Raw genomic sequence first — 55,578 nt, 5'->3', positions numbered from 1 at the left:
CACAGGCTTGCCGGAACGGACGGCCTGATTGACGCTGTGCTTGCCTTCCCCTATGTGAAGGCCTTGCAACCACACTTGGTTACAGGAATGGCACGGGCGGTATCGCCCGGTGTCTTTTGCTGCGTAAAACTCCCCGCGGAGATCGACGCAGCAATGTCTCGATGGAGTGCCGCCATGGCCACGACCGCCCCTTGGACAACCGAAGTCCCGACCGCCCTGCTCGTCCTTGCCGATGGCACGGTGATCGAAGGGCGAGGCCTTGGCGCCACCGGTTCGGCCGTCGCGGAAGTGTGCTTCAACACGGCCCTCACCGGCTATGAGGAGATCCTCACCGATCCCTCCTATGCCGGCCAGATCGTCACTTTCACCTTCCCGCATATCGGCAATATCGGCGCCAATGACGAGGACATCGAAGACCTGAACCCGGCGGCCCGCTCCGGCGCAGTCGGCGCCATCTTCAAGGCGGACGTCACCGACCCGTCCAGCTACCGGGCGAAGGAGCATCTCGACGCCTGGCTGAAGCGGCGCGGCATCGTCGCCCTTTGCGGCATCGATACGCGTGCCCTGACCGGCCTGATCCGCGAAAAGGGCATGCCGAACGCAGTGATCGCCCATGCGCCGGACGGCAAGTTCGATGTGGACGATCTTAAACGGCAGGCAGCGGCCTGGTCCGGCCTTGTCGGTCTCGACCTGGCGAAGGACGTCACGTCCGGCCAGTCCTCGGTGTGGAAGGAAACGCCGTGGGTGTGGGATGAAGGCTATGGCGAACAGCAGGAACCGACGATGCACGTCGTCGCCATCGACTACGGCGTCAAGCGCAACATATTGCGCCTGCTCGCCGGTCTCGGCGCCAAGGTGACCGTGGTGCCGGCGAACACCGGCGCCGACGAGATCCTGGCAATGAAACCCGATGGCATCTTCCTGTCGAACGGCCCGGGCGATCCGGCCGCGACCGGCGAATATGCCGTGCCTGTCATCCAGGATATATTGAAGACAGATATTCCGGTCTTCGGCATCTGCCTCGGCCACCAGATGCTGGCGTTGGCCGTCGGCGGCAAGACCCAGAAGATGCACCAGGGCCACCACGGCGCCAACCATCCGGTCAAGGATCACACCACCGGCAAGGTCGAAATCGTTTCCATGAACCATGGCTTCTCGGTCGACAGCGAATCCTTGCCCGACACGGTCGAGGAAACGCACGTTTCCCTGTTCGACGGTTCGAATTGCGGCATCGCGCTGACCGGACGCCCGGTGTTCTCGGTCCAGCATCACCCGGAAGCCTCACCCGGCCCGCAGGATTCGCACTACCTCTTCCGCCGCTTCGTCAATCTGATCCGTGCAAAACGCGGCGAACCGGCGCTGGCCGAGCGGGCTTAAGGGTCTTTACCTCCTCCTAGTGGGGAGGTCGTGGAGCAATTGAAGCGTAGCGGAGATTGCGAAAACGGGAGCATGAGGACCACATCTGGCTCTCCGCCCCCCACCCCGACGCTCCGCGTCAACTCCTTCCCACAAAGGGGAGGATAAAGCCCTCAATGCCCGCCGGCGCTGGCCGCTTCAGCCTCATGCATCCGCTCGACCTCCTTGGGCGTCGGCTTGCCCACCGTCATGATGAACACCAGCAGCGACAGCGCCAGGAAGACGCCGCCCACCACATAGGGCGCGCCGGCGAAGACGGCCGGCGCATTCGGGCCGGTGAACCATGAGAAGATGGCCGTATAGAGCAGCGGCGTGATGATCGACGTGATCGAGAAGATCGAGGTCATCGCGCCCTGCAACTCGCCTTGCGCCGAGGGCGGCACCTTGGCGGCGGCGAGGCTGCGCAGCGGCGGATCGGCCAGCGCCTCAAGGCAACCGGCGACGATCACCGCGTAGATCATCCAGCCCTTCCATGCAAAGGCATAGCCGAAAGCGCTCATGGCGGTGAAGGCAAGGCCGATGGCAGCCGTCCTCCATTCGCCGATCTTCGGGACGATCCGTGGCAGGATCACCGCCATCACGAAAGCGCCGCACAGGCCGAACGCGCCGAGCGAAAAGCCGATCTGCTGCTCGCTCCAGCCGTAGCGGTAGCTGGAGACGAACGACCAAACCGCCGGATACATCATGTGGCCGAGCGTCATCAGGAAGAAGACAACCAGGATCGGGCGGATGCCCTGGTAGTTGCGCATCTGTTTCAGCGCCCCGAGCGGATTGGCGCGCTTCCACTCGAATTTCCGCCTGTTGTGCGGTTCCAGCGTTTCCGGCAGCAGAAAATAGCCGACCGCGAAATTGAGGAAGGCAAGCCCGGCGGCGAAATAGAACGGCACCCGCGGCCCCAACGTGCCGAGCAAGCCGCCCAGCACCGGGCCGATGACGAATCCGACGCCGAAGGCAATGCCGAGCAGACCGAAATTCTTCGCCCGGTTCTCATCGTTGCTGACATCGGCGATGAACGCCGAAGTCGTCGAATAACTGGCGCCGCTGATGCCGGCCAGCACGCGCCCGATGAACAGCATGGGGTACGACCACGCGATGGCGCAGATCAGATTGTCGATGGCAAAGGTGAACACTGAGGCGAGCAGCACCGGCCGGCGTCCGAAACGGTCGCTGAGGTTGCCGATTACCGGCGCGAATACGAACTGCATCGCCGCATAGACGAAGAACAGCCAGCCGCCTTCGATCGCCGCGCCGCTGATGCTTTCGCCGGTCAGTTCGCGCAGATAGGCCGGCAGAACCGGCATGATAATGCCGAAGCCGATGACATCGAGAAGCAGCGTCGTGAAGACAAGCACGAGGCCGCGCTTGGTGGTCCTGGCGTCGATCATGGCCATGTTCCGTTCGCTTGCCCGGGCCGTTGGTCAGAGGCGGCACGGACGGGCGACGGTTATAGGCGAGCCCCGCTGCGGCAACAACGCCTGAACGCTGGACCACGGATCATCCTGACATCAGTCGCCACCGGCCGCATGGCGACCGGTGGCGCAAGTATGTGATGCCGCTCGATGCGGTAAGTTCACCGGCGTCGCATCAGGACGAGATGCGCACCGTGAAGATCCGGTCCTTGATCTTGCTGAACGCTTCGTCGAGTTGCGCACGCGAGGGCACGTCGATGAAGTTCTCCGGCGAGCTCGCGCACTCCTTCAGCATGGTGCCGGTGGCGACGTTCGGCTCCTCAAGCCTGATCGTGTAGATCTCAATGCCCTGCGCCTTGGCATTGGTGCAGGCTTCCAGCGTCTTGGTGTTCATCGCCGCGTTGGTGGCGCCGGAGCCGCCGACACTGATACCCACCCTGCCATCGACGAGATAACCAAGCGCCGAATAGCTGGAGCCGAGCGCGTTCGAGGCATTTCCCATCACGTTGCTGCCGTCGGTCAGGACGACCATGATCTTTTGCAGACCAGGCGCCACGGGCTTGCCCTGAGCGAACGGCTCGCCGGGCGATAGCACGCGCATGCCCCAGGCCACGCCTTCCATGATGTTGGTGTTGCCATTCGCCGTCAGCGCTTCGACCTTGGTCTTGATCGTGCTGTAATCATTGGACAGCGCCATGATCGGCTCGGTGAGGCAGGCGAAACCAGGGCCGGTCTTGCCGTAACCGCCTACGGTACGGACATCGATCGGCACAGTCGGGTGGGTGTTTCCGCCAAGCAGGCTTATGACTGGCGACAGTAGTGCGTAGAGCAACCCACCGTTCGTTGGATTTCCGGAGCCGTCGGGTTTCACGCCATATTTTGTCCAGCGCGCCTTCTTTTCCTTCACCGTCTTGTCTATCACCTTTGCATCAGAGGTGATGTAGCTGTTGAAGTAACCGCCAGTGTCGGGCTCATCGATCGCGAAAGCCGGCACGAACAACGTCCCGGGCTTGGAGGGATCGGCCGCGGCGTCGGTGCTGTCGCGTGTCTCCACACAGCCCGACCACTTCTGGCCGAGATTTTCATAAAGCTGGAACCGGCTGGCGCCAGCCGACAGTTCGGATTGCGGGATATTGCTGGCGCCCTTCAAATCCAGCCAATTGGCGCCGGTTCCGGCGATCTGCTTACCCTTCTTGTCGAATGACGGCCCGAACCCGGGTCCGACATTGACGAAGGATGAGAACGGCACGATCGCGAATTTCAGCTTTTCCTTGTTGCTGACCTGGTCGGACATGTCGGTAACGAGGGCGTCGACCGCATCCTTCATGGCGGCGAGCTTGCCGCCCGCCATCGAGCCCGTGGTATCGAGCACCAGGCCGACCTCATAGGAGGCGTAGGCGATGTCCGCAGTCGACGACGCGGTCACCGGCCACTGCTTGTAGCCGAAGAGCGGACCGAAGGCGATTGGTGCATCGACCGTGCCTTCCACCTTGAAGGACGTGCCGACATGGGTGACCTGCAGGTTCTTGACGTTCCAGTCAGTGTTCTCACGGGCGAAAAGCCCGGCCAGTTCCTTGGCGCGATCGTCGGTGATGTGTTCGCCTTCCCTGGCGATGGCCAGCACGGCGGTATCGAGACTGTTCTGAAGATTTGAGCGCGTTCGCGAAATGGTCGAATAATCCAGCGCCATGCCGACGCCCAGAAGCAACGGCAGGGAGAGAACCCCGGCGAGGATAGCGAAATTGCCTGCGCGATCGCCTGAAAAGCGCTTGACGGTCTTATACATTGTCAGCCTGCCACCCCAAAATTCCCGGGTAAGCTAGCAACAATTCGTTTCGGCATTGGCCTATGAGCAATGCCTAATTTTACGCTTGATATTTACTCTTTGGTTGCAACGCGCCGGCGCATCAGGATCAGATTGGATTGTTGAACGTATCGCAGTCCGACAACTTGCCGCTCTTGAAGCCCCGGGCAAACCACGTCTGCCGCTGCTGCGAGGTGCCATGGTTGAAACTCTCGGGAACGACATAGCCCTGCGTTTTCTTCTGCAGCGTGTCGTCGCCGATCTGCTGGGCGGCGTTGAGCGCTTCTTCCAGGTCGCCCTGCTCAAGGATGCCTTTCTGCGCCGTGAAATGGCCCCAGACACCGGCAAAGCAATCGGCCTGCAACTCGACCTGCATCGACATGTGGTTGGAATCCGCCTCGCTCATCCGCTGCCGCATCTGGTTGAACTTGGGCAGGATGCCGGTGAGGTTCTGGACGTGGTGGCCCACCTCATGCGCGACGACGTAAGCTTCGGCAAAATCGCCTGATGCTCCGAACTGGCGCGAAAGCTGCTGGAAGAAATCGGTGTCCAGGTAGACCTTCTGGTCATTCGGACAATAGAACGGACCCGATGCCGCCGAAGCGAATCCGCAAGCGGAGCGTATCTGCCCGCTGAACAGGACCAGCTTCGGCTGCTCGTAGGTGAGGCCGTTGGCCTGGAACACGCCCGTCCAGACGTCCTCCGTCTCCGCCAGGACGGTGGAAACGAATTGCTTCATCTCGTCGTCCGTCTGCGGAGCCGTACGGGCGCTGTTGTCGGTGATCTGCCCGCCGCCGCCGGGAGCAATCTCGCCGCCACCGCCACCTGCGAGGATCTGCATCGGATCGATGCCGCACGCCTTCAGCGCGAAGAAAAGCACCACCAGGATGACGATGGTCGAGAGACCGCCGCCGCCCGCCCGGCCACCGATCGGGATGCGGAACTGTCCGGGCTGTCGCCCGAAGCCGCCGCCGAAACCGCCCCCGCTGCCGCGCTGGTCCTCGACATTGTCACTCTGACGGCGGCCTTTCCAAAGCATGGTGCGTTCCTCGTGTTCCGTCGCTTCAAGCGTCTGCCTTTAACCAACAGTTAGCGCAAGGGTTGCTGCAAGTCACAAGATTTTTCGACTTCAAACCAATGTCTTCAGTTCCGTCTGCCGGTGGGCCAACCGGCGGGCGGCCAGGACCGAGGCGACCGCGACGACAAGAAGCACCGCGACGACGCCGAATGTCAGCCGCATCCCGGCGGCGACCGCCGCGGGCGCCGCGGTCGCTATCCCAGCGGCGCCGACGGCATGGGCAAAAAGCGCGCCCATCACGGATGCTCCCGCAATCAGGCCGAGGTTTCGCGACAGGGAAAGCATGCCCGAAATGACGCCCCGCTCGCCTGCTGCGACATCCGACATGATAGCCGCATTGTTGGCGGCCTGGAAAAGGATGTAGCCGGAAGACAATACGAATGTCGCACCGACATAACCCGCGACACCGAAAACATGGGGCAGGATGCACATCAGGACAGATCCGCTGGCCATCGCCGCCAGGCCGACGAGAACAATGAGGCTTGCGCCGACGGCATCCACGATTCGACCGGCAAAGACCCCGCCCGCCATGCTGATCGCCGGCCCAACCGACATGATGAGGCCGATTGCGACAGCGCCCAGTCCAAGCCCCACTGCCAGATAGAAAGGCCCGACGATCATCGTCGTCATCATGGCTACCATCGAGGCGGCGGTCGCCGCCAAGCCGGCGCTGAATTCCAGATCGGCGAAAACCGACAGGCGGATCAGCGGTGAAGAGACCCGGCCCTCGACAGCCAGGAACAGGCCCATACCGACGAACGCCGCGATCAACAGCACCACGTTAACCCCGCCGAAATGCCCCTTGCCCACCGTCATCGCCAGGGTGAAAGCGGCAAGCGTTGCGGCAAGAAGCAACGTGCCCTCAATATCGAAACGCTGGCCGGCTTGTCTGGCGCTCATTCTGTCGGCTGGCAGGAAGCGGGCGGTCATCCAAAGCGCGAGAATGCCAACCGGCACGTTGACCAGAAATATCGCCCGCCATCCTGCCCAGGCAAGCAACAGTCCGCCGAGCGACGGACCGAGCCCGGTGCCGATGGCCGACATGGTGCCGAGCAGGCCCATCGCGCTGCCCGTTCTGTCCTTCGGCACATTCTCGCTGATCATCGCCATCGTCAGAGCCATCATCACCGCAGCGCCCAGACCCTGCGCACCGCGCGCCGCCACCAGCAGCCACAATGTCGGCGCCATTGCGCAGGCGGCGGAAGCCCCCGTGAACAAGGCAAGGCCAGCAAGAAGCAGCTTCCGGCGCCCGACGATGTCGCCCAGCCGCCCAACACTGACGATAGCTGCCGTGATGGCGAGTAGATAAGCGATGACGATCCACTGCACGTGCTGGAACGGCGCTGCAAAAGCCTGCGTCAGCGCGGGCAACGCAATCGTCGCGATGCTCGCGCTCAGCGAAGACAGTCCCATGGCGAGGGATAGACTGACCAGTGCGCCTCGACGCGAAGCCGGTTTTCCCACGCTGGGCGCATGTGACGTCAAGGTCGAGATATCTGGAGAACTTGGCATATCGGGCTCCGAACTGATTGCCGGAGACCTACGCCTTCCAGCAAGATTGCGGAACACGCAGAATTTGCACTCTATTCGTGCGTGCGACGCCATGTCTTGTGAACAAGTTCATGCTACGTTGAAGGCATGACGCGCCCCGATCTGAATCTCCTGGTCACACTTGATGTCCTGCTGGTGGAAGGCAGCGTTGCTCGCGCCGCCAGGAAACTGCGCCTCAGCCCGTCAGCGATGAGCCGGGCCCTGTCGCGCCTTCGCGAAACGACCGGCGACCCGCTGCTCGTGCGGGCTGGACGCGGTCTTGTGCCGACGCCAAGGGCGATCGAGCTTGTCGGTCGCGTTGGCGCACTGGTCAAGGAAGCAGAAGCCGTCCTCCGCCCGGCGGAGGCGCTGGACCTTGCCAAGCTGACGAGGACGTTCACGCTGCGCTCGCGGGACGGTTTTGTCGAGAATTTCGGGCCTGGCCTGATAGCGCGGGTCGAAGCGGAAGCGCCCGGCGTGCGGCTGGTCTTCCTGCCAAAATTGGGCAGGGAGAGCTCTCCGCTGCGCGATGGCTCGGTCGATATGGAAACCGGGGTCGTCATTGACGCGATGGGACCGGAAATCCGCACCCAGGCGCTGTTCCGCGACCGCATTGTCGGCGTGGTGCGGGCCGGGCATTCGCTCGCCGGCGCGCCGGCGACGCCGGAAACCTATGCCGCGGGGCGGCATGTCATCATCCAAAGCAAGGAGAGCCTGCCGCGGGATCTGGCGCGCATCGACGATCTGCTCGAGTCGCTCGGACTGAAGCGTACTGTCGTCACCGTCGTCGGCGGCTTTTCAGAGGCGCTGGCGCTGGCCCGCGCATCGGACCTAATCGCCACGGTTCCCGAGCGCTATACGGGAAATCTGCGTGACGGCATGGCAAGCTTTGCGCTGCCCTTTGTAAAGGACAGCATCACCATATCGCTGCTCTGGCATCCACGCATGGACGCCGATCCGGCACACCGCTGGATGCGCGGCATCGTTCGCGACATTTGCTCGGAAAAGCCGGCTTCGACGACAGACGCGAAAAAGAGCGGCTGAGATCAGTCTTTCTGCTTGGCTCCGGCGCTCTTGCCATCGGAGCTTCTGGCACGCTCATCGAAGCGTGCGGCGCCCTTCTTCAGCGGCTTGCCCATATCGGCTTCCGTTTCGCGCTCGTTTTTCGCGGCGGACTGCCGCAATCCTTGTGCCGCCTTCTTGCCTTTGGCAGTAGGTGCTTGTTCGACGCCCATGGCTATTCCTCCCTTGTCGCCGCGGTCTGTCGCGGACATCGGTGCAACGCCGGCCCACCGCCAGCGGTTCCGCCAACCGATGGAAGATGCGCAACAAGCTTGGAAAACGTCAGGTCCGGTGGGCCATCGCGCGCCGGAATGCCTCCAGCGTCTCGCCGCTGACATGATGCTCGATACCCTCGGCGTCGATGCGGGCCGTCTCGGCGCTGACGCCGAGCGAACGCAAAAACGCTTCCACCGTTTGGTGACGGACACGGCTTTCCTCGGCCATCTTGCGGCCTGCTTCCGTGAGGAAAACGCCCCGGTACGGCTTTCGCGACACCAATCCGTCGGCGCAGAGCCGGGTCAGCATCTTGGCCACTGTCGGCTGCGCCACGCCGAGCCTTGCAGCAATATCGACCTGCCGCGCCTCGTTGCCGTCCTCGATCAGGTCGGCGATCAGTTCGACATAGTCCTCGACCAATGCACTGCGGCGGGCTTCCCGCGTCTGGCGGAAACCTTCCGAGTGCACCTCGGCGTCCGGCAGAGGCTCGTCTCGCAGCACTGGTTTTCTGGATGCCAAACCGATCTCCCTCAAGCCGCTGACAGAACCAATTCCTTTTATAGCACGTGCTTTGATTCTTCGTGGCGATTTATACACGCGGCGGCGGCACGGCCTATGCCGATGCAACGTGGAACTGCAACAAAAATCACGCCGGCCGCATCAACGATAAAAAGCAAAGACAATGAAATATAGCATATTGCATAATGTTCAGCCTCAGCATACATTGGCTGCGGACGGATTGCATTCAGCAGGATAAACCTATGTCGGATACGAAGACCCTCGCCGCGCCGCAGGAAGAATGGCGTTTTTTCCGCCGGACTGGCGATGCCCTGCCGAGCCTGCCGGAGGTCAACGCCTCCGTGCCCGTGCCGAGCACCGGTATGTGGTTCCGACGGCTCTTCGCCTTCATGGGCCCGGGCTACATGGTTTCGGTCGGCTATATGGATCCCGGCAATTGGGCGACCGACCTCGCCGGCGGCGCGCAGTTCGGTTACACGCTGCTTTTCGTCATCATGCTCTCCAACCTGATGGCGATCCTGCTGCAGGCATTGGCCGCGCGGTTGGGCATCGCCACCAGCCGGGACCTCGCCCAGGCCTGTCGCGCTTACTATCCGCGGCCGGTCGCCTACGCATTGTGGGTCGCCTGCGAGCTTGCCATCATCGCCTGCGACCTCGCCGAGGTCATCGGCACGGCGATCGCGCTGAACCTCCTGTTCGGCATCCCGTTGATTGGCGCTGCGCTGATCACCGCGCTCGACGCCTTCCTGGTGCTGCTGCTGATGAACAAGGGCTTCCGCTATCTCGAGGCTTTCGTCATCGCGCTTCTGATCATCATCTTCGGCTGCTTCGCCATCCAGATATTCGCCGCCGCCCCGCCGGCCGGCTCGATCCTGCACTCGATGTTCGTGCCCTCTTCGGAAATCGTCACCAATCCGGCGATGCTCTACATCGCCATCGGCATCATCGGCGCCACCGTGATGCCGCACAATCTCTACCTGCACTCATCGATCGTGCAGACCCGCGCCTATGAGCGCACTGACGCCGGCAAGCGCGAGGCCATCAAATGGGCGACAGTGGATTCGACAATCGCGCTGATGCTGGCCCTTTTCGTCAACTCGGCCATCCTCATCGTTTCGGCGGTCGCCTTCCACGGCACCGGCAATCAGGACGTGGCCGAGATCGGCCAGGCCTACGAGTTGCTGTCGCCGCTGCTTGGCCTCGGCATCGCCTCAACCCTGTTTGCGGTGGCGCTGCTCGCTTCGGGCCTGAACTCCACCGTGACGGCGACACTCGCCGGCCAGATCGTCATGGAAGGCTTTCTCCATCTGCGCATCCCGCAATGGGCCCGCCGCCTGCTGACGCGCGGCATCGCCATCGTCCCGGTTGTCGTCGTCACCTGGATTTATGGCGAAAGGGGCACGGCCGAACTCCTGGTGCTGTCGCAGGTCGTCCTGTCAATGCAACTGCCCTTCGCCGTCATCCCGCTGGTCCACTTCGTCTCGGACAAGAAGAAGATGGGGAACTTCGCCGTCTCACGCGGCATCGTCGTCCTGGCGTGGATTGTAGCGGCGCTGATCCTCAGCCTGAACTTCAAGCTGCTCTACGACACCTTCGTCGGACTTTAGTGGTTGGGCCAACCTTCAAACACTGGCCTTGTTCACTCCGCGGGCACTGCGGCCAGCCGGGCCTCGCGACGGCCGCTGACCAGGATCACCGCCAGACAGGCGAATGAGAACACCGCGCCGACCAGACCGAGATCGGTCGGCGTGCCGTAATTGAGGACGGCGCCGCCGAGCAGAGCGCCTAGCGCCACGCCGAGATAGAGCGCGGACGCATTCAGCGACAGCACGATCGGCGCGGCGTCCGGCGCCAGCTTGACGATGCGGCTGGCCTGCGCCGGCGGAAATGCCCAGCCGACAATGCCCCACGGCACCATGATGGCGATCAGCGCCGGGCCGGCGAGACGATCCGGCAGCAGGCCCGGGATCGCCGCCAGCAAAAGCAGGACCACGGTGGACAGTCCCATTGACCAGGCGACCGTGCGCGAGGCGCCGAACCGATCCGCAGCCTGACCACCGGCAATGTTGCCGATCACCGCGCCGACGCCGAACCCGAGCAGGATCGCCGGCAGCGCCATCGCGCCGAGCCCGGTATCCGCCGCCAATGGCGCAATATAGGAGAAGACGGTGAACGCGCCCATCAGCGCCAGGACAGTCGTCAGCAGGATCGCCGGTACTCCTGGCCGGAAAGCGGCGGCAAACCGCTCCTGCAGCGAGAGCCGGGTGCCCGGAATGCCGCGCGGCAGTCGCCACGCCAGGATCGCTCCGGCCAGCGCACCGAGCCCGGCTATGGCATAGAACGTACCGCGCCAACCCACCATCGCCGCGATAAGCGCGCCGAATGGCGCGCCGACCGCGACGGCGACCGTGGTGCCGCCGACGACGACGGCGATCGCCCGCGCCCGATGATGTTGATCGACCAGTGCGACCGCCGTCGATTGCGCGGTGGAAGCAAACAGGCCGGAAGCCAGCGCCATTACGATGCGTGCGGCGAGCAGTACTTCGAAGGAGGAACTGAGCGCCGCTATCAGATTGCCGAGCACGAAAAACGCCAGCGTCCACAAGATGACGCGGCGCCGGTCCCAGTCGCCGGTCAACGTCGCCAGGATCGGCGTACCCAACGCATAAGCGAACGCGAAAGCCGTGATGAGCGATCCGGCCAGTGGGATGGAGATGCCCGCGTCATGGGCAATGTCGGGAAGCAGGCTGGAAATGACGAAGCCTTCGGTCGCAATCGTGAACGATCCGACCGCCAGCCAGATAAGGCGCTTGTCCATGGAAATGTCCTTAGTTCAAAATTCATTGAACAATTGGACCTTGCTTGGCCTTTTGTCAATTCTATGCCACAACCTTCCTGACAGCCTGATGTCACGAGGGCGATGGCATCGCGGCAAACAGGCGATTGCGTTCACGTTGAACAGGCAGGCAAAGGTTCTTAATTTCAGCCCATGTATCTCCCGCACCCCCAGACCGACCAGATCAGCCTTCCCAATGTGCTCTCCGTGCTGGGGGATCCGACGCGGCTGGCCATCGTCGCCGAACTGGCGCGCAAGGACGACGGACCGGTCACCTGCAGCCACTTCCTTGATATCTGCTCCAAGACCAATCTGAGCTACCATTTGGCCAAGCTGCGGGAGTCCGGCGTGACCCATACCGAAGCCTCCGGCACCAGCCGCTTCACCACCCTGCGCCGCGCCGATCTCGACAGGCGCTTTCCAGGTCTGCTGGATTCCGTTCTTGCCGGCACCGGCGACCTCGCTTCGCCTGCTGTGGAAAAAGCCGGGAACGCTCAAAGCGCCTGAAATCGTCGCAAACCCCGCCCTGCGCGGGGAGACCAGAAGGTCGCATTTTTGGGGGTTACATAGTGGCTCAACCTCCCCTATAAGCCCGGTCTAGCCTTGATCTAGACCCTTGTGCACCGGTCGGCCCCGCGGCGCGTTAGCGCGCGAACGGAGAACCTCCGCCCGGCTTTTTGCGCAAGCCACTGCCCGGACGGACCGCCACCCATGCCAAGACGCACCGACATCAAGTCGATCCTGATCATCGGGGCCGGCCCCATTGTCATCGGCCAAGCCTGCGAGTTCGACTATTCCGGCACCCAGGCCTGCAAGGCGCTGCGGGAGGAAGGCTTTCGCGTCATCCTGGTCAATTCGAATCCGGCCACGATCATGACCGATCCCGAACTGGCCGACGCCACCTACATCGAGCCGATCACGCCGGAAGTGGTGGCCAAGATCATCGCCAAGGAGCGGCCCGACGCGCTGCTTCCGACAATGGGCGGCCAGACCGCACTCAACACAGCGCTGTCGCTTCGTCGTATGGGCGTTCTGGAGCGCTACGGCGTCGAGATGATCGGCGCCGACGCCCAGGCGATCGACAAGGCCGAGGACCGCTCGCTCTTTCGCGAAGCCATGGCGAAGATCGGGCTGGAAACACCCCGTTCGATGCTGGCCAATGCGTCGGCCGTCAAAGACGAGGATCGAAAGAAGCACGAGGCCCAGCGCGCCGCGCTGAAAGCCGAGGCGCCGGCCGATCTGGATACGGCACTCGACGCGCTGGAAACACAATGGAACCTGGGCGAAGGCGACCGCAAGCAGCGCTACATCAGCCACGGCATGGCCATTGCCGCGCAGGCGCTCGATCACGTCGGCCTGCCGGCGATCATCCGTCCCTCCTTCACCATGGGCGGCACCGGCGGCGGCATCGCCTACAACCGCGCCGAATTCTACGACATCGTCCAGTCCGGTCTCGATGCCTCCCCCACGACAGAGGTTCTGATCGAAGAATCCGTCCTCGGCTGGAAGGAGTATGAGATGGAGGTTGTCCGCGACAGGGCGGACAATTGCATCATCATATGCTCGATCGAAAACATCGACCCGATGGGCGTCCACACCGGCGACTCCATCACCGTCGCGCCGGCGCTGACGCTGACCGACAAGGAATACCAGATCATGCGCAACGCCTCGATCGCGGTGCTGCGCGAGATCGGCGTCGAGACCGGCGGCTCCAACGTGCAGTTCGCGGTCAATCCCGCCGACGGCCGGCTCGTCGTCATCGAGATGAACCCGCGCGTCTCGCGTTCCTCCGCGCTCGCCTCCAAGGCGACGGGTTTCCCTATCGCCAAGATCGCCGCGAAGCTTTCCGTCGGCTACACGCTGGACGAGTTGGAAAATGACATCACCGGCGGCGCCACCCCGGCCTCGTTCGAACCGTCCATCGACTATGTCGTCACCAAGATCCCGCGCTTCGCCTTCGAGAAATTCCCCGGCGCCGAAACCACCCTGACTACCGCCATGAAATCGGTCGGCGAAGTCATGGCCATCGGCAGGACTTTTCAGGAATCCCTGCAGAAGGCGCTGCGCGGTTTGGAGACGGGCCTTAGCGGTCTGGACGAGATCGAGATACCCGGCGTCGGTCAGGGCGACGCGGATGATCACCGCAATGCCATCCGCGGCGCGCTTGCAACGCCGACGCCCGATCGGCTGCGCATGGTGGCGCAGGCGATCCGCATGGGCGTTTCGCTCGAAGACGTCCATGCGATGTGCCGGATCGACCCCTGGTTCCTGGAACAGATCGCCGGGATCGTCGCCATGGAAGCGCGCGTGCGCGAGCACGGCCTGCCCGAGGACCCTGCCAATCTGCGCATGCTGAAGGCCATGGGCTTCTCGGACGCACGCCTCGCGTCACTCGTAAAGAAAGACACGCAAGAGATTCAGAAGATTCGTGAAAAGGCCGGCGTTCATCCGGTTTACAAGCGCATCGACACCTGTGCCGCCGAGTTCGCCTCGCCCACGGCCTATATGTATTCGACCTACGAGGTTCCCTTCGCCGGCAAGCTGGCCGACGAGGCGATGGTATCGACGCGCAAGAAGGTCGTCATCCTCGGCGGCGGCCCGAACCGCATCGGCCAGGGCATCGAGTTCGACTATTGCTGCTGCCATGCGGCCTTTGCACTGCGCGACGCAGGCTTCGAGGCGATTATGGTCAACTGCAACCCCGAAACGGTCTCGACCGACTATGACACGTCGGACCGTCTCTACTTCGAACCGCTGACGCCCGAAGACGTGCTGGAAATCCTGCGCGTCGAGCAGACGGCCGGCACGCTGGTCGGCGTCATCGTGCAGTTCGGCGGGCAGACGCCGCTCAAACTGGCCGAGGCCCTCGAAAAGGCAGGCATCCCGATCCTCGGCACATCGCCCGACATGATCGACCTGGCCGAGGATCGCGACCGTTTCCAGAAGCTCTTGCAGAAACTGTCGCTCACCCAGCCGAAGAACGGCATCGCCTATTCGGTTGAACAGGCGCGCCTTGTCGCGGGCGAACTCGGTTTTCCGCTCGTTGTGCGCCCGTCCTATGTGCTGGGCGGCCGCGCCATGCAGATCATCCACGACGAGAGCCAGCTCCAGTCCTATCTTCTCGACACCGTGCCGGGTCTGGTACCCGAAGACATCAAGCAGAAATACCCGAACGACAAGACCGGTCAGATCAACACCCTGCTCGGCAAGAATCCGCTCCTTTTCGACACCTACCTGTCGGGCGCGGTCGAAGTCGATGTCGATTGCCTCAGCGACGGCAAGACCACCTTCATCTCCGGCATCATGGAGCACATCGAGGAAGCCGGCATCCATTCCGGCGACAGCGCCTGCTCGTTGCCGGTCCACTCGCTTTCGAGCGAGATGGTCGATGAACTGGAACGGCAGACGTCGGCTCTTGCCCGCGCGTTGCATGTCGGCGGCCTGATGAACGTCCAGTACGCAATCAAGGACGGCATCATCTATGTGCTCGAAGTGAATCCGCGCGCCTCCCGCACCGTGCCCTTCGTCGCCAAGACGATTGGCCGCCCCATCGCCAAGATCGCGGCCCGCATCATGGCGGGCGAAAAGCTGGAAGACGCTTTCGCCCACTATGGCGCCATGCCGGACCCTCGCAATCCCGGCCATGTAGCGGTCAAGGAAGCGGCGTTCCCCTTTGCCCGGTTCCCCGGCGTGGACATCCTGCTCGGGCCGGAAATGAAATCGACCGGCGAGGCCATGGGGCTGGACCGCGATTTCGCCATGGCCTTCGCCAAGAGCCAGCTCGGCGTCAACATCGACCTGCCCCGGTCCGGCACCCTGTTCGTCTCGGTGCGCGACGAGGACAAGGACGGCATCCTGCCCACCGTCAAGCGGCTTGCAGATCTTGGTTTCAAGGTCCTCGGCAGCTCCGGGACAGCTCGTTTTCTGCAGGAAAAAGGCGTCGACGCGGAAAAAATCAACAAGGTGCAGGAAGGACGGCCGCACATTGAGGACGCCATCCGCAACCGGCAGGTCCACATCGTCTTCAACACCACCGACCGCAACAAGCTGGGATCGGATTCGAAATCGCTGCGCCGCGCCGCGCTGATGCAGAAAGTGCCCTACTACACCACGCTGTGGGGCGCCGAAGCGGTGGCGGAGGCGATTGCCGCGCTGAAAGCCGGCAGCCTAGAGGTCCGGCCCCTGCAGGACTATTTCTAGAACCGGGTCCTGGTAGTGGCAGGCGAATCCGGTTCCCTGTCCGCCCCTTACAGCTTCTCGAAGACGAAGACGAAGTTGCCGGCATTGCCCGGCAGCGTCCGGCCCATGGGCCAGCACTTGTCTTCGTAGAGCAGCTTCATTCCGGCGTTTTCCATGTTCTTCACGAAGTGAGGCCGGCACACCTTGAATTCCACCTCGCCACGCTCGGCAAGCGTGACATTTTCCTTGATCAGCTTCTTGATCCGGTTGGGAATGTTCGGACGGCTCTGCACGGCCGCGTCATGGACCGCGTCATAAAACGCCGTGACCGACTTCATGTAGCCCGGCGTTAGCGCCTTCTCGAACGGCGCCACGATGTTTTCGGCGAAGATCGCCTTGGCGCCGGGCTTCAGGGCGCCGCAGATCAGGTCGGCGAAATGCTGCTGGCGCGGATGGTCGATATGGTGGAACGCCGAGGACAAGGTTAGCAGATCGTAGTCTTTTTCCGTCGCCAGCCATTTCAGCACGTCGGCCAGAACAAAGCTGACCTTGCTGTATGTCTGGAACCGCGACCGGCAGAACGCGATGTTCCGTTCCTCGATATCGACGCCAACCGCCGATGCGATGTTGGGGTGCGACGCCATTCCAAGCAGGGACATGCCGGTGCCACAGCACAAATCCGCGATCCTGGCCTTGCGCAGGCTATCCAGCTCGGCCTGCGCATGCATCCAGAAGCCCTGGAACATGCCCATCTCGTCGGGCCGGGACCATTCCTCCATCTCGTAATTGTCGGGTTCCAGATAGGTGAAAACATCCATGATGAGCCCGCCGTTGATCTTGAGGAAAGGAAAATGAGATTCTTCAGTACGTCGCCGTCCAGCCTACCGGAATGAAATCGAACAGAAGGATGTCGCGATAGGCGAAGCCGTTGTGCGGGGCGACATGCACGGGCGACATTTTGTGCCAGACCTTCTCGTCGTCGATCGTGTAGGTCTCGCCGATCTCGCGCATGACAAAGCTGTCCTGCTGCACCTTGTCGTTGTTGGCGATGGCCACCTCCCCGCCGGAAACGCCGCAGAAGGCCAACAGGGTGACGGCAATGTATTTCTCGCCGTCCTTGTGGAAGCCGGAGGGGCTCGTGTCGCAGGGCTTGTCCGGCAGGGCCGAGTACCGCATCACGTGCAAATTCACGTCATACTGCTGGCCCGGCACCGACAGCGGAAGCCTGGCCAGATGGTGCGCGATTGCCTTGTGCAGGCCGGGGCTGGACGAAAGTGCCGCCGGCAGGGGCGGATATTCCCGGCCCATGCCGCCCAGCGTGGTGTTGTATTTCTTGTCCTGGAAGTAAGGCGTGCCGTCTTCGGCCGACGAAATCTCGATGCCGTCTTCCGTCACCACCGCCCGGTAGCGGTTGATGGTACGCCGGCGGTTGCCCGGCTTGTAGTAGACGTCGATGGGAAGTTCCCAGGCGCCGTTGGCGAGTTGAGCAAAAGCCTGCGCCACGTCCTGGTCCAATGGAAGACCCTGCCGCGTGTAGCCTTGGGCTTGCAGATGATCCAAAGCGATCTTGCGGGCCGGATTGTCAAGTTCTGTTGCTGAAACCTTGGTCATGTTCGAAAGCCCTTTCGCGTCTAAGAAAACACACTCGAGGTAGACCGTCTTGATTTTGAGACAAATCTTGCAAAGCTGAAGATATGCGTCAACAATTTTTTTTCAGCGACATTTCCTATTGCAGAGACTACTTTTCCAACTTAATCTTTCGCAGAATGCGATGTCCCTGATATGACGTGACGTCATGTCTCGTTGCCGACCGCGAGGAGGCGGATCGGCGGCTAAGCCGGCAAACCGCATGGATGTGGAGGATTGCCATGGATGACGCGACCCTGGTTGCGTTCACGCTGGTTACCATGATCAGCATCGCATCCCCCGGACCGGACATGTTGCTTGCCCTCTCCAACGGATCACGCTTCGGCGTGCGCCGCGCCTGCATCGGTATGGCCGGGGTTATCCTGGCGGACCTGATATTGATCGCCGTCGTCGCCGCCGGTTTCGGCGCCCTGTTTGTCGCCTCGGAACTTCTGTTCTCGATCTTCAAATGGGCCGGCGTTTGCTATCTGGCTTTCCTTGGCATCCGATTGCTGGCGTCGGGCGGGCTGAGCGATGAATTGTCGTCCGTGGAGAAACGGGCATCCGAACGCTCGGAATCGATCTTCCTCAAGGGCGTTCTGATCGCGGTCAGCAACCCGAAGAACTATCTCTTCTTCGCCGCGCTGCTGCCACAGTTCATCGATCCGGGCCGTCCGCAAAGCCGTCAATATCTGGAAATGTCCCTGATCGTGGCGATCGTGGATATCGTGGCGATGCTGGCCTATGCCGGTTTCGGCTCGCAGATCGTCCGGTTCCTGAAAAAGCCAGGCGCCGTCTGGCTGGACCGCTTGTGCGGGATCACGTTCCTGGTTCTTGCAGGATCGCTGGCGCTGTACCGCCACGGCGAACGGGTCGCGCTGGGCTAGCCGGTAGGGTCGGGAGGTTTTCAGGAAGCAGTTAGAATCCGGGATGGCGCGAGCGTTTCGCCGCGATCAGGCTTCCGGTTCCGCAGACGGAATTGCCGGCGCCGGTCCGCGTTGCCGGCGCTTGCGGTCGACGCCGAGGCCCGTCGCCTCCAGCATGCCCTTGCGCTTGGCTTCGTAGTAATAACCGGTCTGGTAGAGCCGGTCCGCCCGCTTGGGATTGCCGTCGGACACCAGCCAGGCGCCGCGCAGATACTTGACTGCGTATTTCAGATTGGTTTCAGCGTCGAACAGGCCGCTCGCCGGCCCGCCATAGCCCATGCCGCGCGCCGTGGCGTGCTTGATCTGCATCAGCCCCCAATGGCCGCGATTGTAGGCGCGGGGATTGAACGTGCTTTCCCGATTGACCACATGGCGCACCAGATCGACCGGCACTTCATAAACAGCGGCATATTTGTCGATCAGCTTGTCGATCTCGCCGCGCACGCCGGTCGCCGGCTTGCTCGGAGCCTCCGGCACGACCATGGCAACCGCCAGACCGGCCGGTGCTGTGATCGGTGCGCCGGCAGGCTGCACAGCCTGTGGCGTCGGCCCGGCAAAAGCCGCCGTCTGCGCCGCGACCGCGGGCGCGCCGCCCTGCGCGGACGCGGTTGCAACCATCTGGCCTTGAACGACGACGCCGGCAACGTTGTCGCCACCCGCATAGGCGGGGTTGGACGGCTGAGGCAGAACCGAAACCGTCTCCGGCAGCACGGGATAGCCTGCATCCGTTCCGGCAGCGGCGCCTGCTGTTTGCGCCATGCTCGGCGCCTGCGCGACCTGTGAAGTCGTTGAGCATCCGGAAACGCTCCCGCAGGCGAGCAGGAAAATGGCCAAGAGCGGCTGTGGGCGCAATCGCGCAGCGACTGCCAGAAGGATCGGAGAGGAAGCCAAGCGCCGTCTGGTTCCGTTGATCGGACGTTAAGTTTTCCTTACAGCAGCTTCCCTCGCCCCGCAATCCGTGCCTTCTGCAAGTTTCGGGTGGTGCGAACAGACGGAAAATGCAATTCTGTTCCTGATTTGTACACGATTTCAAGGAGCAGGCCATGACAGCCATAGCATCCTCCGGTCATATGGTTTTCGAAACCGCCATGGGTTTCATGGGCATTGCGTGGAGCGCCTCGGGGCTGACACGTCTGTGCCTGCCGCAATCCAGCCGAAGCGCGGTCGAGCATCGGCTATCGCGTCTCGGCTTCACGGATTCCGGCCAGGGCCACCTGCCGGACTGGATCGCCGCCGCGGTCAACGGGATCAAGGCCTACGCCGTCGGAGAAATCGTGGATTTCTCCGACGTACCGGTGGATTTGTCGGACGTGGATGAGTTTCGGCTCGCCATTTACGGCGAAGCCAGGAAACTGCGGTTCGGCGAAACCACGACCTATGGCGAATTGGCGAAGCGCGCCGGCCATGCCGGTCTTCCGCGCGAAACGGGCGCCGCGCTGGGTGCCAATCCCGTCCCGCTGGTCATACCCTGCCACCGCATAACGGCGGCCGGCGGCAAGATTGGCGGCTTTTCCGCTCCGGGCGGCGCGGTCACCAAGGAAAAGATGCTGGCGCTGGAAGGCGTGCGGCTAGGCCCGCCTCCCGTGGCGCAGAAATCATTCGGTTTCTGACTTCCAGCGTGACCGGCTGATCCCTAAAGGAGCCTAGTCGTCAAGGAGCCAAGGGAAACGACGGTCCCGCTCCTGCTCTTTGCAGTTATAAACCGGGCAGGACTTGATATCGGCACTGGGCACAAAGACCTGGTTTCGTATCTGCCCGTTGGGACAAAAGCGGCTGTCGCGCACGTACCGGTCGTACAGCGGCACGCCCGAACGGGGCGACGTGTAGCGCAGGATCACCGCGCCTTGACGATCGACGGTTGACTGCACCCGGTCGCAACTCATCTGGGTGGGATTATAGCGTGAGATTGCATGTGCCTGCACCGCTACCAGCGAAAGGCAAACAGTGAACAAGACGGTCTTCATCGGCATTCTCCAGCAGCGGGCTGCATCTGTGCCCGATCGGCAATCGACTACAACGCACGCCGTGCCGCAAGAGTTTCATGGCTGCGGCCTGCGTCGCATTGGACGTGGTTTGCGGTCTTGGAAGCGCCCGTTCGATCACGCTATCTTGTTTTTACCGCTAAAGCCGCTTATATGGACGGCGTTGATATTTCGGGCCGATTGACCCGCGCCTCGCGATTTTCGCGTTTGCTGACGTCTTTCTCCAAAATCTCGATACAATCGACCGGGAATTCATTCGGTCAAAGCAAAGCAAGCGAACTGTAAGGAAAAATCGCATGGCAACTGGAACGGTAAAATGGTTCAACGCCACCAAGGGTTATGGTTTCATCCAGCCCGATAACGGCGGCGCCGACGTTTTCGTTCATATCTCCGCCGTTGAGCGGGCTGGTCTTTCGACGCTCGTCGAAGGTCAGAAGATCAACTTCGAGATCGAGCAGGACCGCCGCACCGGCAAGTCGTCCGCTGGGTCTCTGAGCAAGGCAGCCTGATCTGCAAGGCGCGCGCCGGGCGAAGGCTCGGGGCGCACGGCAGGTCACGGATGTACTGATGGCCGCGCGAGAAGCGCGCCGGAGTGGAAGGTCCGAAAAGCCGAAGCGGCAGATTGCCGCCGGCATCGGTCAAAAAACTCCCGGTCAGGCTACCTGACAATGGAAGGCGGGCTATGCCCGCCTTTTTGTTTGCCTGGTGCATGCCGCCCAAAGCGGTCGGTTTGGTGCGACGAAAAGCAGTGCCGCCTTACGATGGCGCGATGAAGGGCTGCGACACCGACTGGAACACCGGCATGGCCTCAAGCTGCGCCGCGTGCGCCGAAAGCGCCGGATAGGCTGCCATGTCGATGAGCCCCGGATGCGAATCGTTGAGGTGCCGCAAGGCGACCGCAACGGCGATGTCGGCATGGCCGATCCGCTCCCCGAACCAGTAGTCCGTGCCGCGCGCCGCGCGATCCTCTTCCAGAACCGCCAGAACGCTGTCGATCTGCGCCTTGCACCGTGCCACCCACTGGTCGGAAACGTGGCTGTGCAGCCTCATCTCGTAGAACAGGCTGACGGCCTTGTCCGCCATGCCCATCGCCAGCGCCGCGATTTTCACCGCCCGATGGCGCTGCGGTTCCGCCGCCGGGTACATCGCCCGCTCCGGTCCGACCAGCCGGTCGACATGCTCGATGATCAGATGGCTCTCGATCAGCACGTCACCATCGTCCAGCACCAGAGTCGGCACTCTCGTCAGCGGGTTGTACGGCCGGATCTTGTCCGCATCGCCGAAGGTGGACCACGGCCGGTGCTCGAACGGCAGGTCGTAAAGCGTCAGCGCGATGCCAACCCGGCGGACGAACGATGAATCATATTGTCCGATCAGGATCACAGGCGATCTCCTTGAAACAGCCGACGGAAGCTCATGGCAGCCAATCCATCGGCACGTGGCCCGGATCGGCCTCGACCCGCTTCAGCCACGCCGAGACGGCCGGATAGGCGCCAAGATCGAAGCCGCCTGCTCCCGCATCATGCGTGTAAGCATAGAGCGCAATATCGGCGACGCTGTAACCGCCGGCGAAAAACGGGCTCGCCGCCAGGCGCTGTTCCATCACGCCCAGCGCCTTGTTGCCCCGCTCAAGCGTCGTCGCCAGCCGTTCCGGCGTGGCGTCCCTGGCGCGTTCGGGGAAAGTCAGCAGCGCCCGCCGCACGGCGATATACGGCTCATGGCTGTATTGCTCGAAGAACAGCCACTGGTAGGCCAGCGCCCGCTCAAACCTGTCGGAGGGCAGAAAGCGCGTTCCTTCGGCAAGGTAGAGCAGGATCGCGTTGGATTCTGCCAGGCGTCTGCCGTCATCCAGTTCCAGCAGCGGCACCATGGCGTTCGGATTCTTCGCCACATAGTCCGGTTTGCGGGTATCGCCGGTGTGCGAACTGACCTCTACATTGGTGAAGGGAATGCCGAGCTTGGCCATCAGCAGCCGGGGCTTGTAGCAGTTGCCGCTGTCGGCCATTCCATAAAGCGTGGTCATGCGCACTCCCCTCAAAGAGGCATGAGCATTGCCGCATGAGAGGGTCGCAATCCAGTGATTTGTTCTTGTGCGAGGATCAACCTTGCTGATGGATCAGGCGCGCACCTAGCCGAACAACGAAATCACATTGCTGCCCTGATAAAGCAGCCTGTCCAGTTCGAGCGGCGTCTCGTCGAAGATCGCTCCGGCAGGCGCGGCACGGCCAAGCAGAAATCCTTGCAGCATATCGGCGCCGCCATCGAGCGCGACACGCAGGTGCAGCGGCTGCTCGATCCCCTCGACCAAAACCTTGGCCCCCCGCTCGTGCAGCAATGAAAGAAGCGCCCGGAACAGCCGTTCCGCCGCCGTATGGCGGCACAGTTCCGCGAACCAGCCGCCGTCGATCTTGACGATATCCGGTTGCAGCAGCCGCAAACGATCCTCTGTCGAGTGATCGGAGCCAAAATCATCGATCGCGACCCGCAGACCGAGGCGGCGCATTTCCTGCACGATCTCGGCCAGAAGATCGTCGTCCGCGGCCTCCTTCTCGATGATCTCGCAGACGAGATCCGCTGGGTCCATTGCGCATTCCTCGATCTGCTCGCGCAAATTGGCAAGATCGGCCAATGCCCGCCCCGGATGATCGTTGACGCAAGGGTCGTAGTTGAAGAACAGCTGCAAGCCTTGGGCGTCGAGATTGCGGAAGTTCCGGATATGCAGTGTCCGCGACAGGGTTTCGACAAACAGCCTGTCTTCAGCGGCCAGACCGGCCAGGAAGGTGTCGACCGGGACCACTTCCCCGGAGAGCCGCGGCTGCATCAGGGCTTCGACGGCGACCGGATCGAGCACGGCGTCGCGCGGCGCGAAGATGGGTTGATAGGCCGTCCACAGACGGTGGTCCCCAACGACGCCATATTCTATGCCAATTTCGTCGGCGAATATGGCGTCATGGACGTTGCGCCGGCGCTCCACACCCTTCGTCATTGCGACGCCCGCCGGCCGAAGGCCTTGACCGGGCGGCCGGACCGCAAGGGCGGCTGCACCACCGGTTCGCTTGCCATGCCGCCGGCGCCGGTCTCGACCGAATTGACCGGGCGCGGCGTGCTGAACACCCGGAAGCTTGTCGGAGCGAGTTCCGGCCGCGCCAGCACATAGCCCTGCACCATCGAAGCGCCGGACTGCTCGGCGAGGTCGAGCTGCCAGCTCTCCTCGATGCCTTCAAAGACGGTGCGGATGCCCTGTTCCTCGAAGCTGGAGACCATCGTCTTGAGCAAGGCGAAACCCGCGCCAGAATCCATCAGATGCGTAATCCACTGGGCATCGAACTTGACGATGTCGGGCCGCAGTTCCTTGATCCGGTTGATGTCGGAATCGTCGGCGCCGTAGTCGTCGACCGCAATTCGGAAGCCGTTGCCGCGCAGCGCCTCGACGAATTGGTAAAGCACCTCTTCAGATGCGGTGCGCTGCTCCGTCACCTCGCAGACGACACGGCGCGGATCGATCCCCGCCTCGTGCAGCACAAGCCGCATTTCGCGCAGGGCCGAATCGGAGATTTCGCGGGTCGTGAACACCGATGGATCGAAATTGACGAAGATAGACGCTTCCTGCGGCAGGCAGGCACCGGCATTGAGCAGATGCAGCGTGCGGGTCAGCGCCTCGATATGCAGCCGATCGACGGCGGGACAGGTGTTGAAGAAGGTTCCGGGCGACTGCGGTTCGCCGTCGCGGAAAGGGCGTATCAGCCCCTCGAAAGCGGCCACCGAAAGCTTGCCGTTATGGAAGGCGAAAATCGGCTGGAAGGCGCTCTTAAGCGTATAGAGTCCCCACACACCGGTGGAGGTGCCGTCGTCCTGACGAATAATATGGGCAAGCCCTGTACTGCGCGCCACGGCTCCTCACTGCATACCGGCCAACGGCGCATCTAACCAGCGAACGTTTTACCGCCCGTTAATGGGCAGCCTGGCGTTTTACGGAGCTGGTCCATTCGACGATGCTTGCGCTCGGCAGGGCAATGGGACAATAGAAGCGCCGCGACCAGTTCTCGACCCGGAGATCCCCTGCCATGGCCTTTCTTTCCGATGCCCTTTCGCGCGTGAAACCCTCCGCGACAATCGCGATGACGCAAAAGGCGCGCGAACTGAAAAAGGCCGGACGCGACATCATCGACCTGAGCGTCGGCGAACCGGATTTCGACACGCCGGACAACATCAAGAACGCAGCCATCGACGCCATTCGTCGCGGCGAGACCAACTACCCGCCGGTCTCCGGCATCGTGCCGCTGCGCGAGGCGATCGCGCAGAAGTTCAAGCGCGAGAACAACCTCGACTACACGCCTGCCCAGACCATTGTCGGCACCGGCGGCAAGCAGATCCTGTTCAACGCGCTGATGGCGACGGTCAATGCCGGTGACGAGGTCATCATCCCCCGCCCCTACTGGGTCAGCTATCCGGAAATGGTGGCGATCTGCGGCGGCACATCGGTGTTCGCGGAGACCTCGATCGCCGACGGCTTCAAGCTGACGCCGCGGGCCCTGGAAAAGGCGATCACGCCGAAGACCAAATGGCTGATCATGAATTCCCCGTCCAACCCGTCGGGCGCCGCCTACACCGAGGCCGAGCTGAAGGCGCTGGGTGATGTCTTGCTCAAGCATCCGCAGGTCTGGATTCTGACCGACGACATGTACGAGCACCTGACCTATGGCGATTTCGTCTTCCGCACCATCGCCGAGGTCGAGCCGCGCCTCTATGAGCGCACGCTGACCATGAACGGCGTCTCCAAGGCCTACGCCATGACCGGCTGGCGTATCGGCTACGCGGCCGGCCCGCTGGAACTCATCAAGGCGATGGACGTGCTGCAGGGTCAGCAGACCTCCGGCGCCTGCACCATGGCGCAGTGGGCCTCGGTCGAGGCGCTGAACGGCCCGCAGGATTTCGTCAAAAAGAACAAGGCGATCTTCCAAGGCCGCCGCGACCTCGTCGTCTCGATGCTCAACCAGGCGCGCGGCATCACTTGCCCTTCGCCCGAAGGCGCCTTCTACGTCTATCCGTCCTGCGAGGCGCTGATCGGCAAGAAGACCAGGGAAGGCGCCGTCATCGACAGCGACAAGACCTTCTGCGGCGCGTTGCTGGAAGCGGAAGGCGTCGCGGTCGTGTTCGGCGGCGCCTTCGGGCTAGGACCGAACTTCCGAATTTCCTACGCCACGTCGGAAGCGAACCTGGAAGAAGCCTGCACCCGCATCCAGCGCTTCACCGCCAGCCTGAGCTGAGTGAAATAGAGGCTAGTGTGACATTGCAGCCACTCCATGCAAGATTCCGTAACGTAAAGCCACAGTTTATCGACGGCACAAGCAAGGCGCTATTGCGGTCCTGAAGACTCCAGATACCAATTCGCAAAGATTGGCGCCGGGGGTTTTTATGCGAAATAGATTATTGGCCACGACGGCCATTGCATTGGCGATGGGCGGCGCCGCAAGTGCGGCTGACTTCCAGGAGAAATTCGAGGGGACTAAGCCAGCAGTTTCCGGCTTCAACGGAAAGATCGAGTTTGGTTACATCAACACCGACATCGATTCTGGTGACGACGCGGATGGCGCATACGGCGTCGGCTCCTTTTCGGCGCCGCTTGGCGACCAGTTCGGCATACAGGTCGACGCGGGCCTTGCGCGTCTGGACAGCGCGGTCGATGTGACACTCGCAGGCATTGCCGCGCATGGCTTCTGGCGCGACCCGGATCGTGGTCTTCTGGGCGGCTACGCGCAATATTCCCGCCTGTCATCCGGTGGTCCGGACGCCAATATTTTCCGGCTCGGAGCTGAGGGCGAAATCTACCTGGACCGAGTCAGCCTCGAAGGGTTCGCCGGTGCCGACATTGTCGATGGCTCGTCGGACAACGAGACCTATTTCTCCGGTGACTTCACGGCGGCGTTCTATGCGACCGACAATTTCCGCATCAGCGGCGGCATCGGCCATCAGTTCAATGAGACCTTTGGCAAGGTGGGCGCGGAAGCCATGCTTCCCTTCGCCGCCAACAACGTCGCGCTCTTCGCCGACGGTAATTTCGGCAGCGACTACCAGACGTACCGTGCCGGTCTGCGCATCTATTTCGGCGAAAGCGGCAAATCGCTTCTCGCTCGACACCGCGAAGACGATCCGCGGACACGCTTGCTCGACTTCTTCGCGCTTGGCGGCGCCTTCAATACGCCTTCGGTCGGTGGCGGTTCTGAGGAAGGTGGCGGATCGGAAGAAGGCGGCGGTGGTTCTGAGGAAGGTGGCGGAGCCCCCACCTGATACGCAGGACGCACAACGCCTCCTGGCTGAATTTTTGCCTGTTGCGTAGCTGACAACGAAAAACCTGGTGGCTTGAATTGAGCACCGGGTTTTTCGTTTGACGCCGGGACTATTCGACCAAGGAGATGAACTCCCGGAATTTTCCGCCCGCCGATCTCTCGATCTTGTCCACCTGAACCAGCGTCAAGGCAATCTCAGGCGCGAATTTCTCGTGCACATAGTCTTGAAATGCCGGCTGATCCGGCTCCCGGCCCGAACCATCATCGACATAGCGCACCTCGATGTGATCACGGGCGATCTGTACGGCCTGCCACTGCCGGGCTGGAAGGAATTTCATCACAGCAGGAGGCCGCAGTTGCGGCCAGACCCGATCTCCGTCGGGCAGCACGAACATATCACGGGTTCGCCCGAGTATGCGTTTTATAGTGGGCAAGCTGCGCCCACACCCACATGGCTGCGTCGGAAGCTCGGCTATGTCGTTCTGTTCATAGCGGATGAGAGGCAACGCATAATTATAGAAAGGCGTCACCACGACACGCCCGCTTTCGCCGGGGCCACACGGCGTGTTGTCGTCCTTGAGCACTTCCACCAGGTTCGATTCCGCGGCAACATGATACATGTTGGAATGAGGACATCGTGTCGCCATCTGGCCCGATTCTTCACTGGCATAGAAATCAGTGATTTCCACGCCCAGTTTCTCTCGCACAATGTCGACCTGATCATCCGCCAACGTTTCGGCAAAGGTGAACACGTGCCGCAGGTTGGAATGCCAGGGGAGCCCTGAAGCATATCTGGCAAGAGCCGCGATGTTGGTCGGATAGGTTTTCAGATAGGCAGGACGCATGCGGTTCAGAAAATCCACCTGCACGCTTATTGGTGCGGAGATCGAGAGAAAACCATGCCGCCCTTCGCCCCCGAGATGCGACCAGCGCGCGCGCAACTGGCCGTCGGGCGGCGGGCCTATTTCCCGCCGGTCTACGGAAATCGTCACATAAGGCAGATCGCGGTCTGCTTCTGCCCAGTCATGCGCGCGCTCGACGATGGCACGGGAAGAATGCGTCAGCAGCGCGCTTTTAACGAAGTGAATGGGCCTGCCGGTCGAGCCGGAGGTTGAGAACGGCACAATGCTGCCAGTCGCCTCCGGAACCGTTCGGGCACGGAAGACATCCTGCCTATCCTGTAAATCGGAGCGTTGTAGAAAAGGAAGCTCGGACCAGCGGGCAAGATCGATGCGGCCTTGTGCATTGGTTACCGGCGTCAATCGCGCGGGATAGGCGTCCGTCTCCGCGATCGCATGCGAAAGCAGCCTTTCCAGAAGCGACCGCTGCATTTCCTGGAGGTCTTCCACCGATGCCCACTGCGACTGCCGCAGCGTTTGCACGTATCGGGAAACGGGATTGTCGAGCATCATCATTTCGCCGGGTACAGTGAAAAAATGCCCATTATTTGCACCGCTCCGATACCGGTCTTTTTCAATCGCTCAACCAGCATACTGTTCGTCGCTGACCTTCTCCAGCCAGTCGACATAGCGGCCTTCAAGGCCTTCCTGCATCGCCACATGCGCCATGGCCGAACTCGGCCCGGCGCCATGCCAGTGTTTTTCGCCCGGCTCGAAGAACACCACGTCGCCGGCCCTGATCTCGCGGATCGGACCGCCCCAGCTCTGCACGCGACCGGCGCCGGAAACGACGTAGAGCGTCTGGCCGAGCGGATGCGTGTGCCAGACCGTTCGTGCGCCGGGTTCGAAATTCACCAGCGTCGAGGCGAGCCGCGCCGGCGCCTCGGTACTGATCAGCGGCGTCTGCACCACCCTGCCGGTAAAATAGCTCTCCGGTGCGATGACGCTGGCGACGCTGCCGACGGGAATGATTTTCATGATTTTGTTCTCCGTTGTCGGGCACACTTGGCCAGCGCGTCCCGCTTCGCAAGAGCCGGCGCTATTTTTCTTGCCCTGCCCCCGAACCCGTGTGACGATGCGATCGGCAGACTGGCAAGCCTGCCCGCGACGGCCGCAGGCCGGCCGCCGCTTCCAGAAGCTCAGAGTGCGATCGGCGAAACCGCAGTCCACTTGCTGATCGCTCTCGATGACAACGCGAGTGGAGGCAAGCCATGGGCAATCGCGCCGGAGGACGACGCACGGGACCGAAATGCATCGCCATAGTCGGTCCCTTCGCAAGCGGTAAGACGACACTTCTCGAAGCCATTCTCGCCCGCACGGGCGCAATCCCCCGCCAGCAGGCGGTTTCTTCCGGCAATACGGTTTCCGACAATTCGCCCGAAGCGAGAGCCCACGCCATGAGCGTCGAGGCGACCTTCGCCACCACCCAGTTCATGGGCGACGCGATGACATTCGTCGACTGCCCCGGCTCGATCGAATTTTCCTTCGAGGCCGAGCCAGCGCTCGCCGGCTGTGACCTGGCCGTCGTCGTCGCCGAAGCCGACGAGAAGAAAATCCCGGCGCTGCAGCTCATCATGCGCAAGCTCGACGACCTCGGCATGCCGCGCGTCCTGTTCCTGAACAAGATCGACAAGAGCTCGGCCGGCGTGCGCGATACGCTGAAGCTGCTGCAGCCTGCCAGCTCCGTGCCATTGCTGCTGCGCCAGATTCCGCTGCGCAAGGATGGCGTGGTCATCGGTTCCATCGACTTGGCGCTGGAGCGCGCCTACGTCTATCGCGAATACGCCGAAAGCGAGATCATCGAGATTCCCGGCGACGAGAAAGCCCGCGAGACGGAGGCGCGCTTTTCCATGCTGGAGACGCTTGCCGACCATGACGACCAGCTCATGGAGCAGTTGCTGGAGGAGATCGAGCCACCCAAGGACGAGGTGTTCGACGATCTCGCAGCCGATTTGCGCGGCGGCGTTGTCACGCCAGTCCTGATCGGTACCGCCGAGAGAGGCAACGGCGTCCTGCGGCTGCTCAAGGCGATCCGCCACGACGCCCCGGACGTCGAGGAAACCCGCAAGCGCCTCGGCGCCCCCGACGGAAACGCCACGGTCGTTCAGGTGATGAAGACCTTCCACACGCCGCATGGCGGCAAGCTTTCGGTCTCGCGCATCCTTTCGGGCCAGATTGCCGACGGTTCGGATCTCTATTTGCCGGACGGAAATACGGTCAAGGTGTCGGGAATCTACAAGCTGCTCGGCAAGGACCAGATCAAGCAGACCTCCGCCAAGGCCGGCGATACTGTAGCATTGGGCAAGCTGGATGAAGCGAGGACGGGCCAGACCTTGACCTCGGCCAAGGGCGGCCTGAAGCCGCTTGTTGATCTGGCGCCGCCGCAGCCGGTCTACGCCTTTGCTTTAAGACCGAAGGAGCGCAAGGACGACGTGAAGATGTCCGCGGCGATCCACCGGCTGGCCGACGAGGACCCCTCGCTGTCCCTCACCCACAATCAGGATTCGGCCGAAACCGTCCTCTCCGGAAATGGCGAGATGCACCTGCGCGTCGTGCGCGAGCGGCTCGAGGGAAGGAACCAGATCGCCGTCGAAGGCTATGCGCCGGCCGTCCCTTATCGCGAGACGATCCGCAAGTCGGTGGAGCAGCGCGGCCGCCACAAGAAGCAGTCGGGAGGTCATGGCCAGTTCGGCGATGTCGTGCTGCAGATCAAACCGCTGCCGCGCGGTTCGGGCTTCCAGTTCACAGACACCATTACCGGCGGCGTGGTGCCCAAGACCTACATCCAGTCGGTGGAAACCGGCGTCCGCGACTATCTCAAGTCCGGGCCGCTGGGCTTCCCGGTCGTCGACATCGCCGTCAACCTGTCGGACGGTTCATATCACGCGGTCGATTCTTCCGACATGGCGTTCCAGATGGCGGCGAAGCTGGCCATGAAAGAGGGCGTGGCCGCGTGCTCGCCGACTTTGCTCGAACCGGTGATGAAAGTGGAGATCTTCACGCCGTCGGACGCAACCGCGCGCATCATCGCCCTGGTGCCGCAGAGGCGCGGCCAGATCCTGGGCTACGACGCCAGGCCGGACTGGCCCGGCTGGGACGTCGTGGAGGCGACGATGCCGCAATCCGAGATCGGCGATCTCATCATCGAGCTTCGCTCGGCCACCGCCGGTGTCGCTACCTATCGCGCCAGCTTCGACCACATGGCCGAACTGGCGGGTCGGCTGGCCGACGAGGCGTTGAACGGTCGTGGCAAGGCGGCCTGACGAAAGCCGGCAAGCAGCAAAAAGCGGCGTCCGGACATGGACGTCGCTTTTTCATTTACCACCAGGGAACAGCTGTTTCGGAAAACAAAAAAGCCGGATCAAGAAGACCCGGCTGAGTTTGATGGAAGCGCCCGTTAGGGCTAAACCTCCAGAGGGGAACACTCCAGGATGCTAATGGGAGGAGAACGCATCCAGGAGATGACCTGAATATGAGCGCCGGCTGCCCAATAAACAAGCATCGATTTTGCATCGCACGCATGCAAAAAGACAAAGGCTGTGGTCCAAAGGCAAACTGACGCCAATAGGGCCAGAAATGCGGGAAAAATCGATTAGCTTGTAGGCAGTTTGCCGATTTACGCTGCAATGAAAGGGTTTAGCGGTCTGGATCGCCTCGCCTCTTATGGCGCCGAAATCAGCAGCCGGGCCGCCCCGGCAGGGGCGTCCACCCGAGTTGTTGACGCCAGCCCGTCAGTAGGACCAGTTACGTGCCTTGGCGAACATGAAGTCGCGGAACGCCTTCAGCTTGGCCTGGTTCTTCATCGCTTCCGGGTAGACGAAGAACGTGTCGAAAGACGGCCCTTCGAGTTCCGGCAGGATCGGCACCAGGCCGGAATCGTTGTCGGCCATATATCCGGGCAGCATGGCGATGCCGATGCCGCGCCGAACGGCCCTTCGCACCGACATCAGATCGTTGATCTGCAGCACCGTCGGGCGCTTGTCGCCCTCGGGCCGGCCGACGGTTTCAAGCGCATTGAGACCAGCAAGATAGGATGGCACCGGCTCGCCAAAGGTGACGATGCGGTGCCCGTCGAGATCGGCGACCGATTTCGGCACGCCATGCTTGTCGAGATAAGATTGCGCTGCGAAGGCGTGCAGATGCACTGTAAACAGCCGCCGCTGGATCAGGTCGGGCTGCTGTGGAAGGCGAAGCCGCACGGCGCAGTCCGCCTGCCGCATGGTCAGGTCCAGTTCCTCGTTCGTCAGCACCAGCTGGAGATTGATTTCCGGATAAAGATCGAGGAATTCCTTGGCCCGTTCGGTCAGCCAGCCGGTTCCGAGACCAACGGTTGTGGTTACCCGAAGGACGCCGGAAGGACGATCCTTGGTTTCGCGCAGCTGGGTCTTGATCGTTTCCAGCTTCATCAGCACGTCATGCGCGGTGCGGAACAGCATCTCGCCCTGTTCGGTCAGCACCAGGCCGCGGGCATGACGGTTGAACAGCGGAACCCCGACATCATGCTCGAGCGCGCTCACCTGCCGCGAGATCGCCGATTGCGACAGATGCAGTGTCTCCGCGGCATGGGTGAATGACCCAGCCTCAGCCGCCGCGTGAAACACGCGAAGCTTGTCCCAATCCAACGCCATTGATTCCCCTCGTTTGGTTGGCGTTTGAACAACAAATTTGGGTATTTTACGGCTTATTCCGCCGCTTCCCGATGCACCTCTACCCCGGCCAGATACTTTTCCGCCTCAAGCGCAGCCATACAGCCCATTCCCGCCGCCGTCACCGCCTGCCGGTAAATGTCGTCCGTCACGTCGCCCGCCGCGAACACGCCGGGCACGTCGGTGCGCGTCGAATCCGGCGCCGTCCACAGATAGCCATTCGGCTTCTGCTTGAGCTTGCCGACGAACAGTTCGACCGCCGGAGCGTGGCCGATCGCGACAAACACCCCATCGACCTCGAGACTGGATTCCTGGCCGGTGACGACGTTCTTCAATTTCAGCCCTTCGACCGAAGGCGGCAGCGGCGTCTTGCCCGGACGGCCGGTAACTTCGTCGACCACCGTGTCCCAGATCACCTTGACGTTTTCCTTGCCCAGCAGGCGCTCGCGCAGGATTCGTTCGGCGCGGAAATCGTTGCGGCGATGGATGACGGTGACCGTCCTGGCCAGATTGGACAGATAGAGCGCCTCCTCGACCGCGGAATTGCCGCCGCCGACCACCGCGACATCCTTGCCGCGGTAGAAGAAGCCGTCGCAGGTCGCGCAGGCGGAAACGCCGAAACCCATGAACGTCTGTTCGGACGGGATGCCAAGCCATTTGGCCTGCGCTCCCGTCGCTATGATGAGCGTATCGGCCGTATAGACCGTGCCGGAATCGCCCTTGGCGACAAATGGCCGGACGTTCACGTCAACCTCGACGATGATGTCGTTGACGATGTCGGTGCCGACATGCACGGCCTGCTTGAGCATCTCGTCCATCAGCCACGGCCCCTGTATGGGGTCGGCGAATCCCGGATAGTTCTCGACATCCGTGGTGATCATCAGCTGGCCGCCCTGCTGCAGGCCGGCCACCAGCATCGGCTTCAGCATGGCGCGCGCCGCGTAGATCGCAGCCGTGTAGCCCGCCGGGCCGGAACCGATAATCAGGACAGGGGCATGCTTTACCGTCATGGAACAGCCTTTGCAGAAGCGCCGCCATGGCGCCAGACAAGATCGATGCCTGCGTAATGTAAGTGCTGGCCGCGAACCCAGCAAGGACAGTTGAGAAGTGTCCCCGGAAAGCTGCCGCCAGCAATGTGAGGTCAACCGCCCGTTCCGGCGAATTGTGCCTGTGACGGGTGGCGCAGCGCCGAAACTCGTTTAATTAAAAGCAGACTCACGCCGCGGAAAAACGCACATGCCCGTCAAGGCCGACCTCGACGCCATCGACTGGAAGATCCTCAAGGAACTGCAGGATGACGGCCGCATGACGAATGTCGAATTGTCGCGGCGTGTTGGCATTTCCGCGCCGCCCTGCCTGCGGCGGGTCAGGCGGCTGGAGGAAACCGGAATCATCCGCAAATACCGGGCGCTGCTGAACGCCCCGGCGCTCGGAATGGACGTGGTCGCCTTCTGCCTGGTCGGGCTCAACCACCAATCCGACGCCGAACTCAAGATTTTCGCCGAACGGACCCGCCTGTGGCCGATCGTCCGCGACGCCTGGATGGTGTCGGGCGAATCCGACTTCCTTCTCCATTGCGTGACGCGTGACCTTGGCAGCTTCCAGAACTTCGTCATCGAGGAACTGGCCTCGGCGCCGAACGTCGATACGGTGCGGACCGCGCTCACCATCCGCCGGGTCAAGGACGAGGGGCTGGTGGTGATTTGATGTTGCCGCCGGCTGCGCCCGTAGCTCGCGAAGCGAACAAATCCAGATAGGCCTGGACAACGGCTTCGCGCGAAAACGTGGTCTGCAGGGTTTGAAGACCGCCGTCTATGATCTTTCCGGCAAGACCGTCCTCTTTCTCGATCCGGGCAAAGCCTGCGGCAAACCCTTCATGATCGCCGATGTCGACGAGCAATCCGTTCTCACCGTCCCGCATGAACCATGCCGGGCCTTCCGACCGTGTTGAAACGACGGGAACGCTTTGCGCCCACGCCTCCAGAACGACATTGCCCAGCGGTTCATGGCTTGACGCCATGGCAAAGCAATTGCTGGCCGCGACATAGGGCCTTGGATCCTTCCGCCAGCCGAGAAAGCGAACCCGCTCCAGAACGTTCAATTGCGACGCGAGATCGCGCAGATTGGCTTCTTGTTCGCCATTCCCGATCAGCCAGAGATAGGCGTCGGGCCGCAGCGCGAGCGCGCGCACCAGCACATCGAATCCCTTTCGCGGAACGAAACGGCCCATGGAGGCGATAAGGAATGCATCCCGTGGCGTGTCGAGTGTGGCGCGGTCGAACGGCGCCACACGTTCCATGCTGGTAAAATTGGAGATGACTTCCACGCCCCGCTTCCAGCCCATTTCGCGGACATGGCGAGCTATCCCCGGCGTGTTGCAGACCACCGTATCGATGTTGCGGAATTTGCTCAGGGTGGTCGGATAATCCCCAAGTCGAACCAGCCGCAACGGCTCCGGATTTGCCGGCACCAGCTTTGCCCCCTTGGGCATCCAGCCGAAGACGCAATCGGGCTTCCACTGCCTTATCAGCGCGCTGACACGCAGCGGCAGCATGAGACGGTCAAGCGAAAAGGTGCGGAAATGGCTCTCCATTACCTCGACCGAGCCATCTATCAGCGGTTTCCACGTCCGGTCCGGGCGGATGATGACCTTCTGCTCGACCCCACGTTCAGCGAAGCCGTTGAGGAGATGAACGAAAAACCGCTCGGCGCCGCCGTCCTTGCCGAAATGGAAATGCAGAACCTTCATGCGCCTGCCTTCGGTCCGGGCTTGTCGGCGCGGTCCATCGCGTCCATCGACGGCCGATCCCGCAAAGCGTTGCTCTGGTATATTTTGGCCTCGGTGAGGAATGAATAGACCGCCCCTGTCATGGCCTCGATGAACCCGGGAAAGCCGCACCGCCAAAGACCGTTGCGCAGATAGAGCCGCAGAAAATACACCGGCGGATTGAACAGAAGCTTGATCCTGCGAGGCTTCGTCCCTGCCGCGACCAGTTGGTCTGCCTTCAAAGACGAATATTTGTTCTCTTTCAATATCTGCTCGTCCATGACCAACGGGCGGAAATGCAGAAGGCTCCCCTGAAGGGCGTTTTCGACCTTTCCGTCTGGCCGAATGCCCTCATGGACTTTTTGCGAGAGATCGTAGCTTCCATGACCGCGCCGGATAAGGCGCAGATTGCGCCGCTCATGCACCCGCCGCGGCGTATACCCGTAGCCGATCAAATATGGACGCCGCGCGATGCGCCATCCGACGATACCGGGTTCGGCCTTCAGCAGGTGCGGCAGCACTTCCTTGAGCGGCTCGTCGAACCGCTCATCCGCATCAATGTTGAAGCACCAGTCTTCGCGGCATTGCTCCAGCGCATACTGCTTCTGCCCGGCATAGCCGCGCCATGGTTCGGAAAACAGCCGGATCGGCCAGCCTCGTTCAATGTAGGTTTGGATCAGAAACAGCGTGCCATCGGTGGAGCCGGAATCCACGATCACGATATCGCTGCAGACATCGAGGCTTTCGATGCAATTGCCGAGATAGGCTTCCTCGTTCAGGCAGATGATGAATGCCGACAGGGCAAGCGCGCCTTCCGCTCTTGAAACCTCTGTAGCCAAGCCGGGATCCCTTCCGCCGCGCGGTTCACAAACCGCAGTACCCTACCCGCAGATCGTCAGCCGGAGCATTAGAATCCCGTCGGCGGAAATGCAATCCGCGCCGCAAGTAGGCCCTTTCACCCCGCAGCAGTTTCGTTTATTTGTAAATTGCTTGGGGGAGCAGTCCAAACGAACGATTATCCTAGAATTTTTTCGAGATATGCACATCAGATACGATGTGCCGTTGCCGACGTTAAGATCAATAGAAACATTGATAGATTTTATAAAGATAGTGAAATTACAATTTTTTATTTAGAAAATAGAAATTGCGCGAAAGAACTTCCTCCTTGCACTGAGTAAACAGAATTACCGTCGTCAAAAATTTTTGATGAGGTTTCCTACTGTTTTTATTGGCAAAGAGAGTTATTTTCATGGATTACACATATATTTCGCCGCCGCTACCTTCAATTTTTCGATGGAGACGTCTCTATACCCAAAAAAAAGGCATCAGCTGCCTCCGGGCCATGGAGTACGAGAGGCTTGGCCAAGTGCCGCTTGCCGCACCGTTGCTCGATGTGGGTGGCGGTCGCAATTCTCTCTACAAAGATCTGCTCCCGGGCCATGTCGGCTATGAATCCGTCAACATAGATCCGACCATCGAACCAACGCATCTGGTCCAGCCGGACGGAACCTTTCCTGTCCAAGACAATCACTATGCTACCTGTCTATGCCTCAATACACTCGAGCACATCTACGATGCGAAATTTGTGATTGACGAAATCCACCGGGTCCTGGCGCCCGGTGGCCTTGTCTACATAACGGTGCCGTTCATTTTCCGCATCCACGGCCATCCGGACGACTTCTTCAGGGCAACACCAAGCTGGTGGCGGGAAACGTTGAAACGCGCCGGATTTTCCCAGGTGAGTTTGCAGCCCCTGGTTTGGGGCCGCTACACCAGCGCCGCAAGCATTCGTGGCTATCGTGGCCTGTTCAAGCGCACGCGGTTCCATCTCTCCCATCTCGCGGACCTGATCTATGCAAGGATCGCATTCTCCCGTAACGAGGGCCTTTATTCAGGCAAACGGGGTGAACGCATTTGCGGCGTAGCGATGGGATATTTTATCACCGCGACGAAGTGACAGAGGTCGGCTTATGAAGAATCCGTTCCGCGGCCTGATGCTGAATTGGCATCGCATTGCGGATACGCGCCAGATCACCCTGGACGGGGTTCGCATTTCCACAGATTCGCAGACGACGCCACGCTCGGTTCGGTCCGCCTTGTTCAAGGGCACATACGAAAGCCACGAGCGCAAGATTGTGCGGCGCTTTCTCAAGCCGGAGCACCGTGTTCTGGAAATCGGTACTGGCATCGGGTTGGTATCGCTGGTCTGCGCCAGGATTTGCGGCGCTGAAAAAGTCCTCTCCTACGAGGCAAACCTTCGCCTCGAACCTATCATCCGTTCAAATTATGCGCTTAACGGGCTGACCCCCAATTTGCACATGCGCGCGATAACCGTGGACGGAAATCCGATCACCTTTTTTCGAAATGACAATGTTGTCTCCTCCTCGACCCTGGAGCGAGGGGGTGATGTGGAAAAGGTAAAGGTGGAAAGCGACCGTTTCGACAATGTATTGGCCACGCACAGGCCCGACGTCGTCATCATGGATGTCGAAGGCGCCGAAATCAACCTGCTCAGCGGCTCAACTCTGGCAGGCGTCAAGCATATCATCGTGGAAATCCACCCGCATATCACCGGCGAGGAACAGGTGGCGGCCATGATGGCGGCGCTGAAGGACAAGGGGTTCGAGCCGCATGTGCATGAGCACAAGACGATCATGCTGAGCGCGAGGACCCGCCTTGAGGCTTCACACTGATCGAGACTGCTGGGTAAGCCTGGCATAAATCTCGATAAGCTGCCTGGCTTCCCGTTCGAGCGGAAAATTTGCCTGGGCATGATCCAGTGCCGCTTGGCCCGCAACACCGCGCACCGCGTCATCCGCCATGTACCCCCTCGCTGCGTCGACCATAGCCTGGACTTCGCCGCGCGGTATGATCGCCCCTGTAACCCCTTCCTCGACAAGTTCCGGAAAAGCCCCGACATCGGTGGCGACGACCGGCACGCCGGTGGCCATGGCTTCCAGGGGAGTCAGGCCAAAACCTTCCCAGCGCTGCGGCGCGACGAACAGCGACAGAACCCGGTACCAGCGTTCGATATCCGTGTGCTCGCCGGCGAAGAGGATGCGGTCCGCCAGCCCCGCATCGGCGACGCGTTGCTTCAAATCGCGTTCGAAACCTTCATGCTGCGCGGTGGCGCGGCCAGCTATGATGGCAGACCAGCCGGGATGGGCCGGCAACAGCGCGATCATGGCATCGACGAAGACGTCCGTGCCCTTCTGATGCCGGACCCGGCCGAAGCACCCGGCATAATGCTGCGCCGGGTCGAGGCCGAGCGCCGCCTTCGCCGCGGCAGGGTCTGCAGAGGGCGAGAATTTGGCCGTGTCTATCCCATGCATCACCACGCTGTGCGGCACAGTGAGATAGGCGGCAGTCCTTTGGCTGGTTGCGATGACGTGATCCATCCGCCGGATCAGGAAACGCGTCCACCCCTTGTGCTGGCGTTGCGAGGCGGAGGTGAAGACCAGCTTGAGCGGAGCGCCCAGCGAGCGGAGCACCAATCCGCCAAGCATCTCGACATTGCGGCGCGCGTGCCACACGCGGGGTCTGCCGTCCGGCAGCCGCCGCCACAGCTTCCAAAGGTCACGTGATCGTATCCGGGGAAGGCTGGACGGCAGGCCCGGCCCCAGCACGGCGATGCCGAGCCCCAGACTGCGCTGCATCGGCACAAGCTGGATGATGGTCGAGGTGACGCCGGAGAGCCGCCGCTTGAAGTTCGGCGCGATCACCTCGACTTCGTCAGCATCGAGATAAGGCGCCCTTGTCATGGCTGCGACCGATCCGGCTAACCGGCCACTCAGATGAACTGGACCTGCACGATTTCGTAGCCGCGCGCGCCGCCGGGCGCATTGACCTCGATGGCGTCGCCAACTTCCTTGCCGATCAGCGCCCGTGCGATCGGCGACGAGATCGAGATGCGGCCCGACTTCACGTCCGCCTCCTGATCGCCAACGATCTTGTAGGTCTTCTTTTCCTCGGTGTCCTCATCGACAAGAACGACAGTGGCGCCAAACTTGATCTTCTCGCCCGACAGTTTCGAAATGTCGATCACCTCGGCGCGCGCAATCAGATCCTCAAGCTCGCCGACGCGGCCCTCGTTCAAACTCTGCGACTCCTTGGCGGCGTGATATTCGGCGTTTTCGGAAAGGTCGCCATGCGAACGGGCCTCGGAGATCGCCTCGATGATGCGCGGCCGCTCTTCTTGCTGGCGCCAGCGCAGCTCCTCCTTCAACGCAGCAAATCCTTCGCCTGTCATCGGCACCTTGTTCATAGCATAACCTTTCGTGCCGCCAGCCCCGTCTTTTCGGGGACGGCCCTTTCGTTGGGTACAAAAAGAAAACGGCCCGGCAGCTTGGGACTGACGGAACCGTCTCACCTCGGATTATCGAAATATAGCAAGCTCTGCGCGTTTTTCACGACAAAAATGCAGACGCACCTCCGCCATGTGAAAAAGGCGACAGCCGCGTCCGTCGCGATTGTCGCAAAAGCGCCTTCGGTCAGCTCCGCATGAAGCGGTCGATCTGTTCGGAAAGCATGCCATATTCGCGCGAGCTCTTGCCCGCCCGTTTCTCAATCTGGTCAAGCTGCTCGCGCGCTGCCGCGAGATTGCCGAGCTGCAAGTGGGCTTCGCCCATATATTCGCGCACCAGCGTGTAGCCCGGATCGTTCCTCAGCGCTTCCTCGTAGTATCCCAGGCCGACGACGACGCGGCCGGACTTGCGGTGCGAGTAGCCGAGATAGTTGAGGATGCGCGGATCCGTCTTGTCGGCGGCAAGGCTGAGCACGGCAATTGCTTCATCGTAGCGTCCGGCCATCGCAAGCGCCCGGCCCTGCTCGTAGATATTGTCGTCCTTCAGCATTCCTTGCTTGGGCGCCACGCACTTCTTCTGGGCATCGTCATAGACTTCGCCCTTGGCACAGCTGGGCGTGCTGGCGCCGCTGCCGCCGTCACCAGCCGCATAGGCAGGTAGTGCGAGCATCGGCAGAGCGACCAACGCTGACATCAAATGAACCGGGAATCCTTTGTGCATCGAAATTCTCCTCCGCAAGACGATAAGAGACTAACGCTGCCGGAGGCAAAATTCATCCTGGAAAAATCAACGACCTAACCGCGGAAGATAAGCGCTGCCCCACCGGCGATCAGCGCGAAGCCGAGTACATGATTCAAAGTGAGAGCTTCCTTCAGGTAAAACACTGAGAACACAGCAAAAACCGACAGGGTGATGACCTCTTGCATGGTCTTCAGTTCCGCTGCCGAGTAGACTTGGCTGCCGATGCGGTTGGCCGGCACCGCCAGCCAGTACTCGAAAAACGCGATCATCCAGCTGGCCATCACAGCCAGCCAGATCGGCGACGCCTTGAATTTCAGGTGGCCGTACCACGCGAACGTCATGAATACGTTGGAGGCAATCAGCATCAGGATGGGCAGTATCCTGGGCGAGGATAAAATCGTCATCATTGGGGGAACCGATCGAAGGAGGGAGACACCATTTCATGCCAGCTTTCTCGTCTGTCAATCGTCGGCGTGGCGCATGGCGTGACAGCCCTCGCAAATCCGCTATCATCCCCGCCAGGCGAACAGGAGGGATGGCCGGTGAAGCGGCATGAGGACAGGGAATGGGAGCTTTCGATCGGCCCCGACACCGTGCGCCTGTTCATCGAAAAGGCCAAGACACTCACCGCTGCAATCAACGAGGACTATGCCGACGGCGCCGAGCACGAGGTCGAGTTCGACGGCGACCGCAAGGACACGCATCACCATGACGGTCTGGCCGAAGAAGAAAGCGAAAACCTCACCGAGGTGGAACTGCGCGAGCTGATCGCCGACCTCAATGTCGATGAGGCATCCGATCTCATCGCCCTGGCCTGGATCGGGCGCGGCGACTACGAGGCATCCGAATGGACCGAGGCCGTGACAGCGGCGCGGGAACGCACCGGCAAGCGTACCGCGAAATATCTTCTCGGCATGCCGATGCTGGCCGACTGGCTGGAGGACGGACTGGAAGCCATCGGCGCCTGACGCCATTGCAACCAGCGCGTCAGTGGCGCGTGACAACGGCGTAACGCATTGTGAAGCGCCCCGTTTCGCCTCGAGGCAACCTCCCCTGCCTTGTTGCCGTTATCGCACCATGAGGGCAGGCAGATTTTCTCGTCTTGTTGGATTGGCATCGGTGGCGGCCTTGCTGGCCGCAGGACCGCTCCTTGCGAAATCCCCTGAAGCCAGACCCGAATTGCCGCGAACCGCGCCGCTTCCCGAACTGCAACGGGAGGCCGAGCCCGTGGCACCCGCCAAGCCGCCCGTGCCTGAAATGCGGCCCGCAGATGCGCCGAAACCGGCCGAGGCGAAAGATGGCGGCAAATCGGAAAACTCCGAACCGCAGCCGCCGCCCATTGCGCCCAAACCGCCTGAAAAGCCTGCGGATGCTGGGGCGGCTGAAAAGCCGGCAGCCGGTCGGCAGACCGGGAAACCTGAAGACACGGAAAAGAAGCCACCGAAGCGGCCGCTCGATCCGCGCGTCAACGTCGTCCCGCAGGACAAATTGCCGGCCGAAGAAATCGCTTGCCGCCAGCGCTTGCAGGCGATGGGAGCTGAATTCGAGAACCGCAAGGCCGAGCATGATGGGGATATCGGCTGTTCCATTCCGTATCCGCTCATGATGAAAAAACTGACCAGGACCATAGACCTCGCTCCCGAAGCCGAATTGAATTGCGGCATGGCCGAAGCCGCGGCGAAATTCATGACTGATGTGGCGTCGCCGGCTGCGAAGGCCGAATTGGGATCGGAGATCAAATCGATCAACCAGGCATCGGCCTATGTCTGCCGTCCGCGCCATAATGGCCAGAAGATTTCGGAACACGCCTTCGGCAATGCGCTGGACATCGCCCGTTTCACATTAGCCGATGGGACCGAGGTCGATGTGAAGCCCGCCCCGCCGGAGAAGCAGGAGAAATTTCTGCAGGCCGTTCGCAAGGCCGCATGCGGCCCGTTCAAGACGGTGCTGGGACCGGGCAGCGACCCGGATCACGCCCTGCATCTCCACTTCGACCTCGAACCGCGACGCAACGGCGGCACCTTCTGCCAATGATTCCCTGCCCATACCAAGCGCGGGAAGCCGTGCCTCAATTTGGCCGCAGCTGTAAACGGCGGCGCTGATTTTTCCTTTACTGTTGGGCACTAAACTCTGTTTCTTCGAGGGACAGGGATAGTCCGATGGCAACCAGCCTTCGCACCGCAAATGCCGCCAGGCCGCGCCGGCGGCAGTCCAGTCTTGCAGCCATCCAGGTTGGCGGCCTGCTTTCCCTTGCCGCATTATCGGCCTGCAACACCGGCGACGTGTTCGCGCTGCAGCCGGCAGTCGATGTCGGCACGCAGACTGCCGCGGTGCCCGCCTATAGCGGCATGCAGAAGCTGGTTCCTTCCGATCCTTATCTGACCACGGCGGCCTATCCCCGCATGGATGAGCCGATGTCGTCTCCGGCCGAACAGATGCCGGCGGAAGAGATCGAATGCCGGCAGGAACTGCGCCGTCTCGGCGTTTCCTACACCGACCTCGCGCCCATAGGCGAAGGCGGCCAGTGCGGCATAGCGTATCCGGTCAAGGTCAGTTCTATCGGCAGCATCGCCATGAAGCCGGCCGCCACGCTCACCTGCAACATGGCCGCGACATTCGCGGGCTGGTCCAAACGCGAACTCGTTCCCGCCGCCCGCTGGCGCTACATGTCCGGCGTCAAGGCGATCCATCAGGGCTCGAGCTATTCCTGCCGCAAGATCGCCGGTGAAGGGGTGCTCTCCGAGCACGGCAAGGGCAACGCGCTCGATGTCATGAGCATCGAACTGAACAACGGCAAGGACATCGACGTGCGCAAGCAGGGCCTGTTCTCGTTCCGTGCCCGCGGCTTCCTCGATACCGTGCGTGCTGACGGCTGCGAGTATTTCACCACGGTTCTGGGGCCCGGCTATAATTACGACCACCGCAATCACTTCCACTTCGACATCAAAAGCCGCAAGAACGGCTACCGCGCCTGCCGCTAGCGCGACCGCCAAGCGACGGCTAGAATCGCACGGGGGTTTTGGCGGTGGCACATGAGTGAACGGAGCTTTACGCGGCGCGCCGGACATTGGTTCGCCCTGTTCTGCGGCGCCTATCTTGGGATAGCCTATTTCGTCGCGCCGGAATTGTGGACGCTGCGCGACCGCGGCGCTGCCTCCAAGGGCACAATGTTGACGCGCACCCCGCAGGGCATAGCGGGCGATCCCATCAATGTCGGTCTCGTCGGCACCGAAAAGGACGTACTCCACGCCTTCGCCATCGCCAAATGGGACACAGCCGACGCCGTGACGCTCAGGACGGCCATCGAGATCGGTGAAAGCGTCCTTTTCGATCGCCCCTACCCCGACGCCCCGGTAAGCCGCTTGCTCTTTCAGGGGCGACCGCAGGACCTCGCATTCGAGCAGCCGGTCGGCGACAGCGCCGACAGGCGTCACCATGTGCGGCTGTGGCGCACGGCCGAGGTCGGCACCGACGGCCGCCTGATGTGGCTGGGTTCCGCCAGCTTCGACATGGGCGTCGGCGTCAGCCACGACACAGGCGCCGTCACCCACCACATCGGCCCGGATATCGATGCCGAACGCGGCTATCTCATCAAAAGCCTCTCAGAGGCGGGCATGCTCGAATCATCCATGCAGATTGAGGGTGTGGGTGCCACCGAAAATGGTCGCAACGGCGGCGGCGATCCCTACTTTACCGACGGCAAGGCAACGGTCGGAATGCTGCGGCCGGCGACCTGACGCGCGGCGGATGCTGTGGGCAAGTGTGTTTGCAAAGGTGTAAATCGCGCCTTCCGACCTTGCATCCCGGATGCTATTGAACGCCGATGCTTTACATTGAAATAGCCATTGTGGTCGTGCTCATCTGTGTGAACGGCCTTCTGGCGATGTCCGAACTTGCCATCGTTTCTTCCCGTCCGGCCCGTCTCAAGGGCATGATCGACCGTGGGGTGCGAGGTGCGGCCAGCGCGTTGATGCTCGGCTCCAACCCTGGCAAGTTCCTTTCTTCGGTGCAGATCGGCATTACGCTCGTCGGCGTGCTTTCCGGTGCTTTCTCGGGAGCAACGCTGGGCGACCGCCTGGCCACCGCGCTGGCTGCCGCCGGCGTCAGCCAGCGGGTCGCCGACCTTTTGGGCGTCGGCATCGTTGTCGCCGTCATTACCTATGGCTCGCTTATCATCGGCGAACTGGTTCCCAAGCAGATCGCCCTGCGCGATCCCGAAGGCGTGGCGGTGCGCGTCGCGCCTGCCATGACCATTCTCGCCAAGGTAGCGCTGCCGCTTGTCTTCCTGCTCGATATTTCCGGCCGTTTCATCCTGTGGCTGCTCGGCCAGCGTGGCAAAAGCGACGACAAGGTCACCGACGAGGAGATCAAGATGCTGGTGGCCGAGGCCGAGCATCATGGCACCATCGAATCCGACGAACGGCGCATGATCGCCGGCGTCATGCGGCTGGGCGACCGCGCCGTGCGCGCCGTGATGACCCCGCGCACCGATGTCGACTGGATCAACCTCCAGGCCGATGACGCCACCATCCGCAAACTGCTGATGGAGACCCAGCATTCGCGCCTGCCCGCCGGCGACGGCGTCGACGCCATGATCGGCGTGGTGCAGACCCGCGACGTGCTGGCGGCGCTGCTCGGTGGCCGCACGCTCGATCCGCGCAAATATGTGCGCAATGCCCCGATCGTCCATGACCAGGCCGACGCGCTCGACGTTCTGGCGCGGCTGAAGGAATCCGATGTCCCGATGGCGCTGGTCCATGACGAGTACGGCCACTTCGAAGGCGTCGTGACACCGGCGGACATCTTGGAGGCAATAACCGGCGTCTTCCGTTCGGATCTCGATGCCGGCGATGAAAACGAAAGCGCCGTGCAGCGCGACGACGGCTCCTGGCTGCTCGCCGGTTATATGCCTGCCGACGAGATGGGCGACGTTCTCGGCATCGTCCTGCCGGAAAACCGTGACTACGAGACGGTCGCCGGCTACGTGCTGTCGCATCTCGCCCATCTGCCGTCCACCGGCGAGACGGTCGATGCCCAAGGCTGGCGCTTCGAGGTTGTCGACATGGACGGACGGCGCATCGACAAGGTCATCGCCGCCCGCCTGCCCGGCGCGCACCGCGAGATCGTCCGCTAGCATCTTTAATAAAAGGGGCGACCCGGAGGCCGCCCCATCCTGTTTCTCGCAGGATTTCCGTGATTTCTACGCCGCTCTGATTTCTTCCTCGGCGATGTCTGCCTCGCGGGCTTTCTTCAGAGCCTTGGCCCACCATGCGACATCGTTGATGAGCGCCTGCGCGGCCTGATTCAGATGCTCGAGTTCGTCGAGCTTCTTCTGGCCCTCGCGGACAGCCAGGAAGTCGCCCCAGGTGATGTGGACGGCGGACTTCACCGGCGCCATTTGCAGTTCGACGGCATGCATGCGCAGTTGCTCGACGGCGCGCGCACCTCCGACACCGCCATAACCGACGAAGCCGGCCGGCTTCTTGTTCCATTCGTTGGAGGCGTAGTCGATCGCGTTCTTCAGCACGGCCGTTGGGCCATGATTGTATTCGGCGGCGGTGAAGATGAAGCCGTCGAACTCAGCGACCTTCCTTTGCCAGCGTTGCGCAACTTCGTTCTGCGAAGGCACCCAGGCCGATGAGGCAACCTCATCGAAGAAAGGCAGGGGGAAATCGCGAAGATCGACGATCTCGACATCGATATCCGCATGCTGGCGGGCGATCCTGGCGATCCATTCGACCGGCTTGTCGGCGAAGCGCGCCGCGCGCGTCGAGCCGACAACAATCGCGATCTTGGGTTTGGACATTGGTCTCTCCTTGAAAACTTATGGTATCGATTAGATACCTGCGCTATATGAGAGACTGGGTTTGCCGTTTGCAAGGAGGCACTTTTTTGAAACCGAGGCACCTGCATGCCAGCGAGGATTGCCGCGCGGTCAGCGAAATCCTCCAGCGCATCGGCGACAAGTGGTCCGTCCTGGTGGTCAGCCGGCTGGGCGGCGGCCCCATGCGCTTCAACGAACTGCGCTACGCGATCGGCGGCATCTCGCAAAAGATGTTGACGACGACGCTGCGCACGCTTGAACGCGACGGCTTCGTCACCCGCACCGTTTTCCCGACCATCCCGCCACGGGTCGATTACGAGCTTACGCCGCTCGGCAAGGAATTGCTGTGTCCCGTCAAAGGCTTGTCAGACTGGGCGATCAACAACATCGCCCGTGTCAACGAGGCGCGCCAGCGCTTCGACGCGGACCGGATTTCCTGACAGTTCAGGATTCCGGCGGCACGGCCTTGGGTTTGCCATCGCTGTCCAGTGCAACCATGATGAAGTCGGCATGAGTGACTTTTTCCATCAGGTCGGAAAGATAACGCTGCGCCCAGGCCTCGACCTTCAGGGTCATTGAGGTCCGCCCGACGCGTTCGATGTGCGAATATATGCACAATGTGTCGCCGATTTTCATCGGTTTCGCGAAGGACATTTCCTTCACCGCGGCGGTCACGACGCGGCCCTTCGCGCGCTCGGCGGCGCGGATGCCGCAGGCCAGATCCATCTGCGCCATCACCCAGCCGCCGAAAATGTCGCCTGCCGCATTGGCGTCCGAAGGCATGGCCAGCGTCCGCAAGGTCAGTTCGCCGAGCGGCTTCTTTCCGTCCGCATATTGCACCATGCATAGCTCCCCATACCTGACTCAAAGGCCTATCCTCATGCCAGGATGGCGTCAACGATCCGGTCTGCCCGTTGGTCCGGATCCAAACGACGAACCCGGTCGCTTTTTTCACAAGCCATGCCGGAAGCTGCGGTGACGCCGGCTCCGCGCGCGTCTAGGCTGCGTCTGGAGTTCGAGGATCGCATCTTTCCGCCATGCAGACCTATGATTTCATCGTCGTCGGCTCCGGCTCGGCCGGCTCGGTTGTGGCGGAGCGGCTTTCCGCTTCCCGCCGCTTTTCCGTCCTGGTGCTGGAAGCCGGCGGCAGCGACCGCCGCTTCTTCGTCCAGATGCCGCTCGGCTACGGCAAGACCTTCTATGATCCCGCCGTGAACTGGAACTACCGCACCGAGCCGGACCCCGGCCTTGCCGGCAATGCCGATCACTGGCCGCGCGGCAAGGTGCTGGGCGGCTCGAGCTCGATCAACGCCATGGTCTGGGTGCGCGGCGCGAAGGAGGATTTCGACGCCTGGGCGGCGGCTGGCAATCCCGGCTGGAGCTATGAGGACGTGCTCCCCGCCTTCAGGGCGATCGAGGACAACCAGGCTGGCGCGGACCAATGGCGCGGAACCGGCGGGCCGCTGCATGTCTCCGACTGTTCGCCAGCCGTCCATCCGCTGACGAAGCGCTACCTCGCCGCCGCGCAGCAGGCCGGCTTGCCGTTCAATTCCGACTTCAACGGCGAACGCCAGGAAGGCGTCGGCATCTACCAGATTTCAACGAAGAACGGCAGGCGCATGTCCGCCGCTCGCGCCTTCCTGCGGCCAGCCATGAAACGCCCCAACGTCCGGATCGAGACGAACGCTCTGGCGACGAAGATCCTGTTCGACGGCACTCGCGCCATCGGCATCGAATATTTGCAAGATGGACAAAACCGAACCGCGCGCGCAGCACGAGAAATCGTCGTATCGGCCGGTTCGGTCAACTCGCCGCAACTTCTGCAGCTGTCCGGGATAGGCCCGGCTTCCTTGCTGCGGCAGCTGGGCATTCCGATAGTTCGCGACAACGCCAATGTCGGCGCCAATTTGCAGGACCATGTGGGCATCAACTATACGTTCAGGGGCCGCCAGGCGACGCTGAACCAGATCCTCCGTCCCTGGTGGGGCAAGGCATGGGTCGGCGCGCGCTATCTCCTGCTGCGCTCCGGCCCGCTCTCGCTGTCCATGAACAACGCCGGCGGCTTCTTCCGCACCGATCCGTCGCTGCCACTGCCCAACATGCAGCTTTACTTCCAGGCATTCTCCACCGTCATTCCGCGCAATGGCGAGCGGCCGATCCTGACGCCCGATCCATGGCCGGGTTTTTCCATCGGCCTTTCGAACTGCCGCCCATCCAGCCGGGGCGAGATCATGATCCGCTCGGCCAGTCCTCACGAGCATCCGCGCATCGTCGCCAACGCCCTCTCCACAGATGCCGACGTGGCGGAAATGCTGGCGGCGGTGAAATTCGTGCGCAGGATCGCCTCCATGCCTGCCATGGCCGAATTCATAGAGCAGGAAATCCTGCCCGGTCCGTCGATCCAGTCCGATGACGACCTGATCTCCGACTTCCGCCGCCGCAGCGGCACTGTCTATCACCCGGTCTCGACCTGTCGCATGGGCCCGGACCCCGCACGCTCTGTCGTTGATGCCCGATTAAGGGTGCATGGGATCCATGGGTTGCGCGTAATCGACGCTTCCATTTTCCCGGATAATATCTCGGGCAACACCAACGCCGCGTCGATCATGACCGGCTGGAAGGGCGCGGAGATGGTGCTGGAGGAACAGGCATGAAAATTACCGACGTCAAAACCTGGGTCGTCGGCAACCCACCGCCCGGCATTGGCGGGCGCTATTTCATCTTCGTCCGGCTGACGACGGATTCCAATGTTGTCGGCTATGGCGAGGCCTACAGCGCCACCTTCTCCGCCCACATTACCGCCCGGATGATCGAGGACATGGCGGAACGCTACCTTATCGGCACCGATCCGCACGACATCGAGACGCTATTCCGCCGCTGCTACGCGTCGGGCTTCACGCAGCGCCCGGACGTCTCGGCCATGGGCTGTTTCTCTGCGCTCGAAATCGCCTGCTGGGACATTATCGGCAAGGAAGCCGGCCAGCCTGTCTACAAGCTGCTCGGCGGGCAGGTGCATGAGCGCCTGCGCACCTACACCTACCTCTATCCCGAAGAGGGCAGCGTCCACACCAGCGATGTGGCGCCGAGAAACGTCTACAACGACCCGGACATGGCGGCCGAATGCGCCGCTTCCTATGTCGCCCAGGGCTTTACCGCCGTGAAGCTCGATCCCGCCGGGCCTTACACTGTCTATGACGGGCACCAGCCGCGCCTTGCCGACATCGATCTGTCGGCCCGCATGATGAAGGCGATCCGCGCGGCGGTGGGTGCGAAAGCCGACATCCTGTTCGGCACGCACGGTCAGTTCACCGCCTCCGGCGCGCTGCGCATGGCCAGGGCCATCGAGCCTTATGACCCGCTCTGGTTCGAGGAGCCGGTTCCTCCCGACATGCCGGAAGTGATGGCCGAAGTGGCGCGCGGCACGAAGATGCCGATCGCCACCGGCGAACGGCTGACAACCAAATTCGAGTTTGCCCGCGTCATCGAGCAGCGCGCCGCCTCCATCCTGCAGCCCAACCTCGGGCGCTCGGGCGGCATCCTGGAGACGAAGAAGATCGCCGCCATGGCCGAGGCCTGGCACATCCAGATAGCACCGCATTGCTATTGCGGTCCGATCGTCGGCGCCGCCAACATCCAGCTCGCGGCGACGCTGCCGAATTTCCTGATCCTCGAATCCCTCAAGCAGTGGGATGGCTTCCACGCCACGCTTCTGAAGAAGAAGATCGAATGGCAGGACGGCTATGTGATCCCGTCGAAGGAACCCGGCATCGGCGTGGAACTCGACGAGGCCGTCTGCGAAGCGCACCCCTGGAAAGGCACGGACCTGCACCTGGAGATGAAGCAGGAGCCGCTGCTGCCCTGAAGAGTTTTATTGCGCGTCGTTCGAGTCACAAATAAATTACAAATCAGTAGTTTGGCGACATGGCCGGAATCAATCCGTCAATATCCTGACTCAATATCTGAGCGTCAGCGCGCCCGGCAGTATCTCGAACACAGCCGGGATCCGGCCGGGCGACTCTCCGTCTATATCCACCAGCGCGGCGTCCGCGCCGCTGACCGGCTCGACCGTTACCTTCCGACCCCGCAGGATCGTGATTGCCGGATGGTTGCGGTGTCGCCCGCCATAGAGCAGCCGCAGGTCCCGGATCAGCCCCAGCTTGCCGGCAGCGCGCAGGACGACGATGTCGAAGACGCCATCGTCCAGGGCGGCATCGGGCGCGATCATCATGCCGCCGCCGAAGAAGCGGCCATTGGCGACGGCGACCAGCGCGATGCGCGCCTCGAACGGCGGGGCGTCGTCCACGCTGACGCGTACTGTCTGGAACCGGTAACGGATGAACTCTCGCACCGTTCTCCAGAAGAACAGCGCCTTTGCCGAAACGCGGCCTTTGCGCTTGTCGGCATTCACTGCCCGGTCGGTCGCGCCGGAAAGGCCAAGGCTTGCAATGTTGATGAAATGGCGGCTGGCGAGCGCCCCGTCGTCGCCGACATAGGAAATGCGCCCTGCATCGACCTTGCGCGCCTGCGCCGTGGCGATGCGTTCCAGCAGCAGGTCGAAATCGCGCGGCAGGTCGAGACCGCGCGCGAAATCGATTCCCGTGCCGCAAGGGAGCAGCGCCAGCTCCACTGCCCCGGCGCCCTCGTCCCGCGCCTGCAGCAGCCCGTCCGCCGCCTCGCTGGCGGTGCCGTCGCCCCCGGCGGCAATGACCAACCCGAAACCATCGAGCGCAAATTCCAGCGCCAGTCTCTCGGCATCGCCTTCGGCCAGGGTTTCGCGCAACTCGAATTCACCGAAATGCCGCGTCAGCCCGGCCGCCACATCGGGCCAGTGCTGCTTGAGCCTGCCGCCGCCGGCAACAGGATTGAGGATCACGCCGACCTTCAAACCTGCGCCCTCCCCCGATACGCGGTTTCGAATCCACCCTGTCATTGAAGCGTGCGCAGGCTCCCCGGACAAGCCGAATGTTTGCTACTCAAGCGGCCCGATGCGAACCGGCCTTGTTAACCGAAAAAACCATCCTTGCCACCCGATATACCCGATAACCCCGGTATCCACAGGGCCTCGGCGGTTTCGTTCGGGGCCGTTCAGGCCTATGTTTAACCCATCTCAGGCGGCCACGGATCGCCCCCGTCGAAAGACGAGACGACCACGCGGAACTCCTGAGGCCCGTACGGCCCGGATCGACAGCGGCTTGCCGCCGGAAGAGAAGGATGCCGAGACCTACGGGGCCGCGGAAAGCGTGCGAACGCCAACGGCGGGCCGATGCAGCCATGAAGGCCGGACAAGTCCTTCGGTGGCGCACTTGAAAAGCCCGTGAGGGTGGGACAGGTGTGGTCTGGAACGGACGTTGCCCTCGGGCAACGACTGGCAGGACCGTCAAAATCAAGGCTGGCATGGCGCGACATCTCTAGGGACGTTGCCGCCGCGACCAGGTCCTGATCTGACAGGGAGGCGCTGGGAGAAATCCCGGCGCCGACTGTTTTCGGAACCTCGCCCCGGCGCGCATCGCAGAACGGCCGGCGGTCGGAGAAAACGGCTGGACCAAGCCGGGCCTTCTCCTTGCCGGGCCAGCGACGCGATGCCGCTTCACAGCCGCTGGCAAATCTGGCATATCTCGCACCGCACAATGTGCGTTCTCAGAAAGTTGCCGCCTTGCATCCCCTTTTCGAAATCGTCGGCTCGGTCGCCGCGTGCATCACCACTTTTGCCTGGTTGCCGCAGATCATGAAAATCCTGCGCGAGCGTCAGGCCCGCGACATCTCCCTCGTCACCACGGCCGCCCTGGCCTCGGGTGTGTTCCTGTGGATCGTCTACGGCATCGCCATCGGCTCGCTGCCCGTCATCATGGCGAACACGGTGTCGTTCCTGTTGATCGCCACCATCGTCGGCCTGAAATTGCGCTACGGCTGAAAACGTGCAACCTCCATGGCGCTGGGTCATGTGGGGCGCCGCGGCATGAAATTCTGGTCTGGTTGGCTGCTTGCCTGCACATTCTCGCTCGCTCCGATCTTAGCCGCTGCGCAGACTGCCCAGAATGACGACAAGGTCGTCAGTGTGGCCAGCGACGATCCGGATATGACCACAGCGATCGAGCAGGCTCGCGCCAGTCTTGATGAATTTCTGGCGATATCCGATACGCCGCCGGCCGACACGGACGATTTCAGATTAAAGGTCATAGTCCGCGATGGTGACGCCGAAGAGCATTTCTGGGTCATGCCGTTTTACAGGACTGCTGACGGTTTCGAGGGTGCCCTGGCGAACGAGCCGCAATCCGTCCACAACGTCGTGAACGGTCAGAACATCACATTCAGCCGCGACGACATCTCTGATTGGGGCTATGCTCGAAACGGCCGTCAGGTCGGCAGCTTTACGGTCTGCGTCTTGTTAAAGAAGATGCCGAGGGAAGAAGCCGACAATTACCGGACCAATTATGGTTTCGACTGCTGATCGGGCATCCCCGTCGTTCCAGTTTCGCCTTCCGCACCCGCCTTGCGCACCAGCGAGGCCGTCGCCAGCAATGACGCAAGATCGGCGATCATCGGCTCGATATGGACCTTGTAGTCCAATGGCTGGTCGATATCCGGCAATTCGAAGAAGTTCCTGTCATGCGGCAGCAGGAGGAAACCTTCGCTTCCGGTCAGTGCCACACGCGCCGGCTCGTCTGGCCATGCCTCGCCCAGCCACTGCAGCGCCTTGGCCAGCCGCCCGGTCACCAGCGGACGGGCGGCCTCGACATTGTCGGTGCGGAATTCATAGTCCTCGTCCAACGCCGGTATCCCGCTCGGCACTTCCTCCATCCGGCTGCCGAAAATGCCCTGGAAGAACCCCATGACCTTGTTTGTCCTGCGCGTCGCGATCAGCACGCCCGGGAACGGCGTCATGGTTTCGAAAGCGATGACGATGCCCTTGAAGACCGAGGATACCGCCTTGCTCGTCTTTTGCTCCAGCCGCGCCTCGTAGAGTTCGAACGAAAATCCCTCATACCGCCCTGAGATCGCGTCGTCGAAATATTCGCGATCGAACGAACCGATCGTCTCCGCCGGCAGCCTGTCGAAGGAATCGGGCTTTTCGCCACGGCGATAGCTGACGCCCTCGATGAAGCCGAAGATGACGGGCAACAGCCTGTCGCGAAACGATTGCCGCAGGTCAGTGGCGGGTTTCACCGCCGAAAAATAGGCGAAAACAGCTGCGACGATTCCAACGATGTAGAGAAACACGTGCGGCGTCGAAAACCACTGTTCGTAGGGATCGGCGAAGCTGTTGAATAGCAGCGCCAGCAAGACCGTCGCGATCAGCACCAGGCCGATGAACAGCGGCACCCGCCACCGGACCTGCCTTTGAACGGCGGCGCGCCTGGTCTCATAGGACTGCAGGTCCGACTGGATGCCGGCGACCACCGCCGCGTCCGGCATGAAATCCGCAGTATCCATCGCCACCCTCCGCTGCACAGGCGGCCCATGATAGCGATTTCTACCGGCGTGTCGCGACCAGCGTATATTGCCGCTCGCATTCGACGCCCCGTCCGGCGGATGCCGTGGAAACACGGGTAAGTTCGCATTTGCAAAGGGAAAAATCGGTGGTCTTCGTTATCATGGCATATACGATACCGGCAGACGGTGCTGGTGATGCGGGCAAAGCATGCTTTATTCTTTCGTTGTTCTCAGCGCGACACGGAGGATTCTGAAGATGCTTGGGAAACTTTTGGCGGCCGCCGGCCTGCTGACGGGGCTAGCATTTGCCGCGCCGGCAATGGCCGCGGGTGCCCGCACCACGGGCGACGTGAATGTGCGCACCGGTCCCGGAACCGGCTATGCCCGCGTCGGCACGCTGCCCGCCGGCACTCGGGTCGACCTGCGCGGCTGCGAGGACAATTGGTGCAATGTCCGCGGCGCCGGCCTCGGCGGCTGGGTGTCCGCCAACTATTTGACCAACTATGTCGGCCGCCCGCCGGCCGTCGTCATCCAGCCGCGGATCGTCGTGCGTCCGCCGCATTGGAACCGTCCGCCGCACTGGAATCGACCGCCACACCGGCCGCGCCCGCCCAAGCCGCGTCCGCCGCGTCCAGGCGGCAACTGCAAGATCGCACCCGGCTTCCATTGCCCGCGCTGACCACCTCCTGACAGCCTGATGTCAGCAGGCCGCAACCGACCGGCCCCGGAGGCGGGCTTTCCGCCTCCGGGGTCTTTATATTTGGACGGACTTTGCCCATATTCGACACATGGTCAAAACCCCGGAGAAAAGAGCGCCGTCCGCGCCGGCGAGCGACGACCGCGCTTCGGCGCCGAAGCGCCGTAGTCCTCTGACCGATTTCCTCGACGCCTCCGAGCCTTTGCATGGTGCTGGCTTTGAAGAGGCGCCACAGGCTGAATTTACCGGCACTCCCTTGAGCGGCTCGGTCTCGGATTGGGCCGAGCAGATTTCGCGCGAGGCCGAACAGGAAGGACGCGAGGTCGCCAGGGGCGAAGGCAAGGCCGCGAAGGCATCGAAAAAGGTGCCTGAGCGCTCCGCCTCGCCCACCCGCACTGCGCGTGGCACCTCCATGGGCGGCGCGGCGTCGGCCAAGGAACGAACGGCTGCCGGCCTCAACCCGGTCGCCGGTCTCGACATTTCGCTCGAGGATGCCGAGACGCTGAACAACAGCGGCGTCACGGCAACCGTGGCCGCGCTGTCGGCGCTGATCGAGAGCGGCAATCCGCTGCACAAGGACGGCCAACTCTGGACGCCGCACCGCCCGGCCCGGCCTGAAAAGTCCGAAGGCGGCATCGCCATCAAGATGGTGTCGGATTTCGAGCCGGCTGGCGACCAGCCCACGGCGATCAAGGATCTGGTCGAGGGCGTCGAAAACAGCGACCGGACGCAGGTGCTGCTCGGCGTCACCGGGTCCGGAAAAACCTTCACCATGGCAAAGGTAATCGAGGAGACCCAACGCCCTGCCCTGATCCTGGCCCCGAACAAGACGCTCGCAGCCCAGCTCTATTCCGAGTTCAAGAAATTCTTCCCCGACAATGCGGTGGAGTATTTCGTCTCCTATTACGACTACTACCAGCCGGAAGCCTACGTTCCGCGCACAGACACCTACATCGAGAAGGAATCCTCGATCAACGAGCAGATCGACCGCATGCGCCACTCGGCGACGCGCTCACTGCTGGAGCGCGACGACGTCATCATCGTTGCGTCTGTCTCCTGCATCTACGGTATCGGTTCGGTCGAAACCTATACGGCCATGACCTTCCAGATGCAGATCGGCGACCGCCTCGACCAACGCCAACTGCTCGCCGATCTCGTTGCCCAGCAGTACAAGCGCCAGGACATCAACTTCGTCCGCGGCTCGTTCCGCGTGCGGGGCGACACGATCGAAATCTTCCCGGCCCACCTCGAGGACCGGGCATGGCGCATTTCGCTTTTCGGCGACGAGATCGAGTCCATCACCGAGTTCGACCCGCTGACCGGCAACAAGACCGGCGACCTGAAAAGCGTCAAGATCTACGCCAATTCGCACTACGTCACGCCGCGCCCGACGTTGAAT

The 55,578-nt window shown here is 62.0% G+C and carries 55 protein-coding genes (1 of these 55 cut by a window edge); 26 read left to right on the top strand and 29 right to left on the bottom strand.

Features of this window, described 5'->3' with window-relative positions; genetic code table 11:
• Positions 1-174: 174 nt before the first annotated feature.
• Positions 175-1,377 (top strand): glutamine-hydrolyzing carbamoyl-phosphate synthase small subunit, encoded by a 1,203-nt coding sequence (gene carA / locus J2X35_RS17930; RefSeq protein ID WP_310188639.1) that lies wholly within the window; start codon positions 175-177, stop codon positions 1,375-1,377.
• Positions 1,378-1,529: 152 nt separating this feature from the next.
• Here the strand turns inward: carA and J2X35_RS17925 are convergent, their stop codons facing one another.
• The 4 genes from J2X35_RS17925 to J2X35_RS17910 all read right to left on the bottom strand — a co-directional run bounded on the left by J2X35_RS17925 (position 1,530) and on the right by J2X35_RS17910 (position 7,219).
• Positions 1,530-2,801, bottom strand: coding sequence for a TCR/Tet family MFS transporter (locus tag J2X35_RS17925; protein ID WP_310188637.1), 1,272 nt, complete (start codon positions 2,799-2,801; stop codon positions 1,530-1,532).
• Between the two features lie 199 nt (positions 2,802-3,000).
• Positions 3,001-4,611 carry a pilus assembly protein gene (locus J2X35_RS17920; RefSeq protein ID WP_310188634.1) on the bottom strand — a complete coding sequence of 537 codons (1,611 nt, stop codon included), beginning with the start codon at positions 4,609-4,611 and terminating at the stop codon, positions 3,001-3,003.
• Positions 4,612-4,738: 127 nt separating this feature from the next.
• Positions 4,739-5,668 (bottom strand): neutral zinc metallopeptidase, encoded by a 930-nt coding sequence (locus tag J2X35_RS17915; protein ID WP_310188631.1) that lies wholly within the window; start codon positions 5,666-5,668, stop codon positions 4,739-4,741.
• A gap of 90 nt (positions 5,669-5,758) precedes the next feature.
• Positions 5,759-7,219: an MFS transporter gene (locus J2X35_RS17910; RefSeq protein WP_310188629.1), complete on the bottom strand. Its 1,461-nt coding sequence runs from the start codon at positions 7,217-7,219 to the stop codon at positions 5,759-5,761.
• A gap of 126 nt (positions 7,220-7,345) precedes the next feature.
• Here J2X35_RS17910 and J2X35_RS17905 point away from each other — a divergent pair, with 126 nt between their 5' ends.
• On the top strand, positions 7,346-8,281 hold the full coding sequence (locus J2X35_RS17905; RefSeq protein ID WP_310188626.1) for a LysR family transcriptional regulator: 936 nt from the start codon (positions 7,346-7,348) through the stop codon (positions 8,279-8,281).
• 2 nt (positions 8,282-8,283) lie between these two features.
• On the opposite strand, the gene J2X35_RS17900 is transcribed toward J2X35_RS17905, so the two are convergent.
• Positions 8,284-8,472, bottom strand: coding sequence for a hypothetical protein (locus J2X35_RS17900; protein WP_056110818.1), 189 nt, complete (start codon positions 8,470-8,472; stop codon positions 8,284-8,286).
• Between the two features lie 109 nt (positions 8,473-8,581).
• On the bottom strand, positions 8,582-9,034 hold the full coding sequence (gene mntR / locus J2X35_RS17895) for a manganese-binding transcriptional regulator MntR (RefSeq protein ID WP_156459818.1): 453 nt from the start codon (positions 9,032-9,034) through the stop codon (positions 8,582-8,584).
• 242 nt (positions 9,035-9,276) lie between these two features.
• Between mntR and J2X35_RS17890 the strand changes: the two genes are divergently transcribed.
• A complete protein-coding gene (locus J2X35_RS17890; protein ID WP_310188624.1) occupies positions 9,277-10,641 on the top strand; it encodes an Nramp family divalent metal transporter in 1,365 nt (454 codons plus the stop codon).
• Between the two features lie 32 nt (positions 10,642-10,673).
• Here the strand turns inward: J2X35_RS17890 and J2X35_RS17885 are convergent, their stop codons facing one another.
• A complete protein-coding gene (locus J2X35_RS17885; protein ID WP_310188621.1) occupies positions 10,674-11,852 on the bottom strand; it encodes an MFS transporter in 1,179 nt (392 codons plus the stop codon).
• 171 nt (positions 11,853-12,023) lie between these two features.
• Here J2X35_RS17885 and J2X35_RS17880 point away from each other — a divergent pair, with 171 nt between their 5' ends.
• Entirely contained in the window at positions 12,024-12,377 is a 354-nt protein-coding gene (locus tag J2X35_RS17880) for a helix-turn-helix transcriptional regulator (protein WP_056110824.1), read from the top strand.
• A gap of 204 nt (positions 12,378-12,581) precedes the next feature.
• The gene (carB, locus tag J2X35_RS17875) at positions 12,582-16,070 is read left to right on the top strand and encodes a carbamoyl-phosphate synthase large subunit (protein WP_310188619.1); all 3,489 of its coding nucleotides are present in this window, start codon (positions 12,582-12,584) and stop codon (positions 16,068-16,070) included.
• Between the two features lie 47 nt (positions 16,071-16,117).
• Here the strand turns inward: carB and J2X35_RS17870 are convergent, their stop codons facing one another.
• Both J2X35_RS17870 and J2X35_RS17865 read right to left on the bottom strand, forming a co-directional pair.
• Entirely contained in the window at positions 16,118-16,867 is a 750-nt protein-coding gene (locus J2X35_RS17870) for a class I SAM-dependent methyltransferase (protein ID WP_056110829.1), read from the bottom strand.
• 43 nt (positions 16,868-16,910) lie between these two features.
• Positions 16,911-17,660, bottom strand: coding sequence for a 2OG-Fe dioxygenase family protein (locus J2X35_RS17865; protein WP_056110830.1), 750 nt, complete (start codon positions 17,658-17,660; stop codon positions 16,911-16,913).
• A 257-nt stretch (positions 17,661-17,917) separates the two neighbouring features.
• Between J2X35_RS17865 and J2X35_RS17860 the strand changes: the two genes are divergently transcribed.
• On the top strand, positions 17,918-18,562 hold the full coding sequence (locus J2X35_RS17860; RefSeq protein WP_310188614.1) for a LysE family translocator: 645 nt from the start codon (positions 17,918-17,920) through the stop codon (positions 18,560-18,562).
• A 66-nt stretch (positions 18,563-18,628) separates the two neighbouring features.
• On the opposite strand, the gene J2X35_RS17855 is transcribed toward J2X35_RS17860, so the two are convergent.
• The gene (locus J2X35_RS17855) at positions 18,629-19,360 is read right to left on the bottom strand and encodes a lytic transglycosylase domain-containing protein (RefSeq protein WP_310188611.1); all 732 of its coding nucleotides are present in this window, start codon (positions 19,358-19,360) and stop codon (positions 18,629-18,631) included.
• Positions 19,361-19,644: 284 nt separating this feature from the next.
• Here J2X35_RS17855 and J2X35_RS17850 point away from each other — a divergent pair, with 284 nt between their 5' ends.
• Positions 19,645-20,211, top strand: a complete 567-nt coding sequence (locus tag J2X35_RS17850) for a methylated-DNA--[protein]-cysteine S-methyltransferase (protein WP_310188608.1) — start codon at positions 19,645-19,647, stop codon at positions 20,209-20,211.
• A gap of 33 nt (positions 20,212-20,244) precedes the next feature.
• On the opposite strand, the gene J2X35_RS17845 is transcribed toward J2X35_RS17850, so the two are convergent.
• Positions 20,245-20,565, bottom strand: coding sequence for a hypothetical protein (locus tag J2X35_RS17845; protein WP_056115794.1), 321 nt, complete (start codon positions 20,563-20,565; stop codon positions 20,245-20,247).
• Positions 20,566-20,879: 314 nt separating this feature from the next.
• On the opposite strand from J2X35_RS17845, the gene J2X35_RS17840 reads away from it, so the two are divergent.
• The gene (locus J2X35_RS17840; RefSeq protein WP_056110836.1) at positions 20,880-21,092 is read left to right on the top strand and encodes a cold-shock protein; all 213 of its coding nucleotides are present in this window, start codon (positions 20,880-20,882) and stop codon (positions 21,090-21,092) included.
• Between the two features lie 247 nt (positions 21,093-21,339).
• On the opposite strand, the gene J2X35_RS17835 is transcribed toward J2X35_RS17840, so the two are convergent.
• The 4 genes from J2X35_RS17835 to J2X35_RS17820 form a co-directional block, all read right to left on the bottom strand.
• Complete coding sequence (locus J2X35_RS17835; RefSeq protein WP_310188605.1) at positions 21,340-21,966, bottom strand: glutathione S-transferase family protein; 627 nt, start codon at positions 21,964-21,966, stop codon at positions 21,340-21,342.
• A 31-nt stretch (positions 21,967-21,997) separates the two neighbouring features.
• Positions 21,998-22,606: a glutathione S-transferase family protein gene (locus J2X35_RS17830; protein ID WP_310188603.1), complete on the bottom strand. Its 609-nt coding sequence runs from the start codon at positions 22,604-22,606 to the stop codon at positions 21,998-22,000.
• A 105-nt stretch (positions 22,607-22,711) separates the two neighbouring features.
• Complete coding sequence (locus J2X35_RS17825) at positions 22,712-23,569, bottom strand: EAL domain-containing protein (protein ID WP_310188600.1); 858 nt, start codon at positions 23,567-23,569, stop codon at positions 22,712-22,714.
• Complete coding sequence (locus J2X35_RS17820; RefSeq protein WP_056110845.1) at positions 23,566-24,474, bottom strand: EAL domain-containing protein; 909 nt, start codon at positions 24,472-24,474, stop codon at positions 23,566-23,568. The genes J2X35_RS17825 and J2X35_RS17820 overlap by 4 nt, the downstream gene beginning before the upstream one ends.
• Positions 24,475-24,647: 173 nt before the next feature.
• On the opposite strand from J2X35_RS17820, the gene J2X35_RS17815 reads away from it, so the two are divergent.
• Together J2X35_RS17815 and J2X35_RS17810 are read left to right on the top strand one after the other, a co-directional pair.
• Positions 24,648-25,850 (top strand): pyridoxal phosphate-dependent aminotransferase, encoded by a 1,203-nt coding sequence (locus J2X35_RS17815; RefSeq protein ID WP_310188596.1) that lies wholly within the window; start codon positions 24,648-24,650, stop codon positions 25,848-25,850.
• A gap of 163 nt (positions 25,851-26,013) precedes the next feature.
• Positions 26,014-26,871 (top strand): hypothetical protein, encoded by an 858-nt coding sequence (locus J2X35_RS17810; protein ID WP_310188593.1) that lies wholly within the window; start codon positions 26,014-26,016, stop codon positions 26,869-26,871.
• A 109-nt stretch (positions 26,872-26,980) separates the two neighbouring features.
• On the opposite strand, the gene J2X35_RS17805 is transcribed toward J2X35_RS17810, so the two are convergent.
• Together J2X35_RS17805 and J2X35_RS17800 are read right to left on the bottom strand one after the other, a co-directional pair.
• The gene (locus J2X35_RS17805; protein WP_310188592.1) at positions 26,981-28,282 is read right to left on the bottom strand and encodes a hypothetical protein; all 1,302 of its coding nucleotides are present in this window, start codon (positions 28,280-28,282) and stop codon (positions 26,981-26,983) included.
• Positions 28,283-28,351: 69 nt separating this feature from the next.
• Positions 28,352-28,747: a cupin domain-containing protein gene (locus J2X35_RS17800; RefSeq protein ID WP_056110853.1), complete on the bottom strand. Its 396-nt coding sequence runs from the start codon at positions 28,745-28,747 to the stop codon at positions 28,352-28,354.
• Between the two features lie 233 nt (positions 28,748-28,980).
• Between J2X35_RS17800 and J2X35_RS17795 the strand changes: the two genes are divergently transcribed.
• Positions 28,981-31,032, top strand: a complete 2,052-nt coding sequence (locus J2X35_RS17795) for an elongation factor G (RefSeq protein WP_310188590.1) — start codon at positions 28,981-28,983, stop codon at positions 31,030-31,032.
• A gap of 468 nt (positions 31,033-31,500) precedes the next feature.
• Here J2X35_RS17795 and J2X35_RS17790 read toward each other — a convergent pair whose 3' ends face one another.
• Positions 31,501-32,397, bottom strand: a complete 897-nt coding sequence (locus J2X35_RS17790; protein ID WP_056110857.1) for a LysR family transcriptional regulator — start codon at positions 32,395-32,397, stop codon at positions 31,501-31,503.
• Positions 32,398-32,450: 53 nt separating this feature from the next.
• Positions 32,451-33,425: a thioredoxin-disulfide reductase gene (gene trxB, locus J2X35_RS17785; RefSeq protein ID WP_310188587.1), complete on the bottom strand. Its 975-nt coding sequence runs from the start codon at positions 33,423-33,425 to the stop codon at positions 32,451-32,453.
• Between the two features lie 226 nt (positions 33,426-33,651).
• On the opposite strand from trxB, the gene J2X35_RS17780 reads away from it, so the two are divergent.
• Positions 33,652-34,122 (top strand): Lrp/AsnC family transcriptional regulator, encoded by a 471-nt coding sequence (locus J2X35_RS17780; RefSeq protein ID WP_056110861.1) that lies wholly within the window; start codon positions 33,652-33,654, stop codon positions 34,120-34,122.
• Here J2X35_RS17780 and J2X35_RS17775 read toward each other — a convergent pair.
• The gene (locus tag J2X35_RS17775; protein ID WP_310188585.1) at positions 34,094-35,164 is read right to left on the bottom strand and encodes a glycosyltransferase; all 1,071 of its coding nucleotides are present in this window, start codon (positions 35,162-35,164) and stop codon (positions 34,094-34,096) included. The two genes, J2X35_RS17780 and J2X35_RS17775, sit on opposite strands and share 29 nt — an antisense overlap.
• Entirely contained in the window at positions 35,161-36,021 is an 861-nt protein-coding gene (locus J2X35_RS17770; RefSeq protein WP_310188583.1) for a glycosyltransferase family 2 protein, read from the bottom strand. The genes J2X35_RS17775 and J2X35_RS17770 overlap by 4 nt, the downstream gene beginning before the upstream one ends.
• Positions 36,022-36,431: 410 nt before the next feature.
• Here J2X35_RS17770 and J2X35_RS17765 point away from each other — a divergent pair, with 410 nt between their 5' ends.
• Entirely contained in the window at positions 36,432-37,139 is a 708-nt protein-coding gene (locus J2X35_RS17765; RefSeq protein ID WP_310188581.1) for a methyltransferase domain-containing protein, read from the top strand.
• Positions 37,140-37,152: 13 nt separating this feature from the next.
• Complete coding sequence (locus J2X35_RS17760) at positions 37,153-37,875, top strand: FkbM family methyltransferase (RefSeq protein ID WP_310188579.1); 723 nt, start codon at positions 37,153-37,155, stop codon at positions 37,873-37,875.
• Here the strand turns inward: J2X35_RS17760 and J2X35_RS17755 are convergent.
• The 4 genes from J2X35_RS17755 to J2X35_RS17740 all read right to left on the bottom strand — a co-directional run bounded on the left by J2X35_RS17755 (position 37,867) and on the right by J2X35_RS17740 (position 40,631).
• The gene (locus J2X35_RS17755) at positions 37,867-38,943 is read right to left on the bottom strand and encodes a glycosyltransferase family 4 protein (RefSeq protein WP_310188577.1); all 1,077 of its coding nucleotides are present in this window, start codon (positions 38,941-38,943) and stop codon (positions 37,867-37,869) included. The two genes, J2X35_RS17760 and J2X35_RS17755, sit on opposite strands and share 9 nt — an antisense overlap.
• 29 nt (positions 38,944-38,972) lie before the next feature.
• Entirely contained in the window at positions 38,973-39,446 is a 474-nt protein-coding gene (greA, locus tag J2X35_RS17750; RefSeq protein ID WP_056110875.1) for a transcription elongation factor GreA, read from the bottom strand.
• 226 nt (positions 39,447-39,672) lie between these two features.
• Positions 39,673-40,206, bottom strand: a complete 534-nt coding sequence (locus tag J2X35_RS17745; protein WP_056110877.1) for a tetratricopeptide repeat protein — start codon at positions 40,204-40,206, stop codon at positions 39,673-39,675.
• Positions 40,207-40,280: 74 nt separating this feature from the next.
• On the bottom strand, positions 40,281-40,631 hold the full coding sequence (locus tag J2X35_RS17740) for a DMT family protein (RefSeq protein ID WP_156459911.1): 351 nt from the start codon (positions 40,629-40,631) through the stop codon (positions 40,281-40,283).
• A 138-nt stretch (positions 40,632-40,769) separates the two neighbouring features.
• Here J2X35_RS17740 and J2X35_RS17735 point away from each other — a divergent pair, with 138 nt between their 5' ends.
• The 5 genes from J2X35_RS17735 to J2X35_RS17715 all read left to right on the top strand — a co-directional run bounded on the left by J2X35_RS17735 (position 40,770) and on the right by J2X35_RS17715 (position 45,361).
• Positions 40,770-41,195 (top strand): DUF3775 domain-containing protein, encoded by a 426-nt coding sequence (locus tag J2X35_RS17735; protein WP_310188572.1) that lies wholly within the window; start codon positions 40,770-40,772, stop codon positions 41,193-41,195.
• Between the two features lie 259 nt (positions 41,196-41,454).
• On the top strand, positions 41,455-42,261 hold the full coding sequence (locus J2X35_RS17730; protein ID WP_310188569.1) for an extensin family protein: 807 nt from the start codon (positions 41,455-41,457) through the stop codon (positions 42,259-42,261).
• 125 nt (positions 42,262-42,386) lie between these two features.
• On the top strand, positions 42,387-43,208 hold the full coding sequence (locus J2X35_RS17725; protein WP_310188567.1) for an extensin family protein: 822 nt from the start codon (positions 42,387-42,389) through the stop codon (positions 43,206-43,208).
• Positions 43,209-43,259: 51 nt separating this feature from the next.
• Positions 43,260-43,964 carry an LssY C-terminal domain-containing protein gene (locus J2X35_RS17720; protein ID WP_310188566.1) on the top strand — a complete coding sequence of 235 codons (705 nt, stop codon included), beginning with the start codon at positions 43,260-43,262 and terminating at the stop codon, positions 43,962-43,964.
• Positions 43,965-44,050: 86 nt separating this feature from the next.
• Complete coding sequence (locus tag J2X35_RS17715) at positions 44,051-45,361, top strand: hemolysin family protein (protein WP_056110889.1); 1,311 nt, start codon at positions 44,051-44,053, stop codon at positions 45,359-45,361.
• A gap of 66 nt (positions 45,362-45,427) precedes the next feature.
• On the opposite strand, the gene J2X35_RS17710 is transcribed toward J2X35_RS17715, so the two are convergent.
• A complete protein-coding gene (locus J2X35_RS17710) occupies positions 45,428-46,033 on the bottom strand; it encodes an NADPH-dependent FMN reductase (protein ID WP_310188564.1) in 606 nt (201 codons plus the stop codon).
• A gap of 86 nt (positions 46,034-46,119) precedes the next feature.
• Here J2X35_RS17710 and J2X35_RS17705 point away from each other — a divergent pair, with 86 nt between their 5' ends.
• Positions 46,120-46,491: a helix-turn-helix domain-containing protein gene (locus J2X35_RS17705; protein ID WP_162246421.1), complete on the top strand. Its 372-nt coding sequence runs from the start codon at positions 46,120-46,122 to the stop codon at positions 46,489-46,491.
• A gap of 4 nt (positions 46,492-46,495) precedes the next feature.
• Here the strand turns inward: J2X35_RS17705 and J2X35_RS17700 are convergent, their stop codons facing one another.
• Positions 46,496-46,894 carry an acyl-CoA thioesterase gene (locus J2X35_RS17700; protein ID WP_056110893.1) on the bottom strand — a complete coding sequence of 133 codons (399 nt, stop codon included), beginning with the start codon at positions 46,892-46,894 and terminating at the stop codon, positions 46,496-46,498.
• A 194-nt stretch (positions 46,895-47,088) separates the two neighbouring features.
• On the opposite strand from J2X35_RS17700, the gene J2X35_RS17695 reads away from it, so the two are divergent.
• Entirely contained in the window at positions 47,089-48,705 is a 1,617-nt protein-coding gene (locus J2X35_RS17695; protein WP_310188559.1) for a GMC family oxidoreductase N-terminal domain-containing protein, read from the top strand.
• A complete protein-coding gene (locus tag J2X35_RS17690) occupies positions 48,702-49,913 on the top strand; it encodes a mandelate racemase/muconate lactonizing enzyme family protein (RefSeq protein WP_310188558.1) in 1,212 nt (403 codons plus the stop codon). Before J2X35_RS17695 ends, J2X35_RS17690 begins: the two co-directional genes overlap by 4 nt.
• Positions 49,914-50,003: 90 nt before the next feature.
• Here J2X35_RS17690 and J2X35_RS17685 read toward each other — a convergent pair whose 3' ends face one another.
• Positions 50,004-50,936 (bottom strand): diacylglycerol kinase family lipid kinase, encoded by a 933-nt coding sequence (locus J2X35_RS17685; protein ID WP_310188557.1) that lies wholly within the window; start codon positions 50,934-50,936, stop codon positions 50,004-50,006.
• Between the two features lie 768 nt (positions 50,937-51,704).
• Here J2X35_RS17685 and J2X35_RS17680 point away from each other — a divergent pair.
• Complete coding sequence (locus J2X35_RS17680) at positions 51,705-51,962, top strand: SemiSWEET transporter (RefSeq protein WP_310188554.1); 258 nt, start codon at positions 51,705-51,707, stop codon at positions 51,960-51,962.
• Between the two features lie 15 nt (positions 51,963-51,977).
• Positions 51,978-52,499 (top strand): DUF2314 domain-containing protein, encoded by a 522-nt coding sequence (locus J2X35_RS17675; RefSeq protein WP_310188552.1) that lies wholly within the window; start codon positions 51,978-51,980, stop codon positions 52,497-52,499.
• Here the strand turns inward: J2X35_RS17675 and J2X35_RS17670 are convergent.
• Positions 52,481-53,482, bottom strand: coding sequence for a DUF3137 domain-containing protein (locus J2X35_RS17670; RefSeq protein ID WP_310188547.1), 1,002 nt, complete (start codon positions 53,480-53,482; stop codon positions 52,481-52,483). The two genes, J2X35_RS17675 and J2X35_RS17670, sit on opposite strands and share 19 nt — an antisense overlap.
• Before the next feature lie 256 nt (positions 53,483-53,738).
• On the opposite strand from J2X35_RS17670, the gene J2X35_RS17665 reads away from it, so the two are divergent.
• The gene (locus tag J2X35_RS17665) at positions 53,739-54,161 is read left to right on the top strand and encodes an SH3 domain-containing protein (protein ID WP_310188545.1); all 423 of its coding nucleotides are present in this window, start codon (positions 53,739-53,741) and stop codon (positions 54,159-54,161) included.
• Between the two features lie 109 nt (positions 54,162-54,270).
• On the top strand, positions 54,271-55,578 hold the 5' end (the start) of the coding sequence (gene uvrB / locus J2X35_RS17660; RefSeq protein ID WP_310188543.1) for an excinuclease ABC subunit UvrB. It continues 1,743 nt past the right edge of the window; only the first 1,308 of its 3,051 coding nucleotides appear in the window; it begins with the start codon at positions 54,271-54,273; its stop codon lies beyond the right edge, outside the window.

The sequence above is a fragment of the Mesorhizobium sp. BE184 genome (assembly GCF_031457045.1).
Lineage (GTDB): Bacteria > Pseudomonadota > Alphaproteobacteria > Rhizobiales > Rhizobiaceae > Mesorhizobium.
This window is presented reverse-complemented; position numbering and strand designations above follow the sequence as displayed.

What these genes read in the sequence shown, in the direction of transcription:
- carA (WP_310188639.1), top strand. Translation starts at nt 175, where the DNA reads ATGGCCACGACCGCCCCTTGGACAACCGAAGTCCCGACCGCCCTGCTC.
- J2X35_RS17925 (WP_310188637.1), bottom strand. Translation starts at nt 2,801, where the DNA reads ATGATCGACGCCAGGACCACCAAGCGCGGCCTCGTGCTTGTCTTCACG.
- J2X35_RS17920 (WP_310188634.1), bottom strand. Translation starts at nt 4,611, where the DNA reads ATGTATAAGACCGTCAAGCGCTTTTCAGGCGATCGCGCAGGCAATTTC.
- J2X35_RS17915 (WP_310188631.1), bottom strand. Translation starts at nt 5,668, where the DNA reads ATGCTTTGGAAAGGCCGCCGTCAGAGTGACAATGTCGAGGACCAGCGC.
- J2X35_RS17910 (WP_310188629.1), bottom strand. Translation starts at nt 7,219, where the DNA reads ATGCCAAGTTCTCCAGATATCTCGACCTTGACGTCACATGCGCCCAGC.
- J2X35_RS17905 (WP_310188626.1), top strand. Translation starts at nt 7,346, where the DNA reads ATGACGCGCCCCGATCTGAATCTCCTGGTCACACTTGATGTCCTGCTG.
- J2X35_RS17900 (WP_056110818.1), bottom strand. Translation starts at nt 8,472, where the DNA reads ATGGGCGTCGAACAAGCACCTACTGCCAAAGGCAAGAAGGCGGCACAA.
- J2X35_RS17890 (WP_310188624.1), top strand. Translation starts at nt 9,277, where the DNA reads ATGTCGGATACGAAGACCCTCGCCGCGCCGCAGGAAGAATGGCGTTTT.
- J2X35_RS17885 (WP_310188621.1), bottom strand. Translation starts at nt 11,852, where the DNA reads ATGGACAAGCGCCTTATCTGGCTGGCGGTCGGATCGTTCACGATTGCG.
- J2X35_RS17880 (WP_056110824.1), top strand. Translation starts at nt 12,024, where the DNA reads ATGTATCTCCCGCACCCCCAGACCGACCAGATCAGCCTTCCCAATGTG.
- carB (WP_310188619.1), top strand. Translation starts at nt 12,582, where the DNA reads ATGCCAAGACGCACCGACATCAAGTCGATCCTGATCATCGGGGCCGGC.
- J2X35_RS17870 (WP_056110829.1), bottom strand. Translation starts at nt 16,867, where the DNA reads ATGGATGTTTTCACCTATCTGGAACCCGACAATTACGAGATGGAGGAA.
- J2X35_RS17865 (WP_056110830.1), bottom strand. Translation starts at nt 17,660, where the DNA reads ATGACCAAGGTTTCAGCAACAGAACTTGACAATCCGGCCCGCAAGATC.
- J2X35_RS17860 (WP_310188614.1), top strand. Translation starts at nt 17,918, where the DNA reads ATGGATGACGCGACCCTGGTTGCGTTCACGCTGGTTACCATGATCAGC.
- J2X35_RS17855 (WP_310188611.1), bottom strand. Translation starts at nt 19,360, where the DNA reads ATGGCGCAAACAGCAGGCGCCGCTGCCGGAACGGATGCAGGCTATCCC.
- J2X35_RS17850 (WP_310188608.1), top strand. Translation starts at nt 19,645, where the DNA reads ATGACAGCCATAGCATCCTCCGGTCATATGGTTTTCGAAACCGCCATG.
- J2X35_RS17845 (WP_056115794.1), bottom strand. Translation starts at nt 20,565, where the DNA reads ATGAAGACCGTCTTGTTCACTGTTTGCCTTTCGCTGGTAGCGGTGCAG.
- J2X35_RS17840 (WP_056110836.1), top strand. Translation starts at nt 20,880, where the DNA reads ATGGCAACTGGAACGGTAAAATGGTTCAACGCCACCAAGGGTTATGGT.
- J2X35_RS17830 (WP_310188603.1), bottom strand. Translation starts at nt 22,606, where the DNA reads ATGACCACGCTTTATGGAATGGCCGACAGCGGCAACTGCTACAAGCCC.
- J2X35_RS17825 (WP_310188600.1), bottom strand. Translation starts at nt 23,569, where the DNA reads ATGACGAAGGGTGTGGAGCGCCGGCGCAACGTCCATGACGCCATATTC.
- J2X35_RS17815 (WP_310188596.1), top strand. Translation starts at nt 24,648, where the DNA reads ATGGCCTTTCTTTCCGATGCCCTTTCGCGCGTGAAACCCTCCGCGACA.
- J2X35_RS17805 (WP_310188592.1), bottom strand. Translation starts at nt 28,282, where the DNA reads ATGATGCTCGACAATCCCGTTTCCCGATACGTGCAAACGCTGCGGCAG.
- J2X35_RS17800 (WP_056110853.1), bottom strand. Translation starts at nt 28,747, where the DNA reads ATGAAAATCATTCCCGTCGGCAGCGTCGCCAGCGTCATCGCACCGGAG.
- J2X35_RS17795 (WP_310188590.1), top strand. Translation starts at nt 28,981, where the DNA reads ATGGGCAATCGCGCCGGAGGACGACGCACGGGACCGAAATGCATCGCC.
- J2X35_RS17790 (WP_056110857.1), bottom strand. Translation starts at nt 32,397, where the DNA reads ATGGCGTTGGATTGGGACAAGCTTCGCGTGTTTCACGCGGCGGCTGAG.
- trxB (WP_310188587.1), bottom strand. Translation starts at nt 33,425, where the DNA reads ATGACGGTAAAGCATGCCCCTGTCCTGATTATCGGTTCCGGCCCGGCG.
- J2X35_RS17780 (WP_056110861.1), top strand. Translation starts at nt 33,652, where the DNA reads ATGCCCGTCAAGGCCGACCTCGACGCCATCGACTGGAAGATCCTCAAG.
- J2X35_RS17775 (WP_310188585.1), bottom strand. Translation starts at nt 35,164, where the DNA reads ATGAAGGTTCTGCATTTCCATTTCGGCAAGGACGGCGGCGCCGAGCGG.
- J2X35_RS17765 (WP_310188581.1), top strand. Translation starts at nt 36,432, where the DNA reads ATGGATTACACATATATTTCGCCGCCGCTACCTTCAATTTTTCGATGG.
- J2X35_RS17760 (WP_310188579.1), top strand. Translation starts at nt 37,153, where the DNA reads ATGAAGAATCCGTTCCGCGGCCTGATGCTGAATTGGCATCGCATTGCG.
- J2X35_RS17755 (WP_310188577.1), bottom strand. Translation starts at nt 38,943, where the DNA reads ATGACAAGGGCGCCTTATCTCGATGCTGACGAAGTCGAGGTGATCGCG.
- greA (WP_056110875.1), bottom strand. Translation starts at nt 39,446, where the DNA reads ATGAACAAGGTGCCGATGACAGGCGAAGGATTTGCTGCGTTGAAGGAG.
- J2X35_RS17745 (WP_056110877.1), bottom strand. Translation starts at nt 40,206, where the DNA reads ATGCACAAAGGATTCCCGGTTCATTTGATGTCAGCGTTGGTCGCTCTG.
- J2X35_RS17740 (WP_156459911.1), bottom strand. Translation starts at nt 40,631, where the DNA reads ATGACGATTTTATCCTCGCCCAGGATACTGCCCATCCTGATGCTGATT.
- J2X35_RS17725 (WP_310188567.1), top strand. Translation starts at nt 42,387, where the DNA reads ATGGCAACCAGCCTTCGCACCGCAAATGCCGCCAGGCCGCGCCGGCGG.
- J2X35_RS17720 (WP_310188566.1), top strand. Translation starts at nt 43,260, where the DNA reads ATGAGTGAACGGAGCTTTACGCGGCGCGCCGGACATTGGTTCGCCCTG.
- J2X35_RS17715 (WP_056110889.1), top strand. Translation starts at nt 44,051, where the DNA reads ATGCTTTACATTGAAATAGCCATTGTGGTCGTGCTCATCTGTGTGAAC.
- J2X35_RS17710 (WP_310188564.1), bottom strand. Translation starts at nt 46,033, where the DNA reads ATGTCCAAACCCAAGATCGCGATTGTTGTCGGCTCGACGCGCGCGGCG.
- J2X35_RS17700 (WP_056110893.1), bottom strand. Translation starts at nt 46,894, where the DNA reads ATGGTGCAATATGCGGACGGAAAGAAGCCGCTCGGCGAACTGACCTTG.
- J2X35_RS17695 (WP_310188559.1), top strand. Translation starts at nt 47,089, where the DNA reads ATGCAGACCTATGATTTCATCGTCGTCGGCTCCGGCTCGGCCGGCTCG.
- J2X35_RS17690 (WP_310188558.1), top strand. Translation starts at nt 48,702, where the DNA reads ATGAAAATTACCGACGTCAAAACCTGGGTCGTCGGCAACCCACCGCCC.
- J2X35_RS17675 (WP_310188552.1), top strand. Translation starts at nt 51,978, where the DNA reads ATGGCGCTGGGTCATGTGGGGCGCCGCGGCATGAAATTCTGGTCTGGT.
- J2X35_RS17670 (WP_310188547.1), bottom strand. Translation starts at nt 53,482, where the DNA reads ATGGATACTGCGGATTTCATGCCGGACGCGGCGGTGGTCGCCGGCATC.
- J2X35_RS17665 (WP_310188545.1), top strand. Translation starts at nt 53,739, where the DNA reads ATGCTTGGGAAACTTTTGGCGGCCGCCGGCCTGCTGACGGGGCTAGCA.